Here is a 57671-nt window from a genome sequence, read left to right as displayed (position 1 = left end):
CACGTAAAGTGTCACCAGGACGGAATGAAGGAAGGTCAGTTTTTAATTGGCCTTTTGTAATTTCTGCGATTAATTGTTGCATATTAAATTCTCTCCTTTAAACAGATGCTCTTATAAAGTCTTAATAAATTACAGCGGAACATCGTTAATACGGCTACTGATTTCAGTAGCACAAATGTTATAATAGCATATTACTAAGCCTGTTGCAATAGCAAATATATGAAGTTATTACTGCTCTCGCTTTATTTCCTCAAGCCATTTTTTCTCTTGTTTAGATAACTCTCTCTCATCTAATAAATCAGGTCTACGCGTATACGTTCGGCGCAAAGATTCCTTATGTCGCCATTCATCAATGTTTTTATGATTCCCTGACATTAATACATCCGGTACCTTCATACCACGAAAATCAGCTGGACGTGTATAATGAGGATGCTCTAATAAACCTGTACTAAACGAATCCTCTACTTGTGAAGCATGATTTCCTAGCACACCCGGCAAGAGACGTACCACACTATCAGTAATAACCATAGAGGCTAATTCTCCGCCCGTTAATACATAGTCACCAATAGAAATCTCATCCGTTACAAGATGCTCACGAATTCGTTCGTCATATCCTTCATAATGCCCACATACGAAGATTAAATGTTCTTCCCCTGCAAGCTCTTCCGCTTTCTTCTGCGTAAATCTTTCGCCCTGCGGACACATTAAGACAACTCTCGGCTTACGCTCTGTCTCTTTCGTCAAATCTTCTACAGCATCAAAAATAGGCTGAGGAGTAAGCACCATACCAGCTCCTCCGCCGTAAGGATAATCGTCTACGCTATTATGCTTACTTGTTGTATAATCACGAAAGTTAACAACACGAAGGTTTACCGCTTCTTTTTCTTGCGCCTTCTTTAATATAGAAGATCCAAATACACCGGTAAACATGTCTGGGAACAACGTTAAAATATCAATTTTCATTATAGCAGCCCTTCCATTACATGAATGGTTACTAATTTATTTTCAATATTAACTTGAAGTACAACGTCATCGATATAAGGAATTAAAAGATCTTGACCCTTCGGGCGTTTAATTACCCAAACATCATTTGCACCAGGAGATAGAATCTCTTTGATTGTCCCTAGCGCTTCTCCTTCTTCCGTTACAACACTGCAACCAATAATTTCATGATAGTAGTATTCACCTTCAGCAAGTTCGCCTAACTGCTCTTCTGGTACTTTTATTAAAGAACCTTTAAACTTCTCTACTTCATCTACATTGTTATATCCTTCAAATGTTAATAAATCGAATGTCTTATGTTGGCGATGAGAAGTTACCTTCACCGGAAGATAGTCTGTGCCTTTCTCATTCGATATGTATAGCGTATTTCCTACTTTATATCGCTCTTCTGGAAAATCAGTACGAGAAATAACACGGATTTCTCCTCTTACGCCATGAGTATTTACAATTTTCCCTACGTTAAACCATTTTGTCATAAATAGTATGTCACCCCTGGTTTCTATATAAATTAAGCATCTCCATTTCACAGATGGAACATGCAATCTCTATTTAAATGTTAAAAAAGGGAGAGGAATAACTCCTCGCCCTTTTTACGTTTATTGAATTTCCAGTGTTACTTTTTCATCATTATGATGTCCCACTGAATACAAGAGCATTCGAATCGCCTTCGCAACTCTCCCTTGCTTCCCAATGACTTTTCCAACATCCTCAGGATGTACAGTTAATCGATACTTTATCTCTCCGTTGCAAAGTTCCTGTGTAACTTTTACATCTTCAGGATAATCGACAAGAGGCTTGACAATCGTCTCGACTAACTTCTTCATAGTCATTGCCTCAATTACTTACCTTGTTTAGATAAGTGGAATTTCTCCATGATACCTTGGTTAGAGAATAAGTTACGAACTGTATCAGATGGTTTAGCACCATTTCCTAACCATTTTAATGCTGCTTCTTCGTTGATCTTAACTTCAGCTGGTTGAGCAACTGGATTGTAAGTTCCGATTTCCTCAATGAAACGTCCGTCACGAGGAGAACGAGAATCTGCAACAACTACACGATAGAAAGGAGTTTTTTTAGCTCCCATACGTTTTAAACGAATTTTAACTGCCATTTATAAAGCACCTCCGAATTTATTTCACACAGATAATTATATTAGCAAAAAGACTATTGCTTTGTAAAGTATTTTTTCTTAACAGAGCCATCTTTTTTTCCTTACATGAATGGAAACTTCAATCCACCTAGTCCTTTTTTCTTACCTTTTTGCATTCCCGTCATCGTCTTCATCATTTTTTTCATGTCATCGAATTGCTTAATTAGACGATTGATTTCTTGTACAGTTGTACCGCTACCTTTGGCAATGCGCTTTTTGCGACTAGCATTGATTATTTCCGGTTGTTCTCGTTCTAATTTAGTCATAGAACGAATAATTGCCTCAATATGCCCAATTTGTTTTTCATCAACTTGCGCATTTTTCAGCCCTTTAATTTTATTTGCACCAGGAAGCATTCCTAACAATTCATCAAGCGGCCCAAGTTGGCGCACTTGTCCAAGTTGTTCTAGGAAATCGTCAAGCGTAAACGAAAGCGTACGCATTTTTTGCTCAAGTTCTTTTGCTTTCTCTTCATCAACTGTAGCTTGCGCTTTTTCAATTAACGTTAAGACATCGCCCATCCCTAAAATACGGGATGCCATACGCTCTGGATGGAACGCTTCAATTGCATCTAGTTTTTCACCCATACCAGCAAATTTAATCGGCGTGTTTGTTACAGCCTTAATAGATAATGCAGCACCACCGCGCGTATCACCATCTAATTTCGTTAATACAACACCTGTTAAACCTAACTGTTCATGGAAACTTTGTGCAACATTTACCGCGTCTTGCCCGGTCATCGCATCGACAACAAGGAAAATTTCATCCGGTTTCGCAACTTCTTTCACTTTCGCTAATTCATCCATTAATTCTTCATCAATATGCAGGCGACCCGCTGTATCGATTAAAACATAATCGTGATGATCTTCTTTTGCTTTTGCAATCGCTTGTTTCGCAATTTCAACAGGACTTACTTGATCTCCTAAAGAAAATACAGGCATGTCCAATTGCTTCCCTAATGTTTCAAGCTGTTTAATCGCTGCTGGACGGTAAATATCCGCTGCAACAAGCATCGGTTTACGATTATGCTTTTTACGAAGCAAATTCGCAAGCTTACCTGTCGTCGTTGTTTTACCCGCACCTTGCAGACCAACCATCATAATAACAGTCGGTGGCTTATTAGCAACAGCAATTTTGCTTTGCTCTCCGCCCATAAGTTCTGTAAGTTCTTCCTGTACAACTTTAATTACTTGTTGTCCAGGTGTCAAACTTTTCATTACATCTTGTCCGACAGCACGTTCAGACACACGCTTCACAAAATCTTTTACTACTTTAAAGTTAACATCCGCTTCTAAAAGAGCTAGACGAACTTCTCTCATCATTTCTTTCACATCGGCTTCAGAAACTTTTCCTTTGCCGCGGATTTTTTGCATTGTCTGTTGAAGTCGGTCGGCTAATCCTTCAAATGCCATATTGCCGCCCTCCTAATCTAATTTTTCGATAGCTTCAACAACTTGTTTCATTTCTTCATTCACATGCTCTTCTTCGCTGATTAGCTGTTTTAGCTTTGCAACAAGTCGCTGTCGCTCTTGAAACTTTTGAAGTAATACTAATTTTTCTTCATATTCTTCAAGCATCGCTTCAGTCCGTTTAATGTTATCATACACGGCTTGGCGACTTACATCAAATTCTTCCGCAATTTCACCAAGAGATAAATCATCTAGATAATAAAGCGACATATAACTTCTTTGTTTTTGCGTTAACAACGATTGATAAAAATCAAATAAATAGTTCATTCTCGTTGTTTTTTCGAGCATGTTGGATCATCCTTTGTTAAGTGATTTCCCTTTACATGAATTAGTTTACATGTAGTCCAAAAGAGTGTCAAGTTTTTTTCTTAACATCATATATTTTTTGTAGAAAAAGAAGCGGAAATACCGCTTCTTTCGCTTATACTTCTTCTGTTTCTACTAAGTTCGCAAATAAACCATACACATATTGTTCTGGATCAAACTGCTGCAAGTCATCCATCTGCTCTCCTAATCCAACAAACTTCACCGGTACATCCATTTCGTTACGAATCGCTAATACAATACCACCTTTAGCAGTTCCATCTAACTTCGTTAAAACAATACCAGTTACATTCGTTGCTTCACGAAATGTTTTCGCTTGGCTTAAACCGTTTTGTCCTGTTGTTGCATCAATAACAAGCAATACTTCATGAGGAGCACCTGGTACTTCACGCTCAATTACACGCTTTACCTTCTCTAACTCTTTCATTAAGTTCACTTTATTTTGCAAGCGTCCTGCTGTGTCACATAGTAATACATCTACCTTACGTGCTTTCGCTGCTTGTACAGCGTCATACATAACCGCCGCTGGATCAGATCCAGATCCTTGTTTAATCACTTCTACACCAACGCGATCGCCCCATACTTCTAATTGTTCAATCGCTCCAGCACGGAATGTGTCTCCTGCCGCCAATAGGACTGACTTACCTTCTGATTTAAACTTATGCGCCAGTTTACCAATTGTCGTCGTTTTTCCTACACCATTAACACCAACAAATAAAACAACCGTTAATTGGTCCTCTTGCATATTAATTTCGTTACTAAAATCGCTGTCACCTTTGTAAATTCCTACTAGTTTTTCTGAAATAACAGCTTGTACTTCTTTTGGATCTTGAATGTTACGACGTTGTACTTCTTCTTTCAATTGGTCAATTAATTCCATTACCGTCGCAACGCCAACGTCTGCACCGATTAAGATTTCTTCTAACTCTTCGAAGAAATCTTCGTCCACTTTACGGTAACGATACACTAAATCATTCACTTTATCCGCAAATGAATTTCTCGTTTTTTCTAATCCTTGTTTAAATTTCTCTGTAACTGTATCCGTTTGTTTTGAAATTTTTTCTTTTAGTTTTTTAAAAAAACTCATACTTTCCCATCCTTCCTATTCACTTGCAATAAGTTCTTCTCCGGCGTCTAAACGAACCGAAACAAGTTTAGATACCCCCGATTCTTGCATTGTTACACCGTACAACACATCAGACTCTTCCATTGTACCTTTTCTATGTGTAATTACAATAAACTGCGTCTCATCACTGAATTTCTTTAAATACTGTGCAAAACGAGCTACATTCGCCTCATCAAGGGCTGCCTCTACCTCATCTAGTACACAGAACGGTACTGGGCGTACTTTTAAAATACCAAATAAAAGCGCAATTGCTGTTAAAGCACGCTCTCCACCTGAAAGTAAACCTAAGTTCTGCAGTTTCTTCCCTGGCGGTTGTGCTACAATATCAATACCCGTATTTAGTAAATCCTCTGGATTAGTCATTACTAAATCCGCTCTACCGCCTCCAAATAATTCAGAGAATACCGATTGAAACTCCATTCTAATGCCTTCAAACGTAGTAGAAAAGCGTTTTTTCATTTCTTCATCCATTTCGGTAATAAGCTGGTGCAATGTCGCTTTCGCTTCTTCTAGGTCGTCTCTCTGCTCTAGTAAGAATGTATGACGCTCCGCTACACGTTCATATTCATCAATTGCCCCTAGGTTCACTGTACCTAACTCTTCTATGGATAATTTGATTAATTTTACTTTCTTACGCGCATCTTCTGCAGGCATTGTCATTGTATATTTTAGTTTTGCCGCTTCAAATGAAATTGTATATGTTTCACGTAAATGTTGTAATCTATTTTCTAACTCTACATCAAGTCGGTTAATTTTCACCTCTTGATCTTTCAACATCTCAAGAATGTATTTATGTTTACCTGTGGTCTCTTTCAGATTACGCTCTAACTGTTCTACTCTCTCTTGTAACGATACACGTTGTTCACGACGAGAGCGAATTAACTCTGAAGTTTGATTACGATCGTATGCTTTCTTCTCAATCATATTCGTAATTTGCTCTTCACCACTTGAGTTCGATGTCATTTCTTGTTTTAAGAATGCTAAGTCCTCTTTCGTTTTAACAAGCGTTGCATCTGTTTCTTCTTTTTCCTTCGTCAATCGTTCAACTTTTTCTTTTTGGTTAGATAAGCGTTGTTGCTTTTCAGCTGCTAACACTTTTAACTCTGTCATTTCTTTTTGAACTTTTTCTTTCGAAGAATGCTGCTCACTTTTTTGTTTCGTTAAAGCTGCAATGTTACTATCTAATTCCGTAATCTCCACTTGAAGGGTCGCTAAAATCTTTTCTAGCTCTTCTTTACGCCCTTGCATTTTCACTTGATCTTGTAAGAACCCTTCAATCTCTAAATCATAAATTGATAAACGATCATTAATACGATGTTCTTCTAATTCTAAGCGACTAATTTCTTCTCTTAATTTCTGTTCTTCTACACGCTCTACCTCTACACTTTGTCTCAGTTCGCGTATTTGTACTTCTTTTTCTTGAATTTCTTGCTTTACTGCTTTAACAAAGTTTTCTAACTTCGTCGTTTTTTCTTCCATATCAGTTAACTTGTTCGTCCACTCTTCTAGCTCACGTTGACGTCCTAATAAAGAAGATTTCGCCTGTTTTACCGCTCCACCTGTCATAGAACCGCCAGGGTTCACTACATCACCTTCGATTGTTACAATGCGATAACGGTATTGTAGTTGTTTCGCCAACTCATTCGCCCCGCGTAAATCTTTTGCAACAATAACAGTACCTAATAAATTTGAAACTACATTTTCATATTTATTATTGTACTGCACAAGTTCTGCCGCCACACCTACAAACGATGGGTGTTGATTTGCAATGCGTAATTGCTCAAATGATAATGATCTGCTTTTAATAACAGCTTGCGGTAAAAACGTTGCACGTCCATGTTTATTTTGCTTTAAAAATGCAATCGCATTACGAGCATGCTCCTCTGTTTGTACAACAATATGCTGCATCGCTGCACCTAGAGCGATTTCCATTGCAACTTCGTATTCTTTCGGTACCGTTAACAGTTCCGCAACAGCCCCCTCGATACCTTGCAACCTATTTTCTCTAGCTTTCAATACTTCACGTACACCTTGATAGAATCCAGAATAATCTTCTTGCATTTCTTCAAGCATTTCTTTTCGAGAACGTGCCTGTTGCACAAATTGATATGCTTGATACAGTTTTGTTTCATTTTCACTATACTGCGTCTTACATTTCCCAAGCGCCGCCTCTGTCTTCTGTATGTTTGAGAGAATGCCAGCTACTTTTTCTTTCGCTTGTTCGTAACTTTCTACAAGTTTCGTCTTTTTCGCTGTAATTTCCATACGCATTTCTACATATTTCGCATTTTCTTCATCAAGGCGTTCATTTTTAGAGTTTTGTTGTTTAGATTGTTCTTCAATCATAGATAATTCATTACGATGACTAGCTTGTTGATTTAAAAGCTCAATATAGTCACCTTTTAAATTCTCAATCTGTTCCTCTAAATTGTCAGCAAAAGTAGCAAGTAATTGCTCATTATCATGCAATTTTTGCTCCAACTCTTTTACTTCATTCACAAATTGCATTAAAGCTTCTGTACTTGAATCAATCTCACCATCGTAACTTTTAGCTTTCTCTGTTAATTCAACAATTAACTGCTCAAGTTGCGCACAATGCGTCGTAGCATTTTGCTTTCTCTCTTTTAACAACTCGCGCTGTCCTTCAAGTTTTTCTAGCTCTTTACTAGAAAGAAGAAGTACTTCTTGTAACGAGTCTACAGACTCATCTACCGCTTGTAATTGTCCTCGTAATTCCTCAAGCTCTTCTTCACTTTTTTGTAAATTCGTTGACATTTTAGCTTCTTCGTTTTTATTATGCCCAAACTGATTTCGAAGCGCTTCCCATTTCTCATGCAATTCTTCAATTTCATGGACAATAAGCGCAGCTTCTACTTTCTCTAATTCTTCTTTATTCTCAAGATAATCTTTCGCAATAGAAGCTTGTCTTTCTAAAGGTTCTACTTGACTACTTAATTCATGAATTATATCTTGTACACGATTTAAGTTTTCTTGTGTCTCTGCTAATTTACCTTCAGCTTTCTTTTTGCGAAGTTTGTATTTTAGTACGCCTGCCGCTTCTTCAAATACACCTCGACGCTCTTCTGACTTACTACTTAAAATCTCTTCAACTTTCCCCTGGCTAATAATCGAAAAAGCTTCTCTTCCCATACCAGAGTCCATAAATAAATCAATAATATCTTTCAATCTACATGATTGTTTATTAATATAAAAATCACTATCACCTGAACGAGATACACGACGTGTTACACACACCTCATTGTATTCAATTGGTAAACGTTGATCTTCATTATTTAAAGTTATTGTTACTTCAGCAACATTAACCGCTCTCCTCGTATCACTGCCTGCAAAAATAATATCCTCCATCTTTGCACCACGTAATGATTTTGCAGATTGTTCACCAAGTACCCAGCGAATTGCATCAGTAATATTACTTTTCCCGCTTCCATTAGGTCCTACTACAGAAGTTACACCTGGGACAAAATCAACAGATACACGCTCAGCAAAAGACTTAAACCCTGCTATTTCTAATCTTTTTAAAAACACGAAAGGCCTTCCTCCTATTCTCCGTCTTTATAAATGTTCTCTATACAAAAACAAGTATTATACGGATTTACCTTCTTTTTCTTTACAAACAAAAAGAAAGTTTCATTCTATGCACAAGGAATCCCCCTCATTCAAAGGGGGATTCCTTATAGTTGTTCTTTTAATTTTTTCAATGCTTCTGCAGCAGCTTGTTGCTCTGCTTCTTTTTTTGACTTACCACTACCAAGACCTAAAGCTACGTTATTTAACGTAACACGTGACACAAATTCTCGATTGTGAGCTGGTCCTTTTTCTTGCAAAATTTGATACTCAACATTGCCACTGCCATCACGCTGAATCAATTCTTGCAACTGACTCTTATAATCCATCACATGAGAAAAAGCACCCTCATTAATTTTCGGATATACAATTTCTTTTAAGAATTCCCAAACTGTTTCTAGCCCTTGATCAAGATAAAGGGCACCAATAAACGCTTCAAAGACATCCGCTAATAAAGCTGGTCGTTCACGTCCACCTGTCATTTCTTCACCTTTTCCTAATAAAACAAGGCTACCAAATGACAATTCGTTCGCAAAACGAACAAGAGATGGCTCACATACAATAGCTGCACGTAGTTTTGTTAACTCTCCTTCGCTCATTGTCGGATATTTTTGAAACAGATACTGCGATACAGTCAGTTCCAATACTGCATCTCCAAGAAATTCAAGACGCTCATTATCTTCATGCGGTTTTTTTCGATGCTCATTCACATACGATGAATGCGTAAATGCTTGAATCAATAATTTTTCATCCGTAAACGTAATACCTATCTTTTCTTGAAACACTTTAAATGCTTCACGATATTTTGTTTCGTATTTTTTTTCTCTATATTTTCGGTACGGCATAGGTCCCTCCAGATATAAGCCGAGAAAGCCCCGCTAAAAAACGGGACTTCACTTAAGCATTATAGATGACTCTCTATGTAAGTCACAGCATCGCCAACAGTAGCAATCTTTTCAGCATCTTCATCAGAAATTTCCATTTCGAATTCATCTTCTAATTGCATTACAAGTTCTACTACATCTAGGGAGTCTGCTCCTAAATCTTCCTTGAAGCTTGCAGCTGGTACTACCTCAGTCTCTTCTACTCCTAAACGATCAACGATGATTTTTGTTACGCGCTCTAAAACATCTGCCATTCCATTCACCTCCCCTCAAATATTATATTAAATATTGACCAAAAAAACTAGGTGAAATCAATTCTTTTATTACATTACCATACCGCCATCAACATTTAACGTTTGACCTGTAACATATTTGCTTTGATCAGAAGCAAAAAACGTTACAGCATTCGCTATATCTTTCGCTTCACCAAATTGAGCAGCTGGAATAACTTTTAACATTTCGGCTTTAATATTCTCATCTAGTACATCCGTCATATCAGTCGCAATAAAGCCCGGCGCAATTGCATTCACTGTAATATTTCGACTTGCTAACTCTTTTGCAGATGTTTTTGTTAATCCAATAACACCCGCTTTAGCAGCAACATAGTTAGCTTGTCCTGGGTTTCCTATAACACCAACAACAGAAGCGATATTTATAATTCTACCATGACGTTGACGCATCATATAACGAGATACTGCTTTTGTACATAAGAATACACCTTTTAAGTTTGTATTAATAACTGTATCCCATTCTTCTTCTTTCATACGCATTAATAAATTATCTTTCGTTACACCAGCATTATTTACAAGAATATCAACTTGTCCAAATGTATCTACTGTTTGTTTCACCATATCTGTAACATCATCAGCATTTGCAACATCTGCTCTTACCGCAATTGCATCAGAACCTAATTTTTTAATTTCATCTACTACTTCATTTGCTTTTTGTTCATTACCAGCATAATTTACTACTACATTTGCCCCTTGTTTCGCTAAATCGATCGCAATCGCGCGACCAATTCCACGTGAAGCGCCAGTTACTAATGCTACCTTCCCTTTTAACATCAGTTTTCTCCTCTCAAATTTGAAATGGTATCTTTTAATGTCTCTTCATCGTATATCGCATATGCTTTTACTGATGAATCAATTGACTTCATAAGTCCAGCAAGTACTTTTCCAGGTCCAATTTCAATAAATATATCTACTCCCTGGTTCACCATATATTCAATAGACGGGTACCATAATACAGGCGAATAAAGCTGTTCGATTAACTTTTCTTGAATGTCTGCACCACGTGTAATAACTTCCGCCGTAACATTTGCAATAACAGGAATATTCGTGTCATGAATTGTAATTTCATTTAAAACACTTTGGAACTTCTCAGCTGCCGGCTTCATAAGTGAAGAATGGAATGGCCCACTTACTTTTAGTGGAATCGCTCTCTTTGCACCATTTTCTTTCGCTCTTTGAGAGGCAACCTCTACGCCTTGCTTCGTTCCAGAAATTACAATTTGCTTCGTACTATTCATATTAGCGATTTGCACTGCATATCCTTCACTTGTTACTTCTTCTGTAACTTGTTTCAGCATATGTGGATCAGCACCTAATATAGCTGCCATTGCGCCTTCCCCACCCGGAACAGCTTCTTCCATATATTCCCCGCGTTTCCTTACAGCATATACAGCATCTTCAAAAGTTAATGCACCAGCTGCTACAAGAGCGCTATATTCGCCTAAACTATGACCAGCGACAAAGTCAGGTGTAATGTCATACTCTTTCAAAGCTGTCAAAATAGCAAAACTCGTTGTTAATAATGCAGGCTGCGCATTTGTTGTTAATGTAAGCTTTTCCTGCGGTCCTTCAAAAATCACTTCTGAAAGTGAATCTTGCAACACCTCATTTGCTTTTGCAAACACTTTTGCAACCTCTTTATTATTCTCTGCTAATTGTTTACCCATTCCAACTGCCTGTGAACCTTGGCCCGGAAAAAGAAATGCTATTTTTCCCATTTCAAATCCTCCTCTTATTGGAGTGACTCTTTCTCCATTACGCTTGAAATCGTAGGAATTACTTCTTTCGCTACCATTTCTCTCGTTTGACGAATCGCACTAAATATCGACTGGTCATTAGAAGAACCGTGAGCCTTAATGACAGGTGCTTTCAATCCAAATAATGCAGCTCCTCCATACTCCGAATAATCCATTTTATCTTTTAATACCATAAGTTTTGGTTTTAATACCGCCGCTGCTAATTTACTCGTAAACGAACTCATTAGTTGTTCTTTCAACATAGAGAATAGCGCAAGTGCTGTTCCCTCTAATGATTTCAACGCTACATTCCCTGTAAAACCATCACATACAACAACATCTGCTACACCTTGCAATAAATCTCTTGATTCAACGTTCCCAACGAAATTAATTGGCGCATCTTTAAGCATTGCAAACACTTGCTTTGAAAGCTCGTTTCCTTTTCCATCCTCTGTTCCAACGTTTAATAGTCCAACGCGAGGATTTTCAATTCCTCTTACCTTCTCAGCATAAACAGATCCCATTACTGCATATTGATATAAATGAATTGGTTTTGCATCAACATTTGCTCCAACATCTAACATAACAAAACCTTTTCCATCTACAGTTGGCATTGTAGGCGATAAAGCTGGTCGCTCAATTCCTTCCATACGACCGACTACAAATAATCCAGCTGCCATTAAAGCTCCTGTACTACCTGCGGATATACAAGCGTCTGCTTCTCCATCCTTTACTTGTTGTGCCGCAAGCACCATTGAAGCTTGTTTTTTTCGACGAACCGCTCTTACCGGTTCCTCCGTTGATTCTATTTTTTCGTCTGTATGAAGAATAGTAATTCGTTCATCACTCGTTAAGTATTGACGAATTTCCTCTTCTTTCCCTACTAACGTAATATGTAAATCAGAATATTCCTTAATAGCTTTCATTGCCCCTAATACTACAGCCTTTGGAGCGTGATCTCCGCCCATTGCATCTATTGCGATTTTCATAAGTTGTTACCTTCCTCACTATAATTACTAGATCGATACATTTCAAAAGTGCCTGTAAAAACAAGTTCTTCTCCAACGAAGCTACGCACTTTGACAACCGTCCGTCCCTTATCATTCTCTACATCTTCAACGCGCGCTTTTGCAACAACACGCTCCCCTAATTTTACAGGGCGAATGTATCGAATGGTAGACTTTGCAGTTAAAGCTAATTCTTCATCAATAACCGCAACAGCTAGTGAGTTTGCTTGCGCAAACAGATGATGCCCACGGGCAATTTGATTTCTTTTAAATACATGTTCTACCTTTACTTCAAAGATAGAGATTGCATGTCTATCTAATTCAATATCAATAATTTCTCCAACAACCTCTTCTAACGGTAAAGATTTCACATCTTCTTCATGTTGCTTTGTAGCTACATGTTTAATTCTCTCTCTTAATTCAGGAATAGACAATTCCATACGATCAAGTCGTACTGTTTGTATACTCACTTGAAATTTTTCCGCTAAATCTTCATCCGTAATAAAAGGATTTGATTCGATTGTTTGTTGTAATAACTCTTGTCTTTCTTTTTTACTTCTTCTTTTTTTCATACCGCACCATCCATTTTTATGACTAGGTACTAACAGTAGTATATAATCATTAAAAGTAGAATGCAACAAAAACTTTTGTTGACTCCCTTTAATCGAGCTTCTCTCCTTGGAACACACCTGTCCCATCAAGATACGTACGCAAGGCAGCGTACTGATCATTGTGCCAAAACGCTTCTGAATCTACTAGTATCGCCGCATCTTGCCTTGCTGTTTCTAACGCTCGATAATCATGTACCATGTCAGCAACCTTAAATTCTGGTAAGCCACTTTGCTTACTCCCAAAGAAATCTCCAGGACCTCGTAATTCTAAATCTTTTTCTGACAATACAAATCCATCATTTGTTTCAGTCATTATGCGCATTCTTTCTTTCCCTGTTTCTGATTTAGGGTCTGCTATTAATAAACAATATGATTGTTCACTACCACGGCCGACACGCCCTCTAAGCTGATGAAGCTGCGATAAACCGAAACGTTCTGCATCATAAATAACCATTACAGTCGCATTCGGTACGTTCACACCTACTTCAACAACTGTTGTCGATACAAGAATTTGCACTTTATTTTCACTAAACTGTCCCATTATCTCTTCTTTTTCCTGAGACGATAATCTCCCATGCATCAATCCAACTTGGCATTTCCCTTGGTAATGATGCGTCAGCATACTATGTAAGTCGATAGCATTTTGCACATCAAGTTTCTCAGATTCTTCAATTAGAGGACAAATAACGTATGCCTGTCTTCCTTTTTTTATCTCCTTTTCAACAAAACCGAGAACGCGATCTAACATATCATGTTTTGCCCAATATGTTTCAATCACCTTTCTACCTGCTGGCATCTCATCGATTATCGAAACATCCATCTCTCCAAATGCAGTAATCGCAAGCGTACGCGGAATTGGTGTCGCTGTCATAAATAATACATCTGGACTTTCACCTTTCTCCCGTAAAACTCGGCGCTGCGCTACACCAAATCGATGCTGTTCATCTGTAATAACGAGACCCAACCTATGAAATATAACTTCATCTTGAATTAAGGCATGCGTTCCAACAAGAATATCTATTTCTCCTTGTTCTAACTTCGCTAAAATTTCTCGACGTCTCGCACCTTTAACAGAACTTGTTAACAGTTCCACCTTAATACCAAAATGCGAAAACGTTTCAGCAAGCGACTGATAATGTTGCTCAGCTAAAATTTCTGTAGGAACCATTAAAGCACCTTGATAATGAGCTAATTTCGATGCATAAAGGCCAATCGCAGCAACAACCGTTTTCCCAGAACCAACGTCACCTTGCAATAGTCGGTTCATCCGATAAGGAGATGTCATATCTTTCAAAATTTCATCTACAACTCGGCGCTGTGCACCCGTTAATGGAAACGGCAGTGCATCGATAAATTCTTGTAATTCTACTGACGGAATCTCTTTCTTGGTCCCTTTTGAATTTTCCCTCTCCATTTTCCGGAGCGTTTGCATTTTCAGCTGAAATAAGAAAAATTCTTCATATACAAAACGGCGACGCGCTTGCTTCAAATCTTCCTGTCCTACCGGAAAATGCAATGCCCTAAGCGCTTCATATCTTGGTAATAATTTATATCGCCCTAACAAACCATCCGGTAACACTTCGACTATAGAATCTCCATATTCCTTTAACGCTTGAGCAATAAAACGACGCATCTGTTTTACTGTAAGTTTCCCCTTTACTGAATAAACAGGTTCCACTTCTTGTTGACGTACAACCGGCCCAAAATGAAGTTCTGATACAGCAATTGTTTGACGATGTTGATCCCATTTACCAGTAATCGTTACCGTTTCATCTAACTTTAATTTTTGCTTATAGTAAGGCCTATTAAAACATACCGCCGTAATTAAATAACGACCGACGAGAACACGAACTGTTAAACGCGATTTCTTCTTACCATAATATTGCAGCAAAGGAGCACTATGAATCTTTCCTTCAACCGTTACACGTTCATCATGCTTTACTTCAGCAAGATCTTTCATCGCATAATCTTCATAACGGTACGGAAAATGTTCTAATAGATGAGAAACTGTATAAATACCCATCTCATGTAGTAACTCAGATGTTTCTCCTCCGATCCCCTTTACATCCGTAACAGGAACTTGTACAACATCATTCAAGATTCTCACACCCCGTCACATTATTTTCTTTATTGCATTTTATTTGAGTACCAATTAGCATCTGTAATCGCTCTCTTTCACCTTATATATTCTATCATAGGCATTCTAAGAGAAACTACTCAAATCCCTTATATAAAACAAGTAAAAAAGAGCCTCACTATTAGCAGCAAGGCTCTTTTCTCTCTTCAATATGCTAGCCTTTTGAATAAAAACTAGTAATAAACTTCATATTACTACTTCTTATCCATTAGCAAGTAAGTAATCCATTTATTTTCAAAACGAATCTTATCTTATTCTACAGAGAAGATGAAAGAATACACTGGTTGGTTTCCAGCATGCACTTCTACTTCTGCATCTTCAAATTTCTCTTCTACAAATTCAACTAACTCTGCTACTTCTTCGTCAGTTGCATCCTCACCTTGTAGAATCGTTACGATTTCAGAATCTTCATCAATAAGCGCTTCTAGTAATTGCTTCGCAGCTCCTACTTTTTCAGCATTTGTAGATACAATTTTCCCATCTGCAATACACATGAAGTCATCTTTTTGAATTGCTACACCATCAATTTCCGTATCACGTACAGCATACGTAATTTGACCTGTTTTCACATGAGATAAAGCTTCTTGCATATTTTCTTCATTCTCTTCTAACGTTCCAACTGGGTTAAATGCTAACATTGCTGCCATACCTTGAGGAACTGTTTTCGAACGAACAACAATAACTTCTTGATCTACAACTGATGCCGCTTGTTCTGCTGCCATTACAATATTTCCGTTATTCGGTAAAATAATGATTTTTTCAGCATTTGCTTCTTCAATTGCCTTCACGATATCCTCCGTACTTGGATTCATCGTTTGACCACCTTCGATAACTTTCGTTGCACCGATGCTCTCAAATAAAGTTTTAATACCAGACCCCATAGCTACAGTTACGATACCATATGGTTGTTTTTCTTTCGATTGAGCTGGTTGTTCAGGAACCATAGTAGGTTCATCTAATAAAGCAGTATGCTGTTCACGCATATTTTCTACTTTAATCTTAATTAAACTACCGTATTTTTGTCCGTAGTTCATAGCGTCTCCAGGATGTTCTGCATGGATATGAACTTTTACAATTTCATCATCAGACACAACTAGTAGAGAATCACCATATACACTAATATCTTCACGGAATTTTTGTTCAGAGAAATTATGCTCTTTCACCTTTTCAGCCTCTAATTTCACCATGAACTCCGTACAATATCCATACTTAATATCTTCTGTACTCAATTGGCTTTGTACACTACGGTGATGTTCTGCGCGTACCATTTCATTCATAGATGGTTGCGTCGGTGCATCAGAAGAAATCGTTTCTCCTTTTAAGTCAGCTAAAAATCCTTCGTATACCACTACAAGACCTTTACCACCGCTATCTACAACGCCAACTTGTTTTAATACAGGTAATAAATCTGGCGTACGATTTAACGATGCGTTTGCTTCTTTCACAACGTCTTCCATAAACAAAACAAAGTCGCGCTGTTTTTTCGCAACTGTTACTGCATATTTACCCGTTTCTCTTGCAACCGTTAAAATCGTTCCTTCAATCGGTTTCATAACCGCTTTATAAGCCGCCTCTACTCCAGCTTCTAGTGCTGCAGCAAAATCAACTGTTGTTAATTCTTCTTTTTGTTCAATGGATTTAGAGAAACCACGGAACAACTGAGATAAAATAACTCCAGAGTTACCACGAGCTCCCATTAATAATCCTTTGGCTAAACTTACGCCGACTTTACCAGCATGCTGTGAAGGGTTTGCTTTCACTTCACGCGCACCTGAAGTCATAGATAAGTTCATGTTTGTACCGGTATCGCCATCTGGAACTGGAAATACGTTTAATGCATCAACAAGCTGAACATTGTTTGTTAAATTATTCGCTCCTTGCATGATCATTTGTGATAAACGTTTTCCATCAATTTTTTGAATTGACACAGATTTTCCTCCTTAATGCACATTACAAGTTTATTACTTTAACTCCTTGTACGTAGATGTTTACAGAATCTACTGCTAGTCCTACAGTTTGATCTAATGTATATTTCACTTTCGTCTGCACATTATGTGCCACTTCTGAAATTTTCGTACCATAGCTCACAATAATATACATATCAATATGTACTTCATCTTCATCTTTACGAACAATAACACCTCTAGTAAAGTTTTCTTTTCGTAAAATGTCTGTTAATCCATCTTTTAACTGATTTTTTGATGCCATACCTACGATACCGTAGCAATCTACCGCGGCACCTCCAGCAATTGTTGCAATTACATCTGTACTAATATCAATTTGACCGTACTTCGTTTTAATTTCAATTGACATCTCGTTTCCCCCTTCATAAATGGTGAAAGTGAGCTAGACTACTTTAGTTACTATCATATAATCTTTTTAAAGAAAATTCCATCGTTCTTTCTTTTCACTCTCATATTTTATGTTTTAAATTACACTTTTTTATGATGAGCAAAATAGTCCATTGTTATTATACAACATGTACCACTATAATATGTCAAGCAATTTTTATGGATTTCAACTTTTCTTCATTGACATATAGTGTCAAGTAAATTTTCTTGATTTCTTTTTTCTACGGTGTTGCATTCTCTTTTTAGTTGTGTTAAATTATAGTAGTGTTTTTAGCATCGCATAAAAGACTAACATTGAAAAATTACGTATGGTAAGGTATCAAGGGAGGGAAATATAAATGGCTCGTGTTTGTGCTATTACTGGAAGAAAAGCTCGTTCTGGTAACTCTCGTTCTCACGCAATGAACGCTACAAAACGTAAGTGGGGCGCTAACCTTCAAAAAGTTCGCGTACGCATCGACGGAAAAGTTCAACGTGTTTACGTTTCTGCTAGAGCATTAAAATCTGGCAAAATCGAACGTGTTTAATAATAAAAAAAAGAGCCAATAGGCTCTTTTTTTACTATAACAATGGAAAAAGCACCGGTGATAGGTGCTTTTTTTAATCTTTTTTAAAGGTATTTAACATTGCACGAACTATTCCACCAAGAAATTTAGGTAACTTAATTGTATAAAATCTCATGGTTTCCCTCCTAATCCCCATTACTCCACTTGGTCACTATATGATGTAAGGAGCAAAATTGTTTCTTCAATCAGTGCTTCTTATCAACATTAATATGCCAGAAGTAAATGAAAAAGTACCTTTTTCCTCAACGAGTTCGTTACTAATACAAAGTGTTGATCCCCACTCTATTGTTTTATTAGTAAGAGGGTACTTAAAACCAAACAATGTAATCCCTTCCACTATTTCAGTAACTGGTACAAAAGATACATAAGGAAAATTTTTATTTTCTTCAATTATATGTGTACCCACTTTTTTAACTGTTATTTCATTTTTATTGTCCACAATACACATTTCTATCTCTACTTCTAATCCTTTTAAAAGCATCTGTATATTTGCCAAACCGTGATCAAGCCTTCCACCGGTAGCACCAAAAATACGAATTAGTGCCGGCTTCTGTTCTAATGCCCAGTTGATTGCAATTTCTAAATCCGTTTGATCTTTTTCTCGCGGAACAATATGTAATTCGTTCGTTTGCTGTCCCATCCATACTAATTCTTCTTCAGTAACTGAATCGTAATCTCCAAACGCAACAGCCGGTGTAATCCCTTTCTTTAATAGACGGTATACTCCCCTATCAACCGCTGCCCATACTACTTCCTCATTCTCATATCGAGCAAAATCTGCGCAATATTCCGAAGGTCCTCCTGCCAAAATATGAATAATCATTTTTTCTTCCCCTTCCATTGTAAAAAGGCAATCTGCCATTCGGTAGATTGCCTTTTTACGTATTTTTACCCTATCCTATAAATACCTTACTAGGATAAAAGTTCATCACTACCCACGAATTACGCGAATTGCTTCACCGCGGTCTTTTTGATTGTATACTGCTGACCCAGCTACAAGTACATTTGCTCCCGCTTCCACACAAAGTCTTGCTGTTTCAGCATTTACACCACCATCAACTTCAATTTCTACTTCTAGATTGCGCTCTTTCACCATGTCTGCAACTTGTTTAATTTTCGGTAATACAGAATGGATAAACTTCTGTCCACCAAATCCAGGGTTTACTGTCATAAGTAATACCATATCTATATCTTCTAATACATGCTCAATCACTGAAACTGGCGTATGTGGATTTAATACAACACCTGCTTTAATGCCATGAGATTTAATTAACTGAATTGTACGATGTAGATGCGGACACGCCTCTACGTGAACAGTAATAATATCCGCTCCCGCTTGTGCGAAAGTCGGGATATAGTTATCAGGATTTTCAATCATTAAATGTACATCTAATGGTAATGATGTAATCGGACGGATTGCTTCTACAATTAACGGTCCAATCGTAATATTTGGTACGAAATGTCCATCCATTACGTCAACGTGAATGTAATCCGCTCCGCCCTTTTCTACATCTTTAATCTCTTCCCCTAATTTTGAAAAATCTGCTGATAAAATCGATGGTGCAATTTTAATCATAACTAATACCTCGGCTTTCTCTCTCTAATTTCTTCTACGAATTGTTTATAGTTCTTATAGCGATATTCTGTAATCTTCCCTTCTTCAACCGCAGCTTTCACCGCACATTTCGGTTCAGAAAGATGTGTACACCCTCTAAATTTACAGTATTGGCTCGCTTCTTTCAACTCTGGAAAACAATATGTAAGATCTTCTACTTCTATATCAATGAAATCTAGTGAACTAAAACCCGGTGTATCTGCTACTAGCCCACTCCCAATTGCAATTAATTCTACGTGTCTTGTCGTATGCTTCCCGCGTCCTAAATGGGAGGAAATATCATTTGTTTTCAGCTCTAATTCTGGACGTAGCACATTAAGCATTGAAGATTTCCCGACACCAGATTGACCCGCAACGACAGAAACACAATTTTCTAAGTATGGTTTTAATATATCAATACTTTCTGACGTATTAATAGAAGTAAATAAAACATCATAACCCATCTCACGATAATCATTCGCATAAGCTTCAACAGTTGCTTTCATCTTTTCATCTACTAAATCCATCTTGCTAATACAAATAATTGGCTTAATGTTATGATATTCAATCAGCACTAAAAATCGATCTAACAGTCCAGGGTTAAAATCTGGTTCTACTGCAGAGAACACAAGGATCGCTTGATCGACATTAGCAATAGGAGGTCTAACAAGTTCATTTTTCCGATCAAACACTTCAAGCACATAACCTTCAGTTGGATTATCTGCCTGAAAAACAACTTTGTCTCCTACAAGTGGTGTAATTTTATTTTTTCTAAATACACCTCGCCCACGACATTGCGTAACCCCTTCTTCATGCTGCACGTAATAAAACCCACTTAAAGCTTTTATAATTTTTCCTTCTGGCATAGAATTCTCCTTTTTTTGTATAAGGTGATGCTGAATTTAAAAATGAATGGATTTAATTTTTCCAAATAAAGATTTCAAAACCTACCATATATACTTTCGCTAATATACATTAAATTTCCCATTAAATGCAAAAAAATATTTACAGCTGCATCACTTTACTAGCTTTTTGAATCATATATTTTTGCCTGCTATACCGTCCACTTTGTAGACAGCATAACAGGCAATAATAATAATAATAATAATAATAATAAGTAGACTTTCACTATTATTGAGTTGGATATGGTACTTCTTTATCAATAATCGTTATTCCATCTCGTACAATTTTATAGTGTCCCTTTGAACCTTCTTGAATTACAAATTCTAAAGAAATAGTCGCTGATTCAGTAATTGTTCTCGTTTCAACCGGTCTATCCATTTTTTGCTGCATGTCTTCTTTATAAATTTCTATTGTTTGCGGTTTTTTTTCACCTGTTACAGCAGGCTCATATAGGATAGAGATATTGTCCACTTTTACCGTTTTAGTCACTTTAGGTTTTTGACCATCAGAGATAATAATAGTTACTTTATCTCCCTCTTTTAATGGTGTACCTGGTTTTGGAAATTGCGAAATTACAAGTCCTTTTTCGACTGTATCTGAATACTCTCGTTTTATATCTGACGTTAGTTTTCTCTCATTCAAATAACCAGTTACACTATTTTCAGTCCACCCCGAAAAGTCACCTGGTCTAATTTGATAAGGACCTTTACTTACCCAGATTTTCAGTTCTTGCTCCGCTTCTATAACCATTTGATCAGGCGTCGGAATTTGCTCTACAATTTCACCTTTCGGCTTATCATTTTCAATATAATTTACTGTAACTTGTTTATATTTTTCTTCTAACTCAGCTTTTACACTCTCAAAGTTTTGCCCTGTGAAATTCGCCATCTTACTTTTCTTTTTTCCACCTGATTGATAGATAGTAATTTTAGCGTTTTCTTTTACGACTCTTCCTGCTACAGGGTCCGTTTTTATTACATCCCCAACTTCAACATCATCTGTATATACAATATTAGGCTCCGTCACCTCAAAGCCCTTTTCTACTAATGTATTTACAGCTGTCGTGTATTTCATACCAGCCACATCAGGAACTTTCACATCTTTCGGAATAAATAATCCTGGAATAACCGTAAGCGCTAATGTTATTCCTATTGCTAAAAATAAAAATGTTGAAATTAAAACTTTAAGCCACTTGTTACTCCGTTTTTTCTTCTTATCTAACTTAGCTGCTTCTGCTCTTACCGGTTCTTCCACCTTACTCCCTTTTAAAACAATTGTTTCATCACTTACATTTTCAAATAATTGTTCTTGTTGAATAATCGGAATCGCTTTCGTCGCTTCCATATCTTCTGGTATGTAAAATGGTTGCTCATTTATCCTCTCTGGATATAGCGCAGTTTCAATATCTCGCTTCATCGCATTGGCAGATTGATATCGATGGAACGGATCTTTTGCAGTTGCTTTTAATATAATATTTTCAACACTTTGCGGAATATTTTCATTCCATCTTTTTGGTGATGGGATTTCACTTTGTAAATGTTTTAAAGCTATAGCAACAGCAGATTCGCCAGAAAACGGTTGTCTTCCTGTTAACAATTCAAACATAACTATCCCCAGAGAATAGATATCTGATTGTTTATTTGCTATCCCGCCACGTGCCTGTTCTGGTGATAAATAATGGACTGAACCGAGCACTGAATTTGTATGTGTAATTGTTGTCGCACTCGTAGCTGTCGCAATTCCAAAATCTGTTACTTTTATTATTCCATCAGCTCGAATTAAAATATTGTGCGGCTTTATATCACGATGCACAATTTCAAAATGATGGGCATGTGCCATAGCGGATGTTAACTGCTCCATAATATCAAGAGCTTCTCCTATAGGTAACATCCCTCGCTCAATTATGTATTGCTTCAATGTTTGCCCTGGTACATATTCCATGACAAGATAGTATATACCATCTTCTTCTCCGACATCATACATATTCACAATATTTGGATGCGACAACGTTGTAACAGACTGCGCTTCTCGATGGAAACGTTTAATAAACTCTTCGTTATTTGAGTAGTCGAGTCTTAATATTTTTACCGCTACATCTCGGCCAAGTATATCATCATGAGCTAAATATACATTGGCCATTCCGCCACCACCAATCATTTTCAGCAGCTTATAACGGTCATTTAAGCGTTTTCCAATCAGCACGTTGCACTTCACCTACTTTCGTTTGTCGAACCCGCATAATCAATAAGAACAAGTGTGATATTATCTTCTCCACCGCGATCATTTGCCAATTGAATGAGTTGCTGCCCTTTACCTTCAAGCTGTTCATTTAACTGTAAAATTTGTCGCATATCATCAATAGAAACTTTGTTTGATAACCCATCAGAGCAAAGAAGTAATTGATCATCTTCCTCAATCACCAACGTTTTAACATCTAACCCAACTTTTTCTTCTGTTCCTAATGCTCTTAATAACACATTCTTTTTCGGATGATACTCTGCGTCTTCCTTCGAAATTTCACCATGTTTCACAAGCTCATTTACAAGTGAATGATCTTCCGTTACTAGAGTCATTTCTCCTTCTGATACCATATAGCAACGACTATCTCCTATATGCCCTATTGTCACAAAGCTTGGTGTACAAACAGCTATTATAAGCGTTGTTCCCATACCATTACATTCCGCATTTTGCTGAGCGTATTCATATATACGCTCATTAATAATCCCAACACTAGTATGTAACCATTGTTCTACTTTTTTCGGCTCATTCATATTATGTGTTTGCTTCCAATAATCATGGAATAATTGAATGGCCATCGAGCTAGCTACATCACCAGCTCGATGACCTCCCATTCCATCTGCTACTACCGCTAATACATTTCCATCTAAATTGTGAAAAACTCCTGCACTATCTTCATTATGTTGACGAACTTTTCCTTTATCCGATAGAAATACGGCTTTCATCTCGTCACCTCGTCTCTTCTTTGCGCTCCTTCGCACGCAACTGACCGCAGGCTGCATCAATATCATGACCTTGTTCACGGCGAATCGTTACATTCACTCCACGATCTTTTAACGTTTTCTCGAACAAGAAAATTTGTTCACGTGGCGTACGTACATAATCACGTTCAGGTACGTAGTTTACCGGAATCAAGTTCACATGACATTTTACACCTTTTAAGAGCGCAGCAAGCTCTTCAGCATGCTCTACTTGGTCATTTTCTCCTCCAAATAATCCATATTCAAAAGTAATACGACGCCCTGTTCTATTTACATAGTATTTAATAGCTTCCATTAAATCTGGTAATTTATAAGCACGGTTAATCGGCATTAATTTTGAACGTAATTCTGAGTTTGGAGCATGCAATGAAATCGCAAAATTAATTTGTAGATCTTCTTCAGCAAACTTATAAATTTTCGGGATAATTCCACTCGTCGAAACAGTCATATGTCTCGCACCAATATGAAGTCCTTTTTCATGGTTAATGATGCGTAAGAATCCCATTAAATTATCGTAGTTATCAAATGGTTCTCCAATTCCCATAACAACAAGAGAACTTACACGTTCTTCTGTTTCATCAAGCGCACGCTGAACTTCTACTACTTGCGCTACAATTTCTCCAGCTTCTAGGTTTCGCTTTAATCCACCAAGTGTCGAAGCACAGAACGTACACCCAATACGACAACCAACTTGCGTTGTTACACAAATGGAATTTCCATATTCGTGTCGCATTAATACCGTTTCAATAGAATATCCGTCATATAATTGGAATAAGAATTTAATTGTTCCATCCGAAGACGTTTGTTTTACTAACGTGTTTAAAGTAGTAATATCAAAGGAATTCGACAATTTATCACGCAATCCTTTAGAAAGGTTTGACATATCCTCATAATTTTTTACACGTTTTTTATATAACCAGTCAAAAATTTGTCCAGCACGGAACTTCGGTTCTCCTTGTTCCTTTAACCAATCTTGCATTTCATGAAGTTGTAAAGAGTAAATTGATGGTTTCTTCGTTTCTAAATTTTTCTTTTGTTTTCTTACAGTCGTTTCCATGATGCTACACCTTCTTCCTTAAACAAGCAATATAAAAGCCATCCGTTGCAAAATAATGCGGCAAAATTTGTACTTGACCTTCATCAATATACGGAGTTAATTTTTCTGGCATACGCTCTTTTAGCGTAGTATCCCATTCAAATTCAGGATGTTCTTGTAAAAACTTCTCTATTACTTGTTCATTTTCTATTTTCTCAATTGTACACGTACTATAAACAAGACGACCGCCTTGCTTTAATAATGGTGCTATTTTTTCTAGTATTGCAATTTGAATCGTCGATAATCTTTCACTATCGCCTTTATCTTTTCCTAACTTAATATCAGGTTTACGTCTAATTACACCAAATCCAGAACACGGTGCATCTACCAATATTTTATCAAACGTTTCATTTGCAAAGTGCTCTTGCACTTTTCTAGCATCTAGCGCTTTAGTTTCGACATTTTCTAGACCCAGTCGCTCTGCTTGCTGTTTAATTAAACGTACTTTGTGTGCATGTAAATCAAGGGACATGACCTTACCAGTTCCCTTTAATCGTTCGGCGATATGCGTTGTTTTTCCGCCTGGAGCAGCACAACTATCAAGAACTGCATCTCCCGTATTCGGTTCTAAAGCACGTGCTACAAGCATAGAACTTTCATCTTGAATAGAAAGAAATCCTTTTTTAAATGCTTCTGTATGTGCTACATTACCTCTTTCAATCTGAATTGCATCATCTGACAAGTCACCACGTTTTGCTTCTATACCTTCACTTGCCAACAACTCAATCGCTTCTTCTACCGTTACCTTATCAACATTCACACGTGCTGTTGGTACAGGTGGTAACATGTTTACTTCGCACATTTTTTCTGCAGTTTCTAAACCATATTCTGAAGTCCACTCTTGGACAAGCCAAACTGGATGACTTGTTGTAATTGCAAGACGTTCTACTGGATCCTTGATTTCATCTACAGAAGGTACACCTTCTCTCTGAATCGAACGTAATACACCGTTCACCATACCAGCAATCCCCTTATGCCCGCGACGCTTTGCAATCTCAACCGCTTCATGAATAGCCGCTCTTTCTGGCACTCGGTCTAAATAAATCATTTGATATAAAGATAAGCGAAGCAATACTCTTACCCACGCCTCAACCTTCTTTTTTAAAAAAGGCTGTAAATAATAATCTAATGTGTCACGACGTTGAATCGTTCCATATACAATTTCAGTTAATAAACCAATATCTTTTCTATCAATTGTACTCTTTTCAATTAGATTATTTAAAAGTAAGTTACTGTATGCACCACTTTTTTCTACTTGAATTAAACCATCAAGAGCTAATTCACGAACATTTTGTCTCATGCATTTTCTCCTAACTTCGTTCCAATTTCAGGTTTTGTTCCACGTAAAAATTGTGAACAACTCATACGCTTTTTACCAGAAGGTTGCAATTCGGTAATTTTAACACCTGTTTCATTACCTGTTGCTACAACAAAACCATCTTCTTCGATTGCAACAATCGTACCTGCTTCAGCTGATTTCGTTACAGGTACTTTTTCTCCCCACCATACTTTAACAACTTGTCCTGCTAAAGTTGTATAAGCAACTGGCCATGGATTCAATCCGCGAATGTGATTGTATACTTCTTCACCTGTTTTTGTCCAATCAATTTTCTCTTGCTCACGTTTTATATTGTACGCAAACGTTACTTCTTCTTCGTTTTGTTTAATCGGTTCTAACTTACCTTGAATTAATAAAGGCACTGTTTTAGATAGAAGGTGTGCTCCTGCTTCACTTAATTTATCAAATAATGAGCCTGTCGTTTCACGCTCTTCAATTTCCACTTCCACTTGCGTTAAGATATCACCAGCATCCAATTTTTCTACCATATACATAATTGTAATACCTGTTTTTTCTTTACCTTCCATAATTGCATAATGAATTGGTGCACCACCACGAAGTTCAGGAAGTAAAGAAGCGTGGACATTAATACATCCATACTTCGGTGCTTCTAAAATTTCATTTGGTACAATCTGACCAAATGCAGCTGTTACAATTAAATCTGGCTCTAACGCCAATACTTTTTCATATTCATCTTTTTCACGAATTTTTAACGGCTGTAACACAGGGATACCATGTTTTTCCGCTTCAACTTTAACAGGTGTAGGGGTTAATACTTTTTTTCTACCTACTGGACGATCAGGTTGCGTCACAACACCTACTACCTCATAGCCATCTTCAATAAGACGACGAAGCACCGGCACTGAAAAGTCCGGTGTTCCCATAAATACTACTTTTATCATTTAAAAACCGCTCCTTTTAACACCTATTCTAGTTCGTTTTCTTCATAATATCTTGTCACTTTCGATGTAAATAAAACACCGTGTAAATGATCGATTTCATGTTGAATTGCACGCGCTAAAAATCCTTCCGCTTCTAATAAGAATACTTTCCCACGGCGATTTTGCGCTCTTACTTTAATATAATCGGCACGTTCTACTTCACCATAAAGTCCCGGGAAGCTTAAACAGCCTTCGGGACCTACTTGTTCACCACGTTTTTCTAATATTGATGGATTGATTAACTCGATTTTCCCAGTATCATCATCGACATCAACAATCGCTACTTGCAAGCTTACACCTACTTGAGGCGCAGCTAAACCGACTCCGTCCGCAATTAACATTGTTTCATGCATATCTTTCAACAATTTCACTAACTTTTTATCAAAGTTAATTACTCTTTCGCATGGTGTTTCTAACACTTCATTTGGATGCTTTACTATTTCTAAAACTGCCATATTTCCCTCCGCTACATTAACATTGTTGGATTAAAATCAATTGAGATTTGTAGCTCTTTTTGCATTTCTGCTTGATAATGTTCATTTACCATTTTGAGCACGTTCTTTAAGTTTGGTTCCCGTTTGTATTTTATCATGCATTGATAACGATATCTATCTTTTATCCTTGGAATTGCTGAAGCAACTGGTCCTAGCACCATTGTTTGCTGTGAGCAATGCGTTCGTAAATACGAGGCAATTTTTTCCGTCACTTGTACCGCTTTTAATAATTCAGGATGAGATACAGTTACGAGTACAACATAGTAATATGGGGGATATTGTCTTGTTCGTCTCATTTGCATTTCTTGATCAAAAAACACATCATATTGTTGGTTCTTCGCTAACTCTATACTGTAATGTTCTGGCGTATACGTTTGAATCACAACTTCCCCTAGCAATTCATGTCTACCCGCTCGTCCACTTACTTGAGTCAATAACTGGTATGTCTTTTCACTCGCCCGAAAATCAGGTAAGTGAAGCATCGTATCTGCAGTTAAAACCCCAACGAGCGTTACTTTCGGAAAATCTAATCCTTTAGCAATCATTTGTGTTCCGAGTAATATATCTGCTTTTTCTTCCCCGAACGCCTTTAATAATTTTTCATGCATTCCTTTTCGACTTGTCGTATCTACATCCATTCGAATGACTCGTGCCTCTGGAAATAGTTTTGTAATTTCTTCTTCTACCTTTTGTGTACCTGTACCAAAGAAACGAATGTATGTACTTTGACAAGCTGGACACTCAGTTGGCATATTCTCTTCGTAACTACAGTAATGACATTTTAAACGATGATTCATTTTATGATATGTCAATGAAATATCACAATGCGGACATTGGACAACATATCCACAATCACGGCACATTACAAATGTTGAATGACCTCTTCTATTTAAAAAGAGTACCATTTGTTCTTTCTTTTCTAATCGATCTGCTATTTTTTCATGCAGCGCCTTAGAAAACATTGATCGATTCCCGTCACGAAGTTCTTCTCGCATGTCAACAATCTCTACCGTTGGTAAAGCTTGTTCATTCATACGTTTTTCCATTGTTAATAGTTCATAAACACCCTTTTTCGCCCTTGCAAACGATTCAAGTGTTGGTGTCGCACTACCGAGAACGATAGGACATTTATGATATTGCCCTCTCCAGACAGCTACATCTCTTGCATGATACCTCGGATTATCTTCTTGTTTGTAGCTTGATTCATGCTCTTCATCAATAATAATAATCCCTAAATTCTCAAAAGGCGCAAAAACAGCTGAACGCGCACCAACTACAACTTTCACTTCTTTTCTTAAAATCTTACGCCACTCGTCATACTTTTCTCCAACAGACAACGCACTATGAAGAACTGCAACTTGCGAGCCAAACCTACCTTTAAAACGATCCACCATTTGGGGCGTTAGTGCAATTTCAGGAACAAGAACGATAGCTTCTTTTCCTTTCTCTAGCACTGCTGCTATAGATTGTAAATATACTTCTGTCTTTCCACTTCCTGTAACACCATATAGTAAAAATGGATTATAAGTTTCATTTGTAATTGATGATAAAATCGGTGTAATAACTTGTTTTTGTTCCTCCGTAAGTGGAAATGGTTTCGTTTGTTCAAAATCATCATCGTCATACGGATTTCGGTATACTTCCACATACTTTTCTGAAATGAATCCCTTTTTAACAAGTGCTTTTATTGGAGCATCTGTTATTTGTAACTCTTCTGTAATTACTTTCAACGGTGCACTTTTATAATTTTCCACAAAATAATAAAGTACATCTTGTTGTTTTTTACTTTTTAGTTCAAATGCTGCTAATTCTAATTTATCTTCTGGCAACTCCGGTTGTACGACTCTTTGCTTCTTCTTTTGTACCTTATCTTTCACTTGATAAACGACTTCAACCGTACCATTTTTAATTTCTTGTTGAATAGTCCGGTATAAATGTGGCTGTTGCTCGATTACTTCAAAATCAATTGCTTCTTTATCCTGAAATAAATATAGTATTTCAGGTGCTAGTTCTGCCTGTTTACAAAGTTGTAGACGTTTTTTATATGTTGCTTTTATCGCAGTTGGAAGCATCACTTGAAAAGCTGAAATCATGTAGCATAACGTTTCACTTGTAAGCCAATATCCAAGCTTTAATAATTCATCATTTAAAACCGGTGTTACATCTAATATTTCATGGATTGTCTTTAACTTCTTACTTTCTACATCCACCGAATCTTTAATCCCAATAATAAAACCTTGCAATTTCCTTGGCCCAAACGGAACTACTACACGCATTCCTGTCTGTACAATATCTTCCCATTTTTTAGGGATAATGTAATCAAATGGTCGATCTGTCTGACGGGCAGGTACATCAACAATTACACTTGCAAATTTCATAAACGATCATCTTCTAACATCATTTCAATTTGCTTCAATATTTCACGAGCTACCTCTTTTTTCATTAAAAGTGGCAACTCAATAACTTTTCCATCTTTTCTATACATTGTTACAATATTCGTATCCGTGCCAAATCCTGCTCCTTGTGCTTTTACATCATTCGCGACAATCATATCTGCATTCTTCTCACGTAATTTTTTCGTTGCATATTCCTCTACATTTGTCGTTTCAGCAGCAAAACCGATAAGTAACTGTTTATTCTTTTTCTGACCTAACGTTTTTAAAATATCCACCGTTCTTTCGAGTTCAATGACAGCATCACCATTTTGCTTTTTCATTTTATTATCATGAACATATTTCGGCCGATAATCTGCAACTGCTGCTGTTTTAATGACAACGTCTACGTTTTGATAATGTTGAAGAACTGCTTCTAACATATCTTGTGCAGATTCCACTTGCACTGTCGTTACATGTAACGGTGGATTTAATGCTGTCGGTCCTGAAATGAGTATAACATCAGCGCCTAAATTCGCTGCCACTTCCGCAATCGCATACCCCATTTTTCCAGAAGAAAAATTCGTCATAAAGCGAACTGGATCAACCTTTTCACGTGTCGGGCCAGCAGTTATTAATATTCTTTTTCCCTGCAATGGTTTGTGTTCTGAGAAAGCTTCCTCTAAACGTGCAATAATTGCTTCAGGTTCTTCTAGTCGTCCCTTCGCTACATATCCACATGCTAAAAAGCCTTCCCCAGGCTCAATAAATGTATATCCTAGCGTTTTCAATGTCATCATATTTTTTTGAACAATTTTATTTTCATACATATGCACATTCATAGCAGGCGCAATCCATACCGGAGCTGTAGTAGCTAACAAAGTAGTTGTAATCATATCATCTGCAATACCACTAGCTAACTTTCCAATACAATTGGCAGTAGCAGGTGCGACAAGTACAACATCCGCCCAATCTGCTAAATCAATATGAGCGATAACAGCTGAGTCTTTCTCATCAAATGTATCCGTATATACATCATGGCGAGAAAGCGCTTGGAATGTAAGAGGCGTAACAAACTTCATTGCCGACTCACTCATCATTACTTTTACAATCGCGCCAGATTGTGTCAATTTACTTGTTAACGCAGCTGCTTTAAAAACCGCAATGCCTCCTGTTACACATAGAAGTATCTTTTTCCCTTTTAGCATATGACTCGTCCTCTTTCTTTTTCAAACTTATAATACTGAAATAGAATTCTCAGCTCGTCAGTACCAATATTTCATTCCTTTCGTAAAAAAATAACAACCTACTTGTAAATAGGTTGTTACCGTTACATAGAAAATTATAAAGTCTATGTTTTATTTTGTCGAAGGCAAAGGCTTATTCAGCTACTTTATCTTCACTTGGTACGTAGCTTAATGCTTCTGCATCGATTTCTTCTAATGCTTTACCTACACATTTATGAGAAACAGGTTTTTCTACAACACAGTTATTAGCAAGTTGCATTTCACGTGCGCGTTTTGCAGCTACTGTTACTAATGTGTACTTAGAATCGATTTTTTGTAGTAATGAGTCAATTGATGGATTTAACATAATTATAGACCCTCCGTCATTTCTTTATAATATTTTGCTACCCTTTCGCGGCGGCAATGTTCGCCAACCACAATGGCTTTAATTCTATCACAAGCTAATTCAACTTGATCGTTTTCTACTACATAGTCGTAAGCGTCCATCATCTCGATTTCTTCTTTCGCTACAGTTAAACGATTTTCAATAACATCTTCAGTCTCTGTACCACGTCCGACAATACGGCTCTTTAGTTCAGATAAACTTGGAGGTGCTAAGAAAATAAATACACCTTCTGGGAAAGCTTTCTTAACTTGAATTGCTCCTTGCACTTCAATTTCTAAGAATACATCTTTTCCTTCTTGTAATGTTTTTTCAACATAGTCAATCGGTGTTCCGTAATAATTACCTACGAACTCAGCCCACTCAAGTAATTTTTCATTACGAATCATTTCCTCGAATTCTTCTCTTTCTTTAAAGAAATAATCCACACCATCTACTTCACCTTCACGCGGCTTACGTGTCGTTACTGAAATAGAGTACTGAAAACGTGTATCCTCATGGCTAAACAGCTCTTTACGAACCGTCCCTTTTCCAACCCCAGAAGGCCCTGAAAGAACGATGAGCAATCCTCTTCTACTTCTCATAAATATGTAAAACCTACCCTTCCTCACTTAAATCTTCTTTATTATTCAAACGATGTGCAATCGTCTCTGGTTGAATTGGACTTAATACAACATGCCCATCATCCATAACAATAACCGCCCTTGTTTTTCTCCCATACGTAGCATCAAGCAAAGCATTATGTTCGCGTGCTTCCTGTACTGTTCGTTTAATAGGAGCTGACTCCGGACTTACAATAGCAATAATTCGATGAGCAGATACAATATTTCCGTATCCAATATTTAAAAACCGCATGGCCATAGTTTGCGCCTCCTAGTAAGTCTATCCGATTTCTCCACCACGTATAACTTTACATATTTTTTGAAAGCTACTCAATATTTTGTACTTGTTCACGAATTTTTTCAAGGTTATTTTTCATTTCTACAACATATTTTGAAATTGTTAAGTCATTTGCCTTAGAACCAATCGTATTAATTTCTCTATGCATCTCTTGCACGATGAAATCCATTTTCCTTCCAACAGGCTCTTCAATCTGCAGTGTTTCACGAAATTGCTCTAAATGACTTTGCAAACGAACTAACTCTTCATGAATATCACAACGCTCTGCAAAGATTGCGACTTCTGTTAGCAATCTTTGTTCATCTAGATCTTGATTATGTAATTCTTTTAAGCGATTTTCTAATCGTTCACGATATTTTTGTGTAACAATTGGTGCATGTGGAATAATTGCATTTACACAATTGCTAATCTCTTGTAAACGATACGCTATATCTTTATGTAATCGTTCTCCTTCGCCATCTCTCATCGTTTTCAACATATGAGCAGCTTGACGAACAGCCTCATATAAACTGTTCTCAAAATGTTCATTTACATTTTCTATTTCTTCAATTGCTGTTACTTCTGGCATTGCCATTAATTGCTGAAGTGTAATAGAATCTTGTAATTGAAATTTCCCTTTTATATCTTCCATCATCGATTGGTACTGCTCAAGAAGTGACCAATTCACACTTAATTTTCTTTCAACAAGTCCTTCACCCGCTATACTAATAGACACTTCAATGCGTCCACGTCGAACTTGCTGTGCAATTATTTTACGAATTTTGTCCTCAAATACCATCATTTGCTTAGGAAGTCGAATACTCATCTCTAAAAAACGGTGGTTCACCGATTTCATTTCTACTGTAATTTGAAAAGTATCACTTTCTACTTTCGATCTTCCAAACCCTGTCATACTAGAAATCATTTTTATCACATCCAAGCCATAAAATAACTCAATGAAAAAGGTAATAGAGACAAGGCTCTACTACCTTCTGTAAATTATATCACATTTTCATAACATTGACTATTTCAAGTTTAATCCCTTCTTATATAACATCGACTTTTTCTTCTTAGCCTTTTTCCCTGTTAATAAAGAGCCTACTAGTAAGAAAGTCGGAATTGATGACAAACCTCCAATTAATAACCAATCTCTTGCTTGTATCGGCATTGTGCTAAAGATCGGTTGTAACGGTGGATAATATATAACCACTAGCATGAGTAGTAACGAAATAATAACCGCCCCTACTAAATACACGTTCCCAAATGGATTACGGTGAAAGACAGAATGCTCACTGCGACAATCAAATACATGAATAAGCTGAGCAAGTACCAACGTCGCAAACGCTACAGTTTGTGCATATTTCAGTTCATTTGGATGTTGGTTATACGCAATAATGAACGCTACTAACGTCACTGCCCCAATTAAAAAACCTCGACTTATTATTTTCCACGCAAGCCCTCTAGCAAATACCCCTTCTTTCGGGTGGCGCGGTGTTCTCTTCATCACATCTCCTTCAGCCTTATCCAAACCTAATGCCATCGCTGGTAAACCATCAGTAACTAAGTTCACCCATAAAATTTGAATAGGAACCATCGGCAGTGGTAATGCAAGTAACATCGCAAATAACATAACTAAAATTTCTCCAACATTTGACGCCAATAAGTAGCGAATGAACTTACGTATGTTCTCATATATATTTCTTCCTTCTTTAATTGCTGATTTAATTGTAGCAAAATTATCGTCTAGTAAAACAAGTGAAGAGGCTTCTTTCGCAACATCTGTCCCTGTAATTCCCATCGCTATCCCAATATCCGCTGTTTTTATCGCTGGAGCATCGTTCACTCCATCACCTGTCATCGCTACTATATGTCCTTGATTTTGCAGTGCCTTAACAATTTTTAATTTATGTTCAGGTGATACACGAGCGAATACATACGTATCTTCTACAACATTTTCTAATTCCTCCACATCCATATTCGCGAGTTCTACGCCTTCAACAACGCGTCCATCTGGTGGTAAAACTCCTAATTGTTCAGCAATCGCCATTGCTGTCACTTTATGATCACCTGTAATCATTACTGTTCGAATACCAGCTTCTTTACACTCTTTTACCGCCTGCGCCACTTCTGGCCTTGGCGGGTCAATCATACCTTGTATCCCAACCAACATAAAATCTTTTTCAACGTCTCTTTCATGTTCAATAGAATCCGTGACTTTTAAAGGCTTAAACGCAACTGCAATTGTTCGAAGCGCTTGACTACCTAAGCTATGAATAGCCGCCTGTACTTCTTTTCTATATAGCTCACTTAACGGCTGCTGCTTATCTCCCCATAAGATTGTTTGACTCATTTGCAAAAGAACATCAGGTGCTCCTTTCGTAACAATAAACTTTTTCCCCTCTCGATCTCGTACAATAACACTCATCATTTTTCGAGTTGAATCAAAGGGAAATTCACGAATAATTTCAAATTTCCCTTTCAACGCCTCACGTGTTATCCCAGCTTTCATTGCTGCAGCTACAAGCGCTCCCTCTGTTGGATCTCCATCTAATACGTACGCCTTTTTCTTTTGAATAATATTTGCATTGTTACATAGTGAACCAAATGTAAGTAGCTGATAAAGTGATTTTGTCTTAGCTGGATTCACTTCTTTTTCACCTTTCATAAAAGAGCCATTAGGTTCATATCCTTGCCCTGTCACTTTCCACAATTCTCCGCCTGACCACATATGTGTTACCATCATTTTGTTTTGCGTCATTGTTCCCGTTTTATCAGAGCATATAACAGAAGCGCAGCCTAACGTTTCTACGGCCGGTAACTTCCTTACAATTGCTCTCTTTTTTATCATACGCTGTACACCAAGTGATAAAGCTACTGTAACAATTGCTGGCAATCCTTCTGGAATAGCCGCAACAGCTAGCGATACGCCAGCTAAAAACATATGATATACTTCATTCCCTTGATACACACCAGCCAATACAACGAGCGCTGTCAAAATAAGAGCTACAATAATTAATATTTTTCCGAGCTGTTCTAACCTTCTTTGCAGTGGCGTTTCCATTTGCTCTGCATTTTGCAACATATTTGCAATTTGCCCCATCGCTGTATTCATACCAGTTGCTACAACAACTCCTGTACCAGATCCTCGCGTAATCATTGTCCCCATAAAAGCCATATTTTTTTGATCCCCTATTGCAACATCTTGCCCTTGCAATGCTTCTACCTTCTTTTGTACAGGTACGGACTCCCCTGTCAAAGCAGACTCTTCAATATATAAACTTGATGCCTCAACAAGACGCACATCAGCCCCAATACGATCACCACTGGAAAACTTAATAATATCCCCTAAAACAAGTGCTTTAGATGGTGCTTTTACCCACTTTCCATTCCGCATTACAGTAACTTGCGGAGCGGCTAGTTCCTTTAAAGCTTCCAATGATTTTTCAGCTTTTCTTTCTTGAAAAAAGCCGAGAATACCATTGATAATAACAATGGCAACAATAGCAATAGAATCAATGTATTCACCTAAAAACGCAGAAACAATTGTTGCTCCAAACAAAACGAGTACCATGAAATCTTTAAACTGTGCTAAAAATACCATTAGTGCAGAAGGCCTTTTTGCTTCTTCTAATTCATTAGTACCAAATTTCTTTACTCGCCCTTCTGCTTCTTTCTCTGTAAGTCCAACCTTTACATTCGTATTCGTTCTTTCTTCCACTTCATGTGCTCGCATTCCATACCAGTTCATCCTGCTATCGACCTCCTGATTCCAGACATACTCTATTGAAAGCTTATTCAGCCTCGTCCAAAAAAATGCTATAATTAACATTTAGTTAGAAAGGAGTGTTCATTTATGGCATTCGATGGATTATTTACAAGAGCGATTACACATGAAATTGAAAATTCTCTTTACACAGGAAGAATTTCCAAAATATATCAACCTTCAAAATACGAGATTTTATTACATATTCGAGCGAATGGAAAGAACCAAAAACTAATTCTTTCATCTCATCCTACATATGCGCGTATGCACTTAACGAATCAAAACTACGATTCGCCAGCAATACCGCCGATGTTCTGTATGCTTCTTCGCAAACATTTAGAAGGTGGATTTATTGAAAAAATTGAACAAATCGACTTAGAACGCATTATTCAAATTACAGTTCGCAGTCGTAATGAAATCGGAGACGAATCATTAAAAACATTAGTAATTGAAATAATGGGACGACATAGTAACATTATCTTATTAGATACGAAAACAAACGTGATTTTAGATAGCTTAAAACACGTTTCATTAGCCGTAAACCGTCACCGAACTGTATATGCTGGCGCTGAGTACGTCGCGCCACCAGCCCAACATAAAATCAATCCTCTGCAAATTGAAACCGCAGATGATTTTATTAGACCGCTAGACTTTCTATCTGGAAATATGGATAAACAACTCGTGGGGGCCTTCATGGGAATATCCCCATTATTTGCAAAAGAAGTAGTAAAGAAAGCCGGTATGGTAAACGAGAAAGCATTATCAGAAGCATTTTTCTCTATACAAACACCATTACTATCTCATGCATATACACCAACAATGATTACTGCAAATGGAAAAGAATTCTTTTATCTTTTCCCTCTTACACACTTGCAAGGAGAAGAAAAAACATTCTCATCAGTGAGCGAACTGTTAGATCGTTTCTTCTTTGGCAAGGCAGAACGTGATCGTGTAAAACAACAAGCTCATGATTTAGAGCGCTTTATGCAAAACGAAAAAAATAAAAATGAGAAAAAACTCATTAAACTCGAAAAAACACTGCAAGATGCTGGAAAAGCAGATAAATATCAACTATTTGGAGAGCTACTTACAGCTAATATGTACGCTTTAAAAAAGGGCGATAAAGATATTGAGGTCGTTAATTATTACGATGAGAATGGTGGAACTGTAAAAATCACATTAGATCCTTTAAAAACACCATCTGAAAATGCACAACGCTATTTCCAAAAGTATCAAAAAGCAAAAAATTCAGTTGTTGTTGTAGAAGAACAAATCGAAAAAACAAATGAAGAAATTCTTTATTTTGATAGCTTACTTCAACAAATGGAAGCTGCTTCTTCAAAAGATATTGAAGAAATTCGTGAGGAATTAGCTGAAGAAGGTTATGTGCGCAATCGTAAAACAAAAAACGCAAAGAAAAAGCCTACTAAACCAGTATTAGATAAATATGTAGCAAGTGATGGCACAGAGATTTTCGTTGGTAAAAACAATAAACAAAATGATTATTTAACAACGAAGTTTGCCCGCCGTGATGAAATTTGGTTACATACGAAAGACATACCTGGTTCTCACGTTGTCATTCGTTCTTTAGAGCCTGCTGAAGAAACTTTACTAGAAGCTGCCAAGATTGCTGCCTATTACAGTAAAGCAAAAGAGTCTAGCTCTGTACCTGTTGATTTCACCAAAATACGCCATGTTAAAAAACCGAGTGGTGCAAAAATTGGTTTTGTTACGTATGACAATCAGCAAACCGTATATGTAACACCAGATGCTGATATTGTAATGAAATTAAAAGCGTAAATAAAAAAATGCGTTGCTTGTATGCAGCGCATTTTTTATATTCGTTCACACTAATTCATATACCCATTTACTAATTCATAACATCTTGCTTTTGTCATCTTATATTTCTCTTCTGAGGCTTCTATACGCCTCATCGTTCCATTATTTGTATCAGTACCAATTGCTTTAACTTTACTTTCTTTTTCTTTAACCCACGCAATTTGTTTCGTTTTTAACGACTGGAACGCATCAGCTGACATCGTACTTTTTAATGTACTGTAAATTTCATTTAGTTTATTATCCCACAGTTCATAATTTCCTTCTATTTCATTTACTATATCATTGGTTGACATAGCATTCGTATGTTTTTCTTGTTTATCTATAGCAGCTAATTCGCTTAAAACATTTGCTCTATCTATCTTTGAAGAAGATTCTTTTTGCGATTGTTTCTCGTCTTTTGAGCCTGTATACGCACTGGAATCCTTTCTCTGTACTTGTTCTGTTTCTTGAATATTTCTTTCTTTCGTTAACTTTTCATACTTATTTTCATCTACATTGTATGAAATAAGAGATGTTTTCGCATTTACAGTAATTAATCCGTTACTATCTTTGAATATATATTTCTTATCGCCACTATTTTCTTCACTTACAAATGACACATTCTTATCGTCTGGCGTTTGTAAAATTCTATTTGCTTCTTCTTTTGTAAGTTTTAAATCTTCAGGAAAAACGAATGACCATTTATCCATTAACCATTCCCCTTCTTTATACACCAAATGAAATTCCCATTCTTGGGCCGCATGACCTATTTCATCTTCTAAACTTAATGTATGTACCGTTAAATTTTCTTTATCTTGTGAAGAAGAAAATCTTATTTCAGTTTGAAAATAATTTGGGAATGGTAACATATCAGTCTCTCTCGATCTATTAAAGTTATTAAGCAATTCAAGAAGCTGATTCTCTACAAATTTTTTTGAAACTAATCCCTTAACTCCTTTTTTAACTGTCTCTAAATCCCCAGGATTATTTCGGCTCCATCCATTTTCTTTTTCCATCTCACTAAACGCGTTTGCTATTCCATCTACACTCTTTCTTACAATCTTTTTTGCTTCTTTTTCTGTCACTTCTGGCGCTTCATCAAGCTGGTCAATCATTTTATTCACTTGAACTTTGTTTTCACTTGTTTCACACCCCGTTATAACAAGCATACTAGCGGCCAAACAAAATGACATTACTTTACTTAATTTCTTCATACATTCACATTCCTTAACCCAATTTTTTCGTTACATCTCTTTACCTACAAAAAAACGTAACAATCCCTTATTATACCAATTTTTTAATTTATTTATACAAAAAATATAATATTTAAATTAAAAAGATTTTGTTTGCAAGTTTACATTATTGTTCATTCACATAAAAACTTACTGTAAAAATTATATATATATTTATTTTACATCCGTCTAGTTTTTTTGACACACAGCTACCCTCTTCTCTTTTATTCTAAATAAATATATTGGCACAATTCTTGCTTTATTAATGTAAAAAGGAGGAATTAAAATGAATATAAGAATAACTAACATCCAAAAACAACTACATAATTACGGAATCGACGGGTTACTTATTACAAAGAAAGAAAACCGTCAATATGCAACAGGCTTTACAGGTAGCGCTGGCGGCGTCTTAATCTCTGCCGATCAAGCTGTTTTTATCACTGATTTCCGCTATGTAGATCAAACGAAATCACAAATAAAAGATGCTGAAATTATTATGCATAAAGGAAATTTAGAAAAAGAAATTGCACATCAAGTATCGAAATTAAACATTCAAAAACTTGGAATTGAAGAAAACAACATGATATTGCAACAATATAAAAACTTGCAAAAATACGTACAGGCGGAAATGATTCAAGTGTGCGAAATTATCGAAAATATTCGTATCATTAAAGACACGCCTGAAATAGAAACAATGAAAATTGCAGCTAATATCGCGGACGAAGCATTTCACCACATTCTTACGTTTCTAAAACCAGGAATAAGTGAAAATGCTGTACGAGATGAATTAGAATTTTTCATGCGAAAAAAAGGGGCTACATCTTCTTCATTCCAAATCATTGTAGCCTCAGGCGTTCGTTCTTCACTTCCCCATGGAGTTGCATCAAATAAAATAATCGAACGAGGGGATATCGTTACATTAGACTTCGGTGCACTTTACGACGGATATTGTTCCGATATAACACGTACTGTAGCAATAGGGGAACCATCGGAAGAATTCAAAAAAATATACAATGTTGTACGAGAAGCGTTAAAACGTGGGACTGAAGCGATTAAGCCTGGAGAAACTGCGAAAAGTATCGATGATGTAACAAGAAAATACATTACAGATTGTGGATATGGTCAATATTTTGGACACTCTACTGGTCATGGTCTTGGGTTAGAAATACATGAACCTCTTCGCTTATCTCAAGAAAGTACGGCTACTTTAGAAGAAGGTATGGTTGTTACCGTTGAACCTGGTATTTACATTCCGAACTGGGGCGGTTGTAGAATTGAAGACGATATCGTCATTACAAAAGAAGGCTATGAAGTTATTACAAAATCAAATAGAGAACTAATTGTTATTCCTTGTTGAAATCACGACCTTTTTTAAAGGAGTTTTTCGTTGCACATAGAATTCTTTCTCTGGAGTCATCGTTTAAGAGGGGGAATTTAAATTGAATTTTGTAATTGATAAGATAGATGGGTTACAGTCTGAATTTTCAAATCTTGTTTCCATGATGAATTACGCTCGCTATACAACAATGCAAGCGGTGGAAGGTTTAACAATTGAGGAACTTGATTATTTATATGATAAGGACACAAATTCAATTGGCATGTTATTGTACCATATGGCCGCTATTGAATTTTACTACCAGATTCATACTTTTGAAGACCGTGAACCAACGGAGGCTGAATTAGAACGCTGGTTACCTGGCATTGAATTAGGCGATCTTGGACGTGAGAAAATAAAAGGAAACGCTATAGAATTTTACATCAATACATTACAAGAAGTACGTTCCAAAAAAATCGAGACTTTTCAATCGTTACCTGATGAATGGTTATTTAAAACGACAGACTTTTGGTATGACAAACCAGCAAATAACTATTTTAAGTGGTTTCACGTTTTTGAAGATGAAATCAATCATCGTGGACAAATTCGTTTAATTAAAAAGATGCAAAAAGCTCATGCAGTAAAATGAGGAAATGCCACCGAATAAGGTGGCATTTTCTTTTATTCATTAACGAATAGCTTTTCGTTTACTATTTTAGTGACTACCACTACCAACATTAAAATGCATATTAAATATAGCATTTTCGCAATAAACAACCACCCTTGAAACATTACAATTCCATCTATTATCTCATTTCCTTTCCATAACAAAAACGGAATTGTGCTGATTATAATGACAAATTCGATGCTGAAAACCATTTTCTTTTTTCGACTATATGCTTTCCATTCATTCCAGCGATACATAGGAGCAAAAATCAATACGCCTATACATAATATAACTGGTACCCATTCACTGTTAAGAAATTGTCCTGAAATAACTGATAATAGTAAACAAACTAGCACACCATAATATCCTATTTTTTCTCTCATTCGTACTCCCCCATTCCCCTTCTCCTCAAATCCCATTTTTAGGATTAATTGTATTGTATCATCCATTTTTTATTCTTATCATTACAGTACATGAAATTTCACTTTTTTCTTTTTCCTATACTCACATACTTTCACCGCTTTCATACAATACACTACACGAATGCCTAAAGGATGTGAATGTTATGGGAGTTGAATTAACGCTATTACACGCTCTCTACATTATTTGTTTACTCACTATTATTACCTTTTTTATTCTCCGAAAAGATACGACTATCATTTGTATCGTTTTTATCTTTTTATTAGCATTAACTGCAACAAGTTCTATCCCTCTTGCCATTAGCGGAATTTTTCAAAGTTTCATTTACGCCATTACTGAGCTATTACCAACTATATTAATCATCTCCATTATCGTATCAATGAGCAATTTACTCGTTCATACTGGCATAAATGATACGATGATTTCACCATTTACAAAAATGATTCGTACACCTACACTCGCCTACTGGATTATCGGCCTTTTAATGATGACCATTTCTTTCTTCTTTTGGCCTTCTCCAGCTGTCGCCTTAATGGGAGCTATTTTATTACCGGTTGCTGTACGTGTCGGCCTTCCTCCAATTGGGGTTGCAATTGCTATGAACTTATTCGGTCATGGGATTGCTTTATCCGGCGACTTCGTTATACAAGGCGCACCAAAATTAACCGCAGACGCTGCTGGTCTCCCTGTTTCCAGCGTCGTATCTGCAAGTGTTCCACTCGTTATCGTTATGGGCGTTGTGACAACTTCCGTCGCTTTTTTCTTCTTACGAAAAGAGTTTCATACAGGCTTAGCTATACAAGAATCTATTCTATCAACTGAGTCTTCTAAAACGCTCACTTCATTATCTCCTCGCACAAAGAAATGGCTCGCTATTTGTATCCCTATCGTATATATCATTGATATCCTTTGCATGATTCAATTTCAACTACAAGGAAGCGACGCAACTGCACTTATCGGTGGAACAACTGTTATTATGATTATCATCATTTCTCTCATCGCCTACAAAGGTAATGGACTGAATAAAACGACCGATTATTTCATAGAAGGGCTCCAATTTGGCTTTAAAATTTTCGGACCAGTTATTCCTATCGCTGCACTCTTTTATTTAGGAGATAGTGGCTTTGTGAAAATTATCGGGGACTATTTACCGAAAGGTTCACACGGAATCATTAACGACTTAGGCATCGCTTTATCTCAAACTGTTCCTTTAAATCAATATGTATCGGCAGGGACATTAACCATCGTTGCTGTCATTACCGGCTTAGATGGATCAGGTTTTTCAGGTATATCACTTGCTGGTTCCATTGCCAATCTTTTTGGAACAGCACTTGGCCATGGAACAGCTACATTAACAGCACTCGGGCAAATTGCAGCTATATGGACCGGGGGCGGGACGTTAATTCCTTGGGCACTTATTCCTGCTGCTGCGATTTGTAAAGTCGATCCATTTGAACTTGCACGCCGAAACTTTTTACCGGTTGTTATCGGTTTAATTGTCACCACGATCGTTGCGATGTTTATCCTATAACGTAAGCAAGTGTTCTCTTGCTTACGTTTTTTGCTTGTAAAATTCATCATGAATTATCAGTTTTCAAGAGGGATTCGTTATTACTTAGCGAAATTATATTAGGAGAGTAATTATTTCAAAACGTTTACGAGAAACAGATTACTGCAATTAGAAAAGGGGACATACCTATGAATGAATTGATTTTCGTCTTATTAATTTGTCCATTATTTATCTTTATCGTATCTGTTATTGGAACACGCAAAACGCAAACGTATTACGTAATGCCGATTGTAACGTTTGCTAGTTTTTTAATAATAGGTGTTATCGCCTTTACTCCAAAATTTTTCTTTTGGGTCGGCATGTATAGCATTTTCTCATTTATTGTTTCTTATGTGACTCTATTGTTTGTAAGAGGATATAAGCTTGCAGAAAGCACTAAGTAGTTAAGGAGATTGTAATATGATTTTCTTTAATATTGATGGAACTTTACTTGAATTTTTAACAATAATATAAAAAACGACCGCGTTCCCCCGCGGTCGTTTTTTTGTATTACGCTGTGATCCAAGCTTCGTTAGCTGGATTTTTACGCCACTCTTGTAATTTTTTCGTTTCAGCTTGTCCGATCATACCTTTTTCTGCTGCAACTTCAGTTAATGCACTGTAATCACTTAAAGAATATGATGCTACGTTAGCTGCTTCTAGCTTTTCTTTTCCTGCTTCTAGCTCGTATGTGAAGATTGATACGATTCCTAATACTTCACATCCAGCTTCGCGAAGTGCTTCTACACATGTAATTGCACTACCGCCAGTTGAAATTAAGTCTTCTACTACTACGACTTTTTGACCTTTTTCAGCTTTTCCTTCGATTTGGTTCCCTTTACCGTGCCCTTTTGCTTTACTACGTACGTAGCACATTGGTAAATCCATACGATCGCTTACCCATGCAGCGTGCGCAATACCAGCAGTTGCTGTTCCTGCAATAACTTCTACAGTTGGGAAGTGCTCTTTAATTAACTCTTCTAATCCAGCTGCAATCGCTTGACGTACTTTTGGATAAGATAAAGTTAAACGGTTATCACAATAAATTGGTGATTTCATACCTGAAGACCAAGTGAATGGATCATTCGGTTGTAAAAATACTGCTCCAATTTCTAATAAATGCGATGCGATTTCTTTTTTCATACTGTTACACCTTCCCACTGTTGTTTTACTGTTTTATACGCTTCAAGCGGATTTTCTGCTTTTGTAATACTACGTCCGACTACGATGTAGCTTGAACCAAGTTCCCTCGCACGTTTCGGTGTTGCTACGCGTACTTGGTCATTTACATCATCGCTTGCAAGACGAATCCCCGGTGTTACTGTTACAAATTCATTTCCGCATACTTCACGTAATTTTGGAACTTCAAGTGTTGAACAAACAACGCCATCAAGTCCACTTTCTTTCGTTAGTTTTGCATAATGAGCAACCGCTTCTTCTAACGTTTTCTCAATGCCAATCTCTTTTTTCATCATAGCTTCCGAAGTGCTTGTTAGTTGTGTAACTGCAATACAAATCGGTCTCTCTTTTCCTTCTTGCTTACCTTCCTCTAATCCCTCAATCGCAGCTTTCATCATGCTGCTTCCCCCAGCAGCATGAACATTTACCATATCGACATCTAGACTAGCTAGGCTACGCATAGCGCTTTTTACTGTATTCGGAATATCATGAAGTTTTAAATCTAAGAAGATCTTATGTCCCTTTTCTTTTAAGTACGTAATAATCGCAGGGCCTTCTTTGTAAAATAACTCCATACCTACTTTGACAAATAACTCTTCCCCTTCAAAGTGTTGTAAGAATTGTTCTACTTCTTGTTTCCCTGGAAAATCTAGTGCAACGATTAACGACTGTGACATGTTTGCTTCCAGCTCCTTCCTTGACATTCCGAAATGTGATCAAATCCTAACTCATCTAATAATGCTGGTAACTCTTCAATAATTGTCGGACATACGAACGGATCGATAAAGTTCGCTGTACCTACTGCAACTGCGCTTGCGCCAGCATAGAAGAATTCAATTACATCTTCAGCTGTTTCAATACCACCCATTCCGATAATTGGAATGTTAACCGCTTGGCTTACTTCATGGACCATGCGAATTGCTACTGGCTTAATCGCAGGACCTGATAATCCGCCTGTACGGTTTGCTAAAATTGGTTTAGCTGTTTTTAAATCTAGACGCATACCAAGCAATGTATTAATCATCGTTAAACCATCTGCACCTGCATTTTCAATCGCTTTTGCAATTTCCACTATGTTTGCCACGTTCGGTGACAATTTCACGTATACAGGCACTTCAGAAACCTCTTTTACTCGCTTCGTTAAATCAGCAGCAATTTCAGGATTTGTACCAAAAGCGATACCACCTGTTTTTACGTTCGGACAAGAAATGTTTAATTCTAGTGCATGGACATTAGGCGCTTTAGAAATTTCCTTCGCAACCGCTACGTAATCCTCAGCTTGTGAGCCTGCAACGTTCGCAATAATTGGAAGGTCAAATTGTTCTAACCATGGTAATTCCGAATTCATTACTTTGTCTAATCCCGGGTTTTGAAGTCCAATTGCATTTAGCATGCCGCCTGGTGTTTCAGCAACACGAGGCGTTGGATTTCCATAACGTGGTTGTTCTGTCGTCGCTTTAATCATGATTGATCCTAGTACACTTAAATCGTAAAACTGTGCATATTCACGACCAAACCCAAAGCATCCAGATGCCGGTATAATTGGATTTTTTAATGATAATCCTGGTAATTCAACTTGCAATCTGTTCATAGTACAACCTCCCCGATTGGAAATACTGGTCCGTCGCTACACACCTTCTTGTAAGAATGTCCACTTGGATCTTCTTGTAAGTGGCATACACATGCGAAACAAGCTCCAATACCACAACCCATACGCTCTTCTAATGAAATATAGGCTTTTTTCTCTTTGTAACGTCCTTCTAATGCACGAAGCATCGCTAACGGGCCACATGAGTAAAGAATATCAAAGTCGATTCCGTAATTATCAATTACATCTGTGACAAATCCTTTTGTACCGTGTGTACCGTCTACTGTCGCAACGTACGTATCACCAAGTTCTGCAAATTTTTCTTCATAGAAAACAACATCTTTCGTTTGAAAACCTAAGATGTGAATAACACGTACACCCCTTGCAACGAGGCGCTGTGATAATTCATAAAGTGGTGGTACACCAATTCCCCCGCCTACTAATAAAGCTGTTTGGCCAGCTTCTGCTTCTTCTACAGGAAAACCGTTTCCTAATGGTCCCAGTACATCTACCATTTCACCTTGTTTTCTAGTTGCTAATGTTTTTGTCCCTTGTCCTTCGGCACGATATAGCATTGTAAATTCGTTCTTCTCTTGATCTACATTACAAATACTAATTGGGCGGCGCAGAAGGGGCGCAATGCCCTCTGCTACCTTAATGTGTACAAACTGCCCTGGTTCGTTCATTTGCTGTACTAACGTTCCTTGAAGCACTAATTCGTAAATATTTTTTGCGATTTCTTTTTGGTTAACGACGATCATATTTTGCTTTTGCATCATGCATGTACCACCTCGTGACGCTTTGTTTGCGTAATTTCTTTCATTGAATGAGCTGAGAATGTCATAGATTCTAATACTCGTAAGATTGCTCTCGTTGTATCAAGTGATGTTAAGCAAGCTACACCATTTTCTACTGATTCACGGCGAATGCGGAAACCATCACGCGCTGGTTGTTTTCCTTTTGTTAATGTATTGATTACAAACTGCGCTTTTCCTTGACGGATAATATCAAGTAAGTTGTAGTCTTCAGAATCAATTTTGTTTACAACTTGCACTGGAATATTTTGCTCCGCTAACGATTTTGCTGTTCCAGCTGTTGCTAATAAGTTATAACCGATTTCGTGGAAACGTTTTGCAATTTCCATTGCCTCTTCTTTATCTTTATCCGCTACTGTGATAATTACTGATCCGTGCGTTGGGATGTTAATTCCAGAAGCAACTAATCCTTTGTATAATGCTTTTTCAAGTGTTAAGTCTTTACCCATTACTTCCCCTGTTGATTTCATTTCAGGTCCTAATGTTGTATCAACTGAGCGTAGTTTCGCAAACGAGAATACCGGTGCTTTTACATATACTTCTTTCTCTTCTGGGTGATAACCAGTTCCGTATCCTTGCTCAACTAAGTCTTGACCTAAAATAACTTTCGTTGCAACATTCGCCATAGGTACGCCCGTAATTTTACTTAAGAACGGTACTGTACGACTCGCACGTGGGTTTACTTCAATTACGTACACTTGATCTTTGAATACTACAAACTGGATATTTAGTAATCCAACAATGTTTAAACCTTTTCCAAGTGCAATTGTATGTTCAATAATTTGTTCTTTTAGTTTCTCAGATAAGCTTTGTGGTGGGTATACTCCAATTGAGTCACCAGAGTGAACTCCAGCGCGTTCAATATGTTCCATAATACCTGGAATGAATACATTCTCGCCGTCTGAAATTGCATCTACTTCAATTTCTTTACCAACCATGTAACGGTCAATTAATACCGGATGCTCCGCATGAACTTTAACTGCATTTTTCATGTAGTGCAGTAGTTCTTCTTGACGATATACGATTTCCATCGCACGTCCACCTAATACGTAAGATGGTCTTACTAATACTGGGTAACCAATTTCTTCAGCGATTGCTACCGCCTGTTCTACAGTTGTTGCTGTTTTACCAACTGGTTGTGGGATACCTAATTGTGTTAGTGCAGCTTCGAATTTATCACGATCTTCTGCACGGTCTAGATCTTCAAGTGATGTTCCTAAAATTTTCACACCGTGTTCTTCTAGTTTCGCTGCTAAGTTAATTGCCGTTTGTCCACCGAACTGAACGATAACACCTTCTGGTTTTTCTAAATCGATAATGTGCATTACATCTTCAATCGTTAATGGTTCAAAGTATAATTTGTCAGAAATACTGAAGTCTGTTGAAACTGTTTCTGGGTTGTTGTTAATAATAATTGCTTCATATCCAGCTTCTTTAATTGCCCATACTGAGTGAACTGTTGCGTAGTCAAACTCAACACCTTGACCAATGCGGATCGGACCAGATCCTAGAACTACTACACTCTTACGATCTGTTACAATCGATTCATTTTCGTCTGCATATGTGCTGTAGTAATATGGCGTTGCAGATTCAAACTCTGCCGCGCAAGTATCTACCATTTTGAATACTGGCATCATATTATTTTCTTTACGCATATCATAAATTTCGCGCTCCGTTTTGTTCCAAGCTGCTGCAATGTAGTGATCGCTGAAGCCCATTTCTTTTGCAGTTTGTAGTACTTCCATATTTCCTACATTCGCTTTTACTTCACGTTCCATATTTACGATGTTTTCAACTTTTTGTAAGAAGAAGAAGTCCATTTCACACCATTCATTGATTTCTTCTTTCGTTACACCTTGGCGAATTGCTTCTGCTACAATAAACAGTCGTTCATCATCCGCTTTAATGATACGTTTTTTCATCGTTTCTTTATCAAGTTCTTTTAAGTGGTCTAATTCTAAGTGATAAATGCCAAGCTCTAAAGAACGAACTGCTTTTAGTAATGATTCTTCTAAGTTACGTCCGATTGACATAACTTCACCAGTTGCTTTCATTTGTGTTCCAAGCGTTCTGTTCGCTGATTCAAACTTATCAAACGGCCAACGTGGAATTTTTGAAACAACATAGTCTAACGCTGGCTCGAAGCAAGCGTAAGTTTTTTGTGTTACTGGGTTTACGATTTCATCTAACGTTAAACCGACTGCAATTTTTGCTGCTAATTTCGCAATTGGATATCCAGTTGCTTTAGATGCTAGTGCAGATGAACGACTTACACGTGGATTTACTTCGATTACATAGTATTGGAAGCTATATGGATCAAGCGCAAGCTGAACGTTACATCCGCCTTCAATTCCTAGTGCACGAATAATTCGTAATGAAGTGTTACGTAACATTTGATATTCACGGTCGCTTAGCGTTTGGCTCGGTGCTACTACAATCGAATCACCTGTGTGAACACCAACTGGATCGATGTTTTCCATGTTACATACTACAATCGCGTTATCATTTGAATCACGCATTACTTCATATTCAATTTCCTTACAGCCAGCAATACTTTTCTCTAATAAACATTGTGTTACTGGACTATGTTTTAAACCGCTTGTTACGATTTCAATTAGCTCTTCTTCGTTATGGCAAATTCCGCCGCCCGTTCCTCCTAATGTGAACGCTGGTCGAACGATTACTGGATAACCAATTTCATTTACAAATCCATATGCTTCATCAAGGTTATGAATAATTTCACTTGGTGGTGTTGGTTCATTTAAATCTTGCATTAATGTACGGAATAAATCACGATCTTCCGCTTGCTCGATTGCTGATAATTTTGTTCCTAAAATTTCAACTCCGCACTCGTCAAGTACGCCTGATTTTGCAAGTTCAACAGCCATGTTTAAACCTGTTTGACCACCTAATGTTGGTAGGATTGCATCAGGACGTTCTTTACGAATAATACGGCTTACGAATTCTAATGTTAATGGCTCGATGTATACTTTATCTGCTGTTGCAGTATCCGTCATAATTGTTGCTGGGTTAGAGTTAACAAGGATTACTTTGTAACCTTCCTCTTTAAGAGATTGACAAGCTTGTGTGCCAGAGTAGTCAAACTCCGCTGCTTGCCCAATTACAATTGGTCCTGATCCGATTACTAAAATTGTGTTAATGTCTAGGCGTTTTGGCATAACTCTTCCCCTTCTTTCTTGAAGTTTTCAATCATTGTTAAGAAATCTTCGAATAAATCATTTGCATCTTCTGGTCCCGCTGAAGCTTCTGGATGGTATTGTACTGTAAATGCTGGGAACTTCTTATGACGAAGACCTTCTACCGTTCCATCGTTTAAAGCAACATGTGTAATTTCAAGATCTGTATTTTCAACTGATTCTTCTTCTACTGCGTATCCGTGGTTTTGAGATGTAATTGCTACTTTTCCAGTTGCAAGATTTTTTACTGGATGGTTTAAACCACGGTGACCAAATTTCAACTTACTTGTATTTGCACCTGATGCTAGAGCGAACAATTGATGTCCTAGGCAAATTCCGAATAAAGGAACTTTACCGATAATGTCTTTTAACATTTCAATTGCTTCTGGTACATCTTTCGGATCTCCAGGTCCATTACTTAACATAATTCCATCTGGGCTAAGGCGTAAAATTTCTTCTGCTGTTGTGTTGTAAGGAACTACAATTACATCACAGTCACGCTTATTTAATTCTCGTAAAATACCATGTTTCATACCGAAGTCTACTAGTACAACTCGGTGACCACGACCTGGGCTTGGGTATGGATCTTTCGTTGATACGCGTTTTACATGATCTGTAAATACTGTCGCTTTTAATTGGCTTACAATGTACTCTACATCTGCATCCATGTTACAAAGGCGTCCGCGTAATGTACCGTATTGACGAATTTTTCTCGTTAATTTTCTCGTATCAATCCCTGCTAATCCTGGAATATTTCTTTCTTTCAAGTAATCATTTAACGAAATTTCATTACGGAAGTTTGATGGGTGATCACAAATTTCGTTTACGATTAAACCATTTACAGATGGGTGAATGGATTCAAAATCGTCACGGTTAATGCCGTAATTTCCGATTAATGGGTACGTGAATGTTACGATTTGACCGCAATATGATGGATCAGATAATGTTTCTTGATATCCAGTCATTCCTGTTGTAAATACAACCTCACCTGACTTTTCGATTTCGCCTCCGAAACCTGTTCCAATTAATACTGTTCCATCTTCTAAGATAAGTTGTCTTTTCATACTAATGCACTCTCCTTTTGCCATGCGATCTTACCACCAACGATTGTCATTACCGGCCATCCTTGGCATTTCCAACCTGCGAATGGTGTATTTTTTCCTTTTGATAAGAATGTTGTTGGGTCAATCTCTTCTTCTTGTTCTAAATCAATGATTGTAATATCAGCTGCTCTACCTTCTTTTAGGCGACCTGCTTCTAAGCCGAATGTATCAGCTGGCTTTTCTGTTAAGAATTGAATTAACTGTTCTAGCGTAATGACTCCCTTTTTCACAAGGTTTGTGTATAGAAGCGGGAATGCTGTTTCAAAACCAGTAATTCCAAACGGTGCTCTTTCAATTCCTTGTGCTTTCTCTTCCGCTGTATGCGGTGCATGGTCAGTTGCGATCATATCGATCGTTCCATCTAATAAACCTTCAATTAATGCTGCATGGTCTTCTTTTCCACGAAGTGGTGGGTTCATTTTAAAGTTAGGATCAGCTGATGGGATATCATCTTCACATAACACTAGGTGATGCGGTGTTACTTCTGCTGTTACTTTAATTCCAGCGCGTTTCGCATCACGGATTACACGTACAGAACCTTTCGTACTTACGTGACATACGTGATAGTGGCAATCTGCTGCTTCAGCAAGCAGTATATCCCTTGCAATATGTACAGATTCACATACTGATGGGATACCGTTTAATCCGTGTTTCTCAGAAAACTTCCCTTCATGTACACAACCTTTATTAATAAGCGTATTCTCTTCACAGTGCGCAACTACTGCCATATCTAATTTTGCTGCACGTTTCATAGCCGCTAACATCATGCTCGCATCTTGTACGCCTACGCCGTCATCTGTGAAAGCAAATGCTCCAAGTTCTTTTAATGTTTCGAAATCTGTCATTTCAGAACCAGCTTGACGTACTGTAATTGCTCCGTATGGTAGTACGTTAACATGAGCTTTTTCTTCAATACGTTTTTGCAAGTCTTCCATATGTTCTCTGCAATCTGGTACCGGGCGTGTATTTGGCATTGCGCAAATTGTAGTGAATCCACCTTTTGCCGCTGCTAGTGTACCTGTTTCAATTGTTTCTTTATGTTCACCACCTGGTTCACGAAGATGTACGTGTACATCTACTAATCCAGGTGCGATTAACTTTCCGTTCACATCGATTACTTCAGCATTATCTGCCGTAATATTTTCTGCTACCTTAGCGATTTTACCGTCTTGTACGAGAAGATCCGTTGCTACGATTTTTCCTTCTTCATTCATATAACGACCATTTTTAAACAAATAATTCATGTTTCATTCCTCCTAATACATTTGGTAAGGCGCGTTTTAGTACAGCCATTCTTACGTAAACTCCATTTTCCATTTGTTTAAATATGCGTGAACGCTCACACTCAACAAGTTCACTTGCAATTTCAACATCACGGTTTACAGGAGCTGGATGCATAATAATGCTTCCTTCTTTCATACGCTTTTCTCTTTCTACTGTTAATCCGTGTTTCTCATGATATTCTTTCATAATGTCTGTTTCATAATGATCATGACGCTCATGTTGTACACGGAGTAACATCATTACATCAACTTCTGGAACAAGTTCATCTAATGGTTTGTATGTTCCAAATGTGTTGTCTTCATCTTTCCACTCTTCTGGACTTGCAAAGTAAATCGTTGCACCAAGCTTCGTTAATGCTTCTGCATTAGAACGTGCTACTCGGCTATGACGAACATCTCCTACTATTGCAATCTTCAAACCTTCAAATCTTCCAAACTCTTGTTTAATTGTAAGAAGGTCCAGTAGGCACTGTGTTGGGTGGTTTCCGCATCCATCTCCAGCGTTTAAGATTGGAATATTCACCTGATCTTTTAGTTCATCGAAGTAGCGATCTTGCTCGTGGCGGATGACCACTGCTTTTGTTCCGATTGATTCTAGTGTTCTTATCGTATCGTATAGAGTTTCTCCTTTTTGTACGCTAGATGCATCAGCTGAAAAGTTTAAAACATCAAGTCCTAATCTCTTCTCAGCAACTTCAAAGCTAAATCTCGTTCTCGTACTATTCTCAAAGAACAAGTTCGCAACAAAAGTTTGCTCTGTCGTTTTGCTCTCTTTTCCATTCGCAAAATCTTCTGCATCTTTTAGGATTTCTGAAATTTCTACTTCCGATAATTCACTCATCGTTAACAAATGGCTCATCGTCATCCCTCATCTTTCTGATTTTTATGTTACCACTTTTGAATTTTTATAACAACCTTTGCATAAAAATACCCTAGTCATGTGAGACTAGGGTGCAAGAAAGAAGCCACCCTTTTCGGTCTCACAGGACTGAATTAAAAGGTTATTATTATGAAGCAATCTGCTTAGATTGTTTTATTTGTTTCGTTTCCGGTAGTAGTAGATTTAACAGTACACCTACAATTGCTGCTAGTGCCATTCCTTCTACTTGGAATGATTCTCCTACGTGAAGTACCGCTCCACCAATACCGATTACTAATATTACTGATGCAATCATTAGGTTTCGTTTGTCACTTAAATCTGTTTTATCATCTACCATCATGCGTAATCCGCTTGATGCGATTACACCGAATAGTAAGATTGATACACCACCCATAACTGGTGTTGGGATCGAATGAATCAGTGCAGAAATCTTACCGATAAATCCGAACATGATTGCGAATACTGCTGAACCGATGAATAAGTATACACTGTATGCTCTCGTAATTGCTAGCACACCGATGTTTTCACCATACGTTGTATTTGGTGGCCCACCGATTAGTGACGCGATTAATGTTGCTACTCCGTCACCGAAGATTGAACGGTGTAAACCTGGTTTTTCAATTAAATCTCTTTTAATAACATTTCCAAGAACAATTTGATGTCCGATATGTTCTGATATTGTTACTAGTGCAACTGGTACCATCAAGAGTACAATCTTCCATGAAAACTCTGGTGTGTATGTTACAAATGGTACTGTGAAATCTGGTACAACAAACCATTTTGCCTCAGCTACCGGCTTTAAGTCTACTAGCCCTTGGAAGTAAGCGAAGATATATCCGCCGATAATGCCAAGTAACACTGGTATTATACTGAAAAATCCTCTTCCAAATATCGAGCATATAATTGTAATTGCTAATGTTACTAACGCTACTGAAAAATGTGTAAAGCTATATTTGCCATCCGCATCGTTCATCGCCATGTTAACTGCTGTATGTGCTAAAGCTAGACCGATTACCATTACTACTGGACCAACTACGATTGGTGGTAGTAATTTCATAATCCACTCTGATCCTGATTTCTTAATTCCGAGTGAGATTAAAATGTACACAAGTCCTGCTAGCAAACCACCAAGCATTGCCGCTCCCGGTCCACCTGCCGTTTTGGCTGTTATAATCGGTGCGATAAAGGCGAATGATGATCCTAGATAAGCAGGTACTTGGCCTTTCGTTATAAGAAGGAACGCTAACGTTCCTAATCCACTTGATATTAATGCTACTGATGGATTCAATCCTGTTAAAAATGGAACAAGCACTGTTGATCCAAACATCGCGAACAAATGTTGTATACTTAAAAATAACCATTTTCCCGGTTTCGGTACTTCATTAACGTCTAACACTGGCTTTTGTTCCATTGTTACATCCTCCTTCAGTTTAAATCTTTGCAATAAAAAAACTCTTTGTGCCTGTGCACAAAGAGTCCTACACTTTCGTATGCCAAATTTGACATATGAAAGCCAAGACCCTTTGGCAGCCTCACAGGACTACATTTAAAAGGGCTTTACTTATCGTATATGCTTACTCGATCTTGTTGATCTGTCTCTTGCAAATCAACTTCGATACGCTCTTCACTTGATGTTGGAATGTTCTTCCCTACATAATCAGCGCGAATTGGTAATTCGCGATGACCTCTATCAACAAGAACCGCCAATTGGATTTGAGATGGTCTACCTAAATCCATAAGAGCATCCATTGCTGCTCGAACTGTTCTTCCTGTATATAATACGTCATCCACAAGGATAACTTTTTTCTTCGTAATATCTACAGGGATATCAGAACCTTTTACAAGTGGTTCTTTATTTTTCGATTGTAGTGTTAAATCATCACGATATAACGTAATGTCTAACTCTCCAACTTCCATTTCTTTTCCTTCAATTTGACCAATTCGTTCTGCCAAACGTTGTGCAATAAAAATTCCACGAGTTTTAATTCCGACAAGAACACAATTATCGACACCTTTATTTCGTTCCACGATTTCATGACTAATTCGTGTTAAAGCGCGGCGAATCATTTGGTCATCTAAAACGACAGCTTTCTCTTGCATGCTCTACACCTCCAAGCTTTTTTCTTGCGTGAGAGTAATGGTATAAAAAAAGTCCTCTCAGCGTGTGCGAGAGGACTTTTGAAAAAAGGGTACAACATACCCTAAGTATTTCAAACCGTTACCTTCTCAACCTCACGGGGCTGTGTTAAAGGATCATTATTTAACTGTTGTCAGTATCTCAGTTTTCTTATGATTTGTCAATACTATTTTCGTAAAATATTTAATGCGTCTTCAAACACTTCTGGAATTGGTGCCTCAAACTGAATATATTCACCAGTACGAGGATGATCAAAGCCTAAAATACCCGCATGAAGTGCTTGTCCATTCATATCTAACGTTTTCTTCGGACCATACTTCGGATCTCCTGCAAGTGGATAGCCAATATATTTCATATGAACACGAATTTGGTGCGTACGTCCCGTTTCTAAGCGACATTCTACAAGTGTAAAGTCTTTAAAGCGTTCTAACACTTGGAAGTGCGTAACAGCGTTCTTACCATTTTCATCAACTGTCATACTTTGACGCTCTTTCTTATCACGAGCAATCGGAGCATCAATCGTTCCCTTATCATGCGGAATCACACCGTGTACAATCGCTTTGTAACGTCTCGTTACTGTTTTTGCTACAAGCTGATTTACAAGCGATTCATGTGCCATATCATTTTTAGCAACCATTAATAGTCCAGATGTATCTTTATCAATACGATGCACGATACCTGGACGCATTATACCGTTAATGCCTGATAAGTCTGTACAATGGTGCATGAGGCCGTTTACAAGTGTACCACTTGTATGCCCTGGTGCTGGATGTACAACCATACCACGTGGCTTATTTACAACAAGCACATCTGCATCTTCATAATAAATTTCTAAATTTAAATCTTCTGGTTGAATATCTAACTCTTCTGGTTCAGGAATTGTTACTGTAATTTCATCTTCTTCTTTTACTTTATAATTTCCTTTTACAGCTTTCCCGTTTACTGTCACAACGTCATCTTTAATCCATTGCTGCACTTGCGTACGTGACCATTCGTTATTTATCCCTGCAACGAATTTATCAATTCGCTCGTTTTTTTGCTCTGCTGCAACTGTTACTTGTACTACTTCACTCATTCAATTACTCCTTCGCTTTCTTGCCTTCTAATAATGTTTGAATAATAATTAATACAACACCAATACATAATGCTGAATCAGCTATATTGAATACTGGATAGTTGTACGAGAAAATATACACGTGAATGAAATCCACTACTTCTTGTCTAAATACACGATCAATAAAGTTACCAATTGCCCCGCCCAAAATTAGGCCTAACGAAATACCTAGAAGCTTGTCTGTTTTCGCATACTTTTTCATATAAAATACAATAAATACTACAAAAACAACTGTAATAATGTAGAAGAACCACATTTTATTTTCTAAAATACCCCAAGCAGCACCTCTATTTCGATGTGATGTTATGTATAATACATTGTCGATAATCGGAATACTCGTACCCAATTCCATGTTCTTTACAATTAACCACTTCGATATTTGATCGATAGCAATGACGAATAACGCTATTACATAATATATCATTTTCATTTCCCCCACAAAGACAGTGTACCTCAAAATTTTAGCATAGCTGCTACCTTTTCACAATGAACCTTTATAGAAGAATAAAATAAATTAAAAAAAGGTAATATAATATCGTTGTGCGTATTCATACATTTACCTTTTCATAGAAGAATTCATGAATCGTACGGGCAGTCGGCATTGTCTTCATTTGCTTTGTCGAAATTAATCTCCCCGTCTCTTCACAAATACCATACATGTCTATTTCCATCTTAAATAATGCGCGTTCTACATCCTTTAAATCCTCTTTTATATCATGTAATAGCAATTTTTTCTTTATCTCTTCCTTAATTTCATATCCAAGTTCTTGGCTGAACTCGACATCATATTTGTGCATTACTTCTTTAGCTAGTCTCTCTTGCAACTCTTTTCTCATCAATTGCAATTCTTCTTTTATTTCCATGTAAATTTCATTCACGTGTACATTCCTCCTAGCTGTAATGTACAGTTAGTGTGTCCGAAATTTATTTGCTTACCTCACACACATTTTTCCTTCACAGGAAAGAGTCTGAAAGTGATTTTGATATACCATCAACAAAAAAACTGACTGCATCAATTGAAGTGAACCCGAATAGTGGTACATGAAAAAAACACCTCCTGAATTCGCATACTAAGTATGCAAATTCATTGGAGGTGTTTTTCGTTTGAAGACAAGAGTTCATTACCC

Annotated in this window: 56 protein-coding genes (1 of these 56 running past the window's edge); 6 read left to right on the top strand and 50 right to left on the bottom strand. The window is 37.3% G+C overall.

The genetic code is table 11. The features are described 5' to 3' along the window. The 18 genes from rplS to MR143_RS25335 all read right to left on the bottom strand — a co-directional run. Positions 1-82, bottom strand: partial view of a 50S ribosomal protein L19 gene (rplS, locus tag MR143_RS25420; RefSeq protein ID WP_001186516.1) — the beginning only. The gene continues 263 nt to the left of window position 1, outside the view; only the first 82 of its 345 coding nucleotides appear in the window; the start codon lies at positions 80-82; its stop codon lies off the left edge, out of view. Positions 83-228: 146 nt separating this feature from the next. Next, positions 229-963: a tRNA (guanosine(37)-N1)-methyltransferase TrmD gene (gene trmD, locus MR143_RS25415; protein WP_000686903.1), complete on the bottom strand. Its 735-nt coding sequence runs from the start codon at positions 961-963 to the stop codon at positions 229-231. Further along, a complete protein-coding gene (gene rimM, locus MR143_RS25410) occupies positions 963-1478 on the bottom strand; it encodes a ribosome maturation factor RimM (RefSeq protein WP_000170278.1) in 516 nt (171 codons plus the stop codon). Before rimM ends, trmD begins: the two co-directional genes overlap by 1 nt. Positions 1479-1598: 120 nt before the next feature. Continuing rightward, positions 1599-1826: a KH domain-containing protein gene (locus tag MR143_RS25405; protein ID WP_000737401.1), complete on the bottom strand. Its 228-nt coding sequence runs from the start codon at positions 1824-1826 to the stop codon at positions 1599-1601. Between the two features lie 14 nt (positions 1827-1840). After that, positions 1841-2113 (bottom strand): 30S ribosomal protein S16, encoded by a 273-nt coding sequence (gene rpsP / locus MR143_RS25400; protein WP_000268750.1) that lies wholly within the window; start codon positions 2111-2113, stop codon positions 1841-1843. A 101-nt stretch (positions 2114-2214) separates the two neighbouring features. Beyond that, on the bottom strand, positions 2215-3564 hold the full coding sequence (gene ffh / locus MR143_RS25395; protein ID WP_000863460.1) for a signal recognition particle protein: 1350 nt from the start codon (positions 3562-3564) through the stop codon (positions 2215-2217). A gap of 12 nt (positions 3565-3576) precedes the next feature. Continuing rightward, entirely contained in the window at positions 3577-3909 is a 333-nt protein-coding gene (locus MR143_RS25390) for a putative DNA-binding protein (RefSeq protein ID WP_000891062.1), read from the bottom strand. 133 nt (positions 3910-4042) lie between these two features. After that, complete coding sequence (gene ftsY, locus MR143_RS25385) at positions 4043-5032, bottom strand: signal recognition particle-docking protein FtsY (RefSeq protein ID WP_000007655.1); 990 nt, start codon at positions 5030-5032, stop codon at positions 4043-4045. Positions 5033-5047: 15 nt separating this feature from the next. Next, the gene (smc, locus tag MR143_RS25380) at positions 5048-8617 is read right to left on the bottom strand and encodes a chromosome segregation protein SMC (protein ID WP_000478969.1); all 3570 of its coding nucleotides are present in this window, start codon (positions 8615-8617) and stop codon (positions 5048-5050) included. 146 nt (positions 8618-8763) lie between these two features. After that, the gene (rncS, locus tag MR143_RS25375; RefSeq protein ID WP_001146875.1) at positions 8764-9501 is read right to left on the bottom strand and encodes a ribonuclease III; all 738 of its coding nucleotides are present in this window, start codon (positions 9499-9501) and stop codon (positions 8764-8766) included. Positions 9502-9560: 59 nt separating this feature from the next. Further along, positions 9561-9794, bottom strand: coding sequence for an acyl carrier protein (acpP, locus tag MR143_RS25370; protein WP_000786062.1), 234 nt, complete (start codon positions 9792-9794; stop codon positions 9561-9563). 69 nt (positions 9795-9863) lie between these two features. After that, a complete protein-coding gene (fabG, locus tag MR143_RS25365) occupies positions 9864-10604 on the bottom strand; it encodes a 3-oxoacyl-[acyl-carrier-protein] reductase (protein WP_000911771.1) in 741 nt (246 codons plus the stop codon). Beyond that, positions 10604-11548, bottom strand: coding sequence for an ACP S-malonyltransferase (gene fabD / locus MR143_RS25360; RefSeq protein ID WP_242281067.1), 945 nt, complete (start codon positions 11546-11548; stop codon positions 10604-10606). Before fabD ends, fabG begins: the two co-directional genes overlap by 1 nt. Positions 11549-11562: 14 nt before the next feature. Continuing rightward, positions 11563-12555 (bottom strand): phosphate acyltransferase PlsX, encoded by a 993-nt coding sequence (gene plsX, locus MR143_RS25355; protein WP_000684100.1) that lies wholly within the window; start codon positions 12553-12555, stop codon positions 11563-11565. Next, positions 12552-13145: a transcription factor FapR gene (fapR, locus tag MR143_RS25350; protein ID WP_000747349.1), complete on the bottom strand. Its 594-nt coding sequence runs from the start codon at positions 13143-13145 to the stop codon at positions 12552-12554. Before fapR ends, plsX begins: the two co-directional genes overlap by 4 nt. 88 nt (positions 13146-13233) lie before the next feature. Then, positions 13234-15282, bottom strand: coding sequence for an ATP-dependent DNA helicase RecG (recG, locus tag MR143_RS25345; RefSeq protein WP_001000812.1), 2049 nt, complete (start codon positions 15280-15282; stop codon positions 13234-13236). Positions 15283-15572: 290 nt separating this feature from the next. Continuing rightward, positions 15573-17249: a DAK2 domain-containing protein gene (locus MR143_RS25340; protein ID WP_000027129.1), complete on the bottom strand. Its 1677-nt coding sequence runs from the start codon at positions 17247-17249 to the stop codon at positions 15573-15575. 22 nt (positions 17250-17271) lie between these two features. Continuing rightward, positions 17272-17634, bottom strand: coding sequence for an Asp23/Gls24 family envelope stress response protein (locus MR143_RS25335; RefSeq protein WP_000021109.1), 363 nt, complete (start codon positions 17632-17634; stop codon positions 17272-17274). A gap of 376 nt (positions 17635-18010) precedes the next feature. Between MR143_RS25335 and rpmB the strand changes: the two genes are divergently transcribed. Continuing rightward, a complete protein-coding gene (gene rpmB, locus MR143_RS25330) occupies positions 18011-18199 on the top strand; it encodes a 50S ribosomal protein L28 (RefSeq protein ID WP_000124776.1) in 189 nt (62 codons plus the stop codon). Positions 18200-18272: 73 nt separating this feature from the next. Here the strand turns inward: rpmB and spoVM are convergent, their stop codons facing one another. The 17 genes from spoVM to MR143_RS25245 form a co-directional block, all read right to left on the bottom strand. Beyond that, positions 18273-18353 (bottom strand): stage V sporulation protein SpoVM, encoded by an 81-nt coding sequence (gene spoVM, locus MR143_RS25325; protein ID WP_001213599.1) that lies wholly within the window; start codon positions 18351-18353, stop codon positions 18273-18275. A 66-nt stretch (positions 18354-18419) separates the two neighbouring features. Continuing rightward, complete coding sequence (locus MR143_RS25320; protein ID WP_000752664.1) at positions 18420-19100, bottom strand: thiamine diphosphokinase; 681 nt, start codon at positions 19098-19100, stop codon at positions 18420-18422. 69 nt (positions 19101-19169) lie between these two features. After that, positions 19170-19814, bottom strand: a complete 645-nt coding sequence (gene rpe, locus MR143_RS25315; RefSeq protein ID WP_000589974.1) for a ribulose-phosphate 3-epimerase — start codon at positions 19812-19814, stop codon at positions 19170-19172. 2 nt (positions 19815-19816) lie between these two features. Beyond that, the gene (gene rsgA, locus MR143_RS25310) at positions 19817-20698 is read right to left on the bottom strand and encodes a ribosome small subunit-dependent GTPase A (RefSeq protein WP_001113930.1); all 882 of its coding nucleotides are present in this window, start codon (positions 20696-20698) and stop codon (positions 19817-19819) included. A 265-nt stretch (positions 20699-20963) separates the two neighbouring features. After that, on the bottom strand, positions 20964-22937 hold the full coding sequence (gene pknB, locus MR143_RS25305; RefSeq protein ID WP_000904754.1) for a Stk1 family PASTA domain-containing Ser/Thr kinase: 1974 nt from the start codon (positions 22935-22937) through the stop codon (positions 20964-20966). 8 nt (positions 22938-22945) lie between these two features. Next, entirely contained in the window at positions 22946-23698 is a 753-nt protein-coding gene (locus tag MR143_RS25300) for a Stp1/IreP family PP2C-type Ser/Thr phosphatase (RefSeq protein ID WP_000648704.1), read from the bottom strand. 4 nt (positions 23699-23702) lie between these two features. Then, a complete protein-coding gene (gene rlmN, locus MR143_RS25295; protein ID WP_000450541.1) occupies positions 23703-24791 on the bottom strand; it encodes a dual-specificity RNA methyltransferase RlmN in 1089 nt (362 codons plus the stop codon). A 4-nt stretch (positions 24792-24795) separates the two neighbouring features. Next, positions 24796-26130, bottom strand: a complete 1335-nt coding sequence (rsmB, locus tag MR143_RS25290) for a 16S rRNA (cytosine(967)-C(5))-methyltransferase RsmB (protein ID WP_001249684.1) — start codon at positions 26128-26130, stop codon at positions 24796-24798. Beyond that, complete coding sequence (gene fmt / locus MR143_RS25285; RefSeq protein WP_000598806.1) at positions 26127-27071, bottom strand: methionyl-tRNA formyltransferase; 945 nt, start codon at positions 27069-27071, stop codon at positions 26127-26129. The genes rsmB and fmt overlap by 4 nt, the downstream gene beginning before the upstream one ends. A 23-nt stretch (positions 27072-27094) precedes the next feature. Further along, positions 27095-27565, bottom strand: a complete 471-nt coding sequence (gene def, locus MR143_RS25280) for a peptide deformylase (RefSeq protein ID WP_000279463.1) — start codon at positions 27563-27565, stop codon at positions 27095-27097. 11 nt (positions 27566-27576) lie between these two features. After that, positions 27577-29982, bottom strand: coding sequence for a primosomal protein N' (gene priA / locus MR143_RS25275; RefSeq protein WP_000666709.1), 2406 nt, complete (start codon positions 29980-29982; stop codon positions 27577-27579). Continuing rightward, positions 29979-31184 (bottom strand): bifunctional phosphopantothenoylcysteine decarboxylase/phosphopantothenate--cysteine ligase CoaBC, encoded by a 1206-nt coding sequence (gene coaBC / locus MR143_RS25270; RefSeq protein WP_000911760.1) that lies wholly within the window; start codon positions 31182-31184, stop codon positions 29979-29981. Before coaBC ends, priA begins: the two co-directional genes overlap by 4 nt. A 172-nt stretch (positions 31185-31356) precedes the next feature. Further along, positions 31357-31569: a DNA-directed RNA polymerase subunit omega gene (gene rpoZ, locus MR143_RS25265; RefSeq protein ID WP_000933960.1), complete on the bottom strand. Its 213-nt coding sequence runs from the start codon at positions 31567-31569 to the stop codon at positions 31357-31359. 2 nt (positions 31570-31571) lie between these two features. Further along, complete coding sequence (gmk, locus tag MR143_RS25260; RefSeq protein ID WP_001257741.1) at positions 31572-32189, bottom strand: guanylate kinase; 618 nt, start codon at positions 32187-32189, stop codon at positions 31572-31574. 13 nt (positions 32190-32202) lie between these two features. Next, positions 32203-32466, bottom strand: a complete 264-nt coding sequence (remA, locus tag MR143_RS25255; protein ID WP_001251456.1) for an extracellular matrix/biofilm regulator RemA — start codon at positions 32464-32466, stop codon at positions 32203-32205. A 67-nt stretch (positions 32467-32533) separates the two neighbouring features. After that, positions 32534-33409 (bottom strand): YicC/YloC family endoribonuclease, encoded by an 876-nt coding sequence (locus tag MR143_RS25250; protein WP_000625869.1) that lies wholly within the window; start codon positions 33407-33409, stop codon positions 32534-32536. A 99-nt stretch (positions 33410-33508) separates the two neighbouring features. Further along, positions 33509-36232 (bottom strand): calcium-translocating P-type ATPase, SERCA-type, encoded by a 2724-nt coding sequence (locus tag MR143_RS25245; protein WP_001104779.1) that lies wholly within the window; start codon positions 36230-36232, stop codon positions 33509-33511. A gap of 105 nt (positions 36233-36337) precedes the next feature. Here MR143_RS25245 and MR143_RS25240 point away from each other — a divergent pair, with 105 nt between their 5' ends. Further along, positions 36338-38047, top strand: coding sequence for an Rqc2 family fibronectin-binding protein (locus MR143_RS25240; protein WP_000863285.1), 1710 nt, complete (start codon positions 36338-36340; stop codon positions 38045-38047). A 50-nt stretch (positions 38048-38097) separates the two neighbouring features. On the opposite strand, the gene MR143_RS25235 is transcribed toward MR143_RS25240, so the two are convergent. Then, positions 38098-39279 carry a lysozyme inhibitor LprI family protein gene (locus MR143_RS25235; RefSeq protein ID WP_000736526.1) on the bottom strand — a complete coding sequence of 394 codons (1182 nt, stop codon included), beginning with the start codon at positions 39277-39279 and terminating at the stop codon, positions 38098-38100. Positions 39280-39583: 304 nt separating this feature from the next. Between MR143_RS25235 and MR143_RS25230 the strand changes: the two genes are divergently transcribed. Then, a complete protein-coding gene (locus MR143_RS25230; protein WP_242281066.1) occupies positions 39584-40654 on the top strand; it encodes a M24 family metallopeptidase in 1071 nt (356 codons plus the stop codon). Between the two features lie 82 nt (positions 40655-40736). Beyond that, entirely contained in the window at positions 40737-41261 is a 525-nt protein-coding gene (locus MR143_RS25225) for a DinB family protein (protein WP_199717665.1), read from the top strand. Positions 41262-41293: 32 nt separating this feature from the next. Here the strand turns inward: MR143_RS25225 and MR143_RS25220 are convergent, their stop codons facing one another. Continuing rightward, positions 41294-41662, bottom strand: a complete 369-nt coding sequence (locus MR143_RS25220; protein WP_002181188.1) for a YoqO family protein — start codon at positions 41660-41662, stop codon at positions 41294-41296. A 182-nt stretch (positions 41663-41844) separates the two neighbouring features. Here MR143_RS25220 and MR143_RS25215 point away from each other — a divergent pair, with 182 nt between their 5' ends. Both MR143_RS25215 and MR143_RS25210 read left to right on the top strand, forming a co-directional pair. Next, positions 41845-43230, top strand: a complete 1386-nt coding sequence (locus MR143_RS25215) for a hypothetical protein (RefSeq protein ID WP_000537876.1) — start codon at positions 41845-41847, stop codon at positions 43228-43230. A 167-nt stretch (positions 43231-43397) separates the two neighbouring features. After that, positions 43398-43652: a YbeF family protein gene (locus MR143_RS25210; RefSeq protein ID WP_001003924.1), complete on the top strand. Its 255-nt coding sequence runs from the start codon at positions 43398-43400 to the stop codon at positions 43650-43652. Between the two features lie 106 nt (positions 43653-43758). On the opposite strand, the gene pyrE is transcribed toward MR143_RS25210, so the two are convergent. From pyrE to MR143_RS25145, 13 genes are all read right to left on the bottom strand, one after another. After that, positions 43759-44391 (bottom strand): orotate phosphoribosyltransferase, encoded by a 633-nt coding sequence (gene pyrE, locus MR143_RS25205; protein ID WP_000711449.1) that lies wholly within the window; start codon positions 44389-44391, stop codon positions 43759-43761. Then, positions 44388-45104, bottom strand: coding sequence for an orotidine-5'-phosphate decarboxylase (gene pyrF / locus MR143_RS25200; protein WP_000083512.1), 717 nt, complete (start codon positions 45102-45104; stop codon positions 44388-44390). Before pyrF ends, pyrE begins: the two co-directional genes overlap by 4 nt. After that, on the bottom strand, positions 45089-46018 hold the full coding sequence (pyrD, locus tag MR143_RS25195; RefSeq protein WP_001081049.1) for a dihydroorotate oxidase B catalytic subunit: 930 nt from the start codon (positions 46016-46018) through the stop codon (positions 45089-45091). The genes pyrF and pyrD overlap by 16 nt, the downstream gene beginning before the upstream one ends. After that, complete coding sequence (pyrK, locus tag MR143_RS25190) at positions 46015-46794, bottom strand: dihydroorotate oxidase B electron transfer subunit (protein ID WP_000983365.1); 780 nt, start codon at positions 46792-46794, stop codon at positions 46015-46017. The genes pyrD and pyrK overlap by 4 nt, the downstream gene beginning before the upstream one ends. Then, positions 46791-50009 (bottom strand): carbamoyl-phosphate synthase large subunit, encoded by a 3219-nt coding sequence (carB, locus tag MR143_RS25185; protein WP_001126102.1) that lies wholly within the window; start codon positions 50007-50009, stop codon positions 46791-46793. The genes pyrK and carB overlap by 4 nt, the downstream gene beginning before the upstream one ends. Beyond that, on the bottom strand, positions 49994-51091 hold the full coding sequence (locus MR143_RS25180) for a carbamoyl phosphate synthase small subunit (protein WP_000828680.1): 1098 nt from the start codon (positions 51089-51091) through the stop codon (positions 49994-49996). Before MR143_RS25180 ends, carB begins: the two co-directional genes overlap by 16 nt. Then, positions 51088-52374 (bottom strand): dihydroorotase, encoded by a 1287-nt coding sequence (gene pyrC, locus MR143_RS25175; RefSeq protein WP_001108367.1) that lies wholly within the window; start codon positions 52372-52374, stop codon positions 51088-51090. Before pyrC ends, MR143_RS25180 begins: the two co-directional genes overlap by 4 nt. After that, positions 52358-53272 carry an aspartate carbamoyltransferase gene (gene pyrB / locus MR143_RS25170; RefSeq protein WP_000018849.1) on the bottom strand — a complete coding sequence of 305 codons (915 nt, stop codon included), beginning with the start codon at positions 53270-53272 and terminating at the stop codon, positions 52358-52360. The genes pyrC and pyrB overlap by 17 nt, the downstream gene beginning before the upstream one ends. 148 nt (positions 53273-53420) lie before the next feature. Then, the gene (uraA, locus tag MR143_RS25165) at positions 53421-54704 is read right to left on the bottom strand and encodes a uracil permease (protein WP_000435923.1); all 1284 of its coding nucleotides are present in this window, start codon (positions 54702-54704) and stop codon (positions 53421-53423) included. 146 nt (positions 54705-54850) lie between these two features. Further along, positions 54851-55393 (bottom strand): bifunctional pyrimidine operon transcriptional regulator/uracil phosphoribosyltransferase, encoded by a 543-nt coding sequence (gene pyrR / locus MR143_RS25160; RefSeq protein WP_001156491.1) that lies wholly within the window; start codon positions 55391-55393, stop codon positions 54851-54853. 203 nt (positions 55394-55596) lie between these two features. Beyond that, positions 55597-56505 (bottom strand): RluA family pseudouridine synthase, encoded by a 909-nt coding sequence (locus tag MR143_RS25155; RefSeq protein ID WP_000005828.1) that lies wholly within the window; start codon positions 56503-56505, stop codon positions 55597-55599. 4 nt (positions 56506-56509) lie between these two features. Then, on the bottom strand, positions 56510-56968 hold the full coding sequence (gene lspA / locus MR143_RS25150) for a lipoprotein signal peptidase LspA (RefSeq protein ID WP_000642180.1): 459 nt from the start codon (positions 56966-56968) through the stop codon (positions 56510-56512). Between the two features lie 124 nt (positions 56969-57092). Beyond that, positions 57093-57422, bottom strand: a complete 330-nt coding sequence (locus MR143_RS25145; protein ID WP_001002956.1) for a TraR/DksA C4-type zinc finger protein — start codon at positions 57420-57422, stop codon at positions 57093-57095. Positions 57423-57671 lie beyond the last annotated feature (249 nt).

Origin of the sequence: Bacillus cereus group sp. BfR-BA-01347 (assembly GCF_022663835.1) — a bacterium.
GTDB classification, from domain to species: Bacteria; Bacillota; Bacilli; order Bacillales; family Bacillaceae_G; genus Bacillus_A; species Bacillus_A thuringiensis_K.
Note: the sequence above shows the minus strand (reverse complement) of the source record. Positions and strands in the feature narration are given on the sequence as shown.

What these genes read in the sequence shown, in the direction of transcription:
- trmD (WP_000686903.1), bottom strand. Translation starts at nt 963, where the DNA reads ATGAAAATTGATATTTTAACGTTGTTCCCAGACATGTTTACCGGTGTA.
- rimM (WP_000170278.1), bottom strand. Translation starts at nt 1,478, where the DNA reads ATGACAAAATGGTTTAACGTAGGGAAAATTGTAAATACTCATGGCGTA.
- MR143_RS25405 (WP_000737401.1), bottom strand. Translation starts at nt 1,826, where the DNA reads ATGAAGAAGTTAGTCGAGACGATTGTCAAGCCTCTTGTCGATTATCCT.
- rpsP (WP_000268750.1), bottom strand. Translation starts at nt 2,113, where the DNA reads ATGGCAGTTAAAATTCGTTTAAAACGTATGGGAGCTAAAAAAACTCCT.
- ffh (WP_000863460.1), bottom strand. Translation starts at nt 3,564, where the DNA reads ATGGCATTTGAAGGATTAGCCGACCGACTTCAACAGACAATGCAAAAA.
- MR143_RS25390 (WP_000891062.1), bottom strand. Translation starts at nt 3,909, where the DNA reads ATGCTCGAAAAAACAACGAGAATGAACTATTTATTTGATTTTTATCAA.
- ftsY (WP_000007655.1), bottom strand. Translation starts at nt 5,032, where the DNA reads ATGAGTTTTTTTAAAAAACTAAAAGAAAAAATTTCAAAACAAACGGAT.
- rncS (WP_001146875.1), bottom strand. Translation starts at nt 9,501, where the DNA reads ATGCCGTACCGAAAATATAGAGAAAAAAAATACGAAACAAAATATCGT.
- acpP (WP_000786062.1), bottom strand. Translation starts at nt 9,794, where the DNA reads ATGGCAGATGTTTTAGAGCGCGTAACAAAAATCATCGTTGATCGTTTA.
- fabG (WP_000911771.1), bottom strand. Translation starts at nt 10,604, where the DNA reads ATGTTAAAAGGGAAGGTAGCATTAGTAACTGGCGCTTCACGTGGAATT.
- fabD (WP_242281067.1), bottom strand. Translation starts at nt 11,548, where the DNA reads ATGGGAAAAATAGCATTTCTTTTTCCGGGCCAAGGTTCACAGGCAGTT.
- plsX (WP_000684100.1), bottom strand. Translation starts at nt 12,555, where the DNA reads ATGAAAATCGCAATAGATGCAATGGGCGGAGATCACGCTCCAAAGGCT.
- fapR (WP_000747349.1), bottom strand. Translation starts at nt 13,145, where the DNA reads ATGAAAAAAAGAAGAAGTAAAAAAGAAAGACAAGAGTTATTACAACAA.
- MR143_RS25335 (WP_000021109.1), bottom strand. Translation starts at nt 17,634, where the DNA reads ATGTCAATTGAAATTAAAACGAAGTACGGTCAAATTGATATTAGTACA.
- rpmB (WP_000124776.1), top strand. Translation starts at nt 18,011, where the DNA reads ATGGCTCGTGTTTGTGCTATTACTGGAAGAAAAGCTCGTTCTGGTAAC.
- spoVM (WP_001213599.1), bottom strand. Translation starts at nt 18,353, where the DNA reads ATGAGATTTTATACAATTAAGTTACCTAAATTTCTTGGTGGAATAGTT.
- MR143_RS25320 (WP_000752664.1), bottom strand. Translation starts at nt 19,100, where the DNA reads ATGGCAGATTGCCTTTTTACAATGGAAGGGGAAGAAAAAATGATTATT.
- rpe (WP_000589974.1), bottom strand. Translation starts at nt 19,814, where the DNA reads ATGATTAAAATTGCACCATCGATTTTATCAGCAGATTTTTCAAAATTA.
- rsgA (WP_001113930.1), bottom strand. Translation starts at nt 20,698, where the DNA reads ATGCCAGAAGGAAAAATTATAAAAGCTTTAAGTGGGTTTTATTACGTG.
- MR143_RS25300 (WP_000648704.1), bottom strand. Translation starts at nt 23,698, where the DNA reads ATGAAAGCCGTATTTCTATCGGATAAAGGAAAAGTTCGTCAACATAAT.
- rlmN (WP_000450541.1), bottom strand. Translation starts at nt 24,791, where the DNA reads ATGGAAACGACTGTAAGAAAACAAAAGAAAAATTTAGAAACGAAGAAA.
- rsmB (WP_001249684.1), bottom strand. Translation starts at nt 26,130, where the DNA reads ATGAGACAAAATGTTCGTGAATTAGCTCTTGATGGTTTAATTCAAGTA.
- fmt (WP_000598806.1), bottom strand. Translation starts at nt 27,071, where the DNA reads ATGATAAAAGTAGTATTTATGGGAACACCGGACTTTTCAGTGCCGGTG.
- def (WP_000279463.1), bottom strand. Translation starts at nt 27,565, where the DNA reads ATGGCAGTTTTAGAAATAGTAAAGCATCCAAATGAAGTGTTAGAAACA.
- priA (WP_000666709.1), bottom strand. Translation starts at nt 29,982, where the DNA reads ATGAAATTTGCAAGTGTAATTGTTGATGTACCTGCCCGTCAGACAGAT.
- coaBC (WP_000911760.1), bottom strand. Translation starts at nt 31,184, where the DNA reads ATGCTAAAAGGGAAAAAGATACTTCTATGTGTAACAGGAGGCATTGCG.
- rpoZ (WP_000933960.1), bottom strand. Translation starts at nt 31,569, where the DNA reads ATGTTAAATCCATCAATTGACTCATTACTACAAAAAATCGATTCTAAG.
- gmk (WP_001257741.1), bottom strand. Translation starts at nt 32,189, where the DNA reads ATGAGAAGTAGAAGAGGATTGCTCATCGTTCTTTCAGGGCCTTCTGGG.
- remA (WP_001251456.1), bottom strand. Translation starts at nt 32,466, where the DNA reads ATGGCCATGCGGTTTTTAAATATTGGATACGGAAATATTGTATCTGCT.
- MR143_RS25250 (WP_000625869.1), bottom strand. Translation starts at nt 33,409, where the DNA reads ATGATTTCTAGTATGACAGGGTTTGGAAGATCGAAAGTAGAAAGTGAT.
- MR143_RS25245 (WP_001104779.1), bottom strand. Translation starts at nt 36,232, where the DNA reads ATGAACTGGTATGGAATGCGAGCACATGAAGTGGAAGAAAGAACGAAT.
- MR143_RS25240 (WP_000863285.1), top strand. Translation starts at nt 36,338, where the DNA reads ATGGCATTCGATGGATTATTTACAAGAGCGATTACACATGAAATTGAA.
- MR143_RS25235 (WP_000736526.1), bottom strand. Translation starts at nt 39,279, where the DNA reads ATGAAGAAATTAAGTAAAGTAATGTCATTTTGTTTGGCCGCTAGTATG.
- MR143_RS25230 (WP_242281066.1), top strand. Translation starts at nt 39,584, where the DNA reads ATGAATATAAGAATAACTAACATCCAAAAACAACTACATAATTACGGA.
- MR143_RS25220 (WP_002181188.1), bottom strand. Translation starts at nt 41,662, where the DNA reads ATGAGAGAAAAAATAGGATATTATGGTGTGCTAGTTTGTTTACTATTA.
- MR143_RS25215 (WP_000537876.1), top strand. Translation starts at nt 41,845, where the DNA reads ATGGGAGTTGAATTAACGCTATTACACGCTCTCTACATTATTTGTTTA.
- MR143_RS25210 (WP_001003924.1), top strand. Translation starts at nt 43,398, where the DNA reads ATGAATGAATTGATTTTCGTCTTATTAATTTGTCCATTATTTATCTTT.
- pyrE (WP_000711449.1), bottom strand. Translation starts at nt 44,391, where the DNA reads ATGAAAAAAGAAATCGCATCGCATTTATTAGAAATTGGAGCAGTATTT.
- pyrF (WP_000083512.1), bottom strand. Translation starts at nt 45,104, where the DNA reads ATGTCACAGTCGTTAATCGTTGCACTAGATTTTCCAGGGAAACAAGAA.
- pyrD (WP_001081049.1), bottom strand. Translation starts at nt 46,018, where the DNA reads ATGAACAGATTGCAAGTTGAATTACCAGGATTATCATTAAAAAATCCA.
- pyrK (WP_000983365.1), bottom strand. Translation starts at nt 46,794, where the DNA reads ATGATGCAAAAGCAAAATATGATCGTCGTTAACCAAAAAGAAATCGCA.
- carB (WP_001126102.1), bottom strand. Translation starts at nt 50,009, where the DNA reads ATGCCAAAACGCCTAGACATTAACACAATTTTAGTAATCGGATCAGGA.
- MR143_RS25180 (WP_000828680.1), bottom strand. Translation starts at nt 51,091, where the DNA reads ATGAAAAGACAACTTATCTTAGAAGATGGAACAGTATTAATTGGAACA.
- pyrC (WP_001108367.1), bottom strand. Translation starts at nt 52,374, where the DNA reads ATGAATTATTTGTTTAAAAATGGTCGTTATATGAATGAAGAAGGAAAA.
- pyrB (WP_000018849.1), bottom strand. Translation starts at nt 53,272, where the DNA reads ATGAGCCATTTGTTAACGATGAGTGAATTATCGGAAGTAGAAATTTCA.
- uraA (WP_000435923.1), bottom strand. Translation starts at nt 54,704, where the DNA reads ATGGAACAAAAGCCAGTGTTAGACGTTAATGAAGTACCGAAACCGGGA.
- pyrR (WP_001156491.1), bottom strand. Translation starts at nt 55,393, where the DNA reads ATGCAAGAGAAAGCTGTCGTTTTAGATGACCAAATGATTCGCCGCGCT.
- MR143_RS25155 (WP_000005828.1), bottom strand. Translation starts at nt 56,505, where the DNA reads ATGAGTGAAGTAGTACAAGTAACAGTTGCAGCAGAGCAAAAAAACGAG.
- lspA (WP_000642180.1), bottom strand. Translation starts at nt 56,968, where the DNA reads ATGATATATTATGTAATAGCGTTATTCGTCATTGCTATCGATCAAATA.